Raw genomic sequence first — 57,671 nt, 5'->3', positions numbered from 1 at the left:
CTCGAGTCCGAGACGGGCATCGGGTTCGACGAGTACGCGCGCGAAGCCGTCTTCGACCCCCTCGGGATGACGCAGACCACGATCGCCGGCTCGCCGGCGGCCGGCGGATGGTCGACGAGCGGTGACCTCTCGCGGTTCGCCGCCGAACTGCAGCAGCCCCGGCTCCTCGACCGCGGCACGCTCCAGCGCGCGACCAGCGTGGTCTTCCCGGAGCGGCGGGGCGTCCTTCCCGGCTTCGGCGTGCAGGAGCACAATGACTGGGGCCTGGGATTCGAGATCCGCGGGAGCAAGTCCCCCCACTGGACGGGATCGACCAACTCCGCGCGCACCTTCGGCCACTTCGGCCAGGCCGGCACGTTCCTCTGGGTGGACCCCGAGGCGGGCGCCGCGGTCGTCGCGCTCACGGATCGACCCTTCGGCGAGTGGGCCGCGCGAGCCTGGCCGCCCTTCAGCGACGGGATCGTCGCCGCGCTGCGCGCCGGCTGATCCGACCTGGACAGCAGAGGGGGCGGATGCCGCATGGCACCCGCCCCCTCTGCTGTCCGGGTCAGCTTGCGAGCTCGGCCTCCGGCGCCGCTGTCGTGGTGAGGGAGATCACGCCGTAGTCCCAGCCCTTGCGGCGGTAGACGACACTGGGCTGGTCGCTCCGCGCGTCGATGAACAGGAAGAAGTCGTGTCCGACGAGCTCCATCCGGTCGACGGCGTCCTCGACGGTCATCCACTCCGCGTCGAAGCGCTTGGTGCGGATCACGACGGGGGTGTAGTCCTCTTCGTCCTCGTTCCCGGTGATGATGGGCACTTCGCCGGTGGCGACGGCGCGGATGACGTCGACGGAGGCCGGCTGGACGTCGATGCCGGTGAGCGTGCCGCTCCCCTTCTCGAGTTTCGCGCCGCGCGGGTGGTTGCGCGCATCGACGCGCTTCTCCTTGGCGCGCCGGATCTGTTCGGCGAGTTTGGTCACAGCCAGATCGAGAGCGGCGAACTTATCGCCGTCGACGGCCTCGGCCCGCACCAGCGGGCCTTTGCCGGTGAGTGTCACCTCCACGGTCTCGTCCTCGCGGGATCCGTTGTGATAGGCGCGATGCGTGACCTTGATGTCGAGTCGCTGCGCACGGGGCGCGAGGTGCTCGATTCGGGCGGACTTCTCCTCGGCAACTGAGCGGAATCGGTCGCTGACGCTCACTCCCACGCCGACGATACTGATCTCCATCGTGACCTCCTTGTTCCGGTCCGCCCGGTCAAGGGCGGACCTCGGTTCGCCTTGTGTCCCCCCACGGTAGTGCGCCGTTCACCCGATGTCATCCTCCGAGGACCGTGAATTTCATTCAGTCCTCCGACGACGCGGCGTGTCCATGGCGGTGACCGCTCCGAGCACGATCGCCCCCGCATCGCGCAGGGCCCGTCGCGCGTCGAGGAGGGTGGCACCGGTGGTCACGACATCGTCGATGAGAACGACACGGACACCTTCAGCGGGCCGTGCGACGAACGCGCCCGACATGTTCGCCATCCGCTCCGTGCGGCTCAGACCCCGCTGGTCTGCGGCGCGCCGGGCAGGGACCAGCAGTCGCGCGGTCCGCAGCCCCGCCCGCTTCGTGAGCAGCTCGGTCGCGGCGAACCCGCGCCGACGCATCGAGGCGCGCGAGGAAGGCACCGGTACGGCCACGGCGTCGTCGTAGACCCAGGCCGCTGCCATCGCGTGTCCGAGCGGGCGCGCCAAGCCCGTCCGGCCTTCTTCCTTCAGCGCCCGCAGCACACGGGCGGCGACTCCTTCGAAGCGCAGGGCACTCCGCACCTCCAGCGCGTTGCCGAGGTGACGCCTCACCGGCTGCGCCGCGAGGCCCGCGCGGCACGCATCACACAGCGAGACGTCGACCTCGTCGCATCCCGCGCACCAGGTCGGGAAGACCACGGCGAGCGCCTCGACGAGAGCCTGGGCCACGCGTTCACCGAAGGAGTCCACACTCGATCGAACCGCCGGATGCCGGGGTGGTGAGCCGAAGGATCCGTCGCGGTGTCGATCCGTTACCGAAGACGCGCTGGGGAGGAGACGTCAGCCGGGGACGCCCTGCTGGACGGCGAGGACCGTGACGTCGGGGGCGAGGAACTGCCAGGAGCCGCGTTGGACGAACAGGCCGCCTTCGCCCGTGCGGAGGCGGACGCTGCCGGATTGATTGCCGCCCGCGATCGAGACGACGCCGTCGGGAGCCCGGACCTCGGTCCCCTCCCCGCCGATCGGCTGCTCTCGCATCACCCGCTGCTCGCCGTCCGTCCAGATGAGCGCGACGGTCGACCCGCCCAGCCAGGTGAGCTCCACCCCGTCACCGGCGAGCATCGCGACCGGAAGCGGGTCGCCGAGTCCCACCGGGGCGCCCGCGTCGTCGCGGATCACCCCCGCCACCCAGACCGCCGGCTCACCGCCGTCCCGCACGAGCGCCGCGACGCGGGTGCCGTCACGGGAGACCCGCATCGCTGCGACATCCGTCGCTCCCGGCCATCCGCCGGCGAGCGTCCGCGCCCCACCGTCCGGCGCATAGGCGACGACCTCGGTGGGCGACGATGCGGGCACGGTCCAGATGTGGCCGAACGGGTCGATGCTCGGCGCCGTCATGCCCGCGCGTGTGTCGAGCTCGGTCACCGTCCCGTCGGCCTGCACGCGGACCACCGCGCCCGTCGTGGTGCGCACCGCGGCCGTCGTCCGGTCGGCGTCGACCTCGATCGACTCCGGGTCGGTCTCGGCGAGTGCCGCACTCAGCTCCGGGAGCTCCTCCACCTCCGCCCCGGACAGGAAGCCCAAGCGGCCTTCCGCGAGGACGAGCGGTCGCACATCCACCCGGTGCTCGTCGACGTCGACGGAGGGCACGTCGAGCACCTCGTCCCCCACGAGCATCTGGACGTCGAGGATCCCCGCCGTCGACAGGCTCTGCTCAAGCTGGGTCTGCATCCGTGCCAGCGTGGCGGGTGGGAGATCGCGTGCGCTCGCGTCGAGGGAGACCTGGGCCACCCCGGCATCCACCGGAACCGAGGGCTGAGTCAGCGAGACGTCGTCGGGAAAGGCGGACCGCACCGCTCCCGACAGCCAGGGACTGGGCGAACCGGTCACGACGGCATCCGCGATCCGTGTGGCCGCGTTGGTCACCGGGAACCAGCGTACGTCGGGGACGATCGAGGACCACCCGCTGTCGAAGTAGGCGAGCGGGTAGCTGCGGAACACGGTGCTGAACCGATTCGCGTCGAGCACGATGCCGTCCGGGGCCTGGGCGATCCGCCACTGGCCTTCTTCCTGCACGAGTTCGTAGGAGAGCGCGATGGGTCCCGCCCCGCCCGGACGGTACGCGCCGCTGGCGTCGACGGTCGCGACCGGGTCGACGGTCACCGTGATCTGCTCGTCGGAGACGACATCGATCGTGCGGTCCCCCGCCGCGTAGATGGTGACGCCCGCCTGCGGCTTCCAGGTGTCACGGAAGGACGGGGTGAGGAACTGCTGCGCCACGGACCAGTTCTGTCGCGGGCCCGAGCCCGCGGCGATGAACCCCTCGACGACCTGCTGCGGTGTCGCGTCGGCCACCGGTCCGTCGGGCACGAACGAGAACTCCGGGATCCCCTCGACCTCGTCGATCGCCCGGCCGACATGGACCGGACCGTCGACGGGAAGCCCGGAGCAGGCGGCCATCACACCGGCGAGAACCAGGGCGAGGGCGCCGGTGGCGGCCTTGCGCACCGACATCATGAGTCGACCTCCCGGGACGGTAGTGAGATGGGCTGCGTCAATCCGAGGTCCTCCAGAGTGAGCGCTCCACCGGGAGGTTCGACCTCGACGGGAGAGGCGCCGACGAGGTTATCCCCGAGGCGTCGGGGCAGCGTCAGCACGAAGTTCGTTCCGCCACCGGGCTCGGACCACACCGACAGCGTCCCGCCGTGCAGGCGCGCGTCGCCCAGCGCGATCGAGAGCCCCAAGCCCGTCCCCCCGATGGTGCGGCGGCGGGAGGGATCCGCGCGCCAGAACCGATCGAACACGCGCTCAGCGTCCTCGGCGCTCATCCCCATCCCGAAGTCCCTGACCCCGAGGGCGACGGCACGCTGGTCGCTGTCGACGGTCACCACGATCGGGCGTCCCTCGCCATGCTCGATGGCGTTGCCGAGCAGATTGCGGACGATGCGTCGCACCCGGCGCGGGTCCATCTCCACCGGCGAGTATCCGCCGGGCGCCACCAGCCGGACATCCGTCCCGTGCTGCTCGGCGAGCTGTCGCATCGACTCGATGACGTCCTCGGCGAGGTGGGCGAGACTGGTGGCCTCCGTCTCGAGCTGGACCGAGCCCGCGTCGTACCGGCTGATCTCCAGCAGGTCGGCCAGCAGCAGCTCGAACCGCTGCACCTGGGCGTGCAGCAGCTCCGCCGCTCGCGCCGTCGCCGGTTCGAACTCGTCCCGCTGGTCGTTGATCATGTCGGCTGCCAGGCGGATCGTCGTCAGCGGAGTGCGCAGCTCGTGCGACACGTCCGAGACGAAACGCTGCTGCACGAGGGAAAGCTCCGCGAGCTCCTTGATCTGGCTCTCGATGCTGTCCGCCATCGCGTTGAAGGAGCGGCCCAGTGTGGCGAACTCATCCTCGCCTCGCACCGGCAGCCGCACCGCGAGATCCCCGGAGGCGAGCTTCGCACTGGTCTCGGCGGCCTGGGCGATCGGCACGGTCACCGATCGCAGGACGAACAGCGAGATGCCGCCGATCAGCACGAGCAGGGCGATGCCGACGACCCACAGCGTCACCTGCACGAACTGGAGCGTCTGCTGCTCGGAGGCGAGGTCGTAGGCGAAGTAGAGCTCGTAGGCACCCGCCTCGGGGACCACAAGCTGTTGCCCGACGAGGATGCCGGGGGTCTCGCCCTCGTCGCCGTCGGGAAGGGCGATCGACTGCCACCACTGCCGATCGCCGGTGAGCTGGACACTCTCCTGGAGCGCGGGACTGATCATCGACGCCGTCAGCCCGCCGCCTTCGAAGCCCTGCGGGGCGATCGCGGATGGCTCGTCATCGATGCGGAAGACGGCGACCATCGTGGTTCCGCCCTGGCGCGACAGGATCTCGCGGCGCACCTCGTCCATCAGCACCTGCAGGGCGACCGGGTCGCCCTCCACCACGGCCGCGTCGAGGGTCGTCTGGGCGGCCTGCGTCGCCCGCTTCGCGGCATCCTGCACCTGAGCCGAGCGCGACTCGTACAGGTCGTTCTGGATCGCCAACGACATCCACACGAGGGCGATGAGGATCGTCAATGCCGTCAGCGTGAGGGTGGCCGCCAGCGTTCGGAAGCGCAGCGATCGCCGCCACGCGAGCGCGATGCGCCTCCCCCACGATCGCCAGTCCCGCCACGCGGGCACCACCGTGTGAGTGCCGGTGCGGGTGGTCACCGACACCGGCACGACTCCCGGGCGCTGTTCACACCGCGGCGCCGGCGCGGTAGCCCACGCCGCGCACGGTCGTCACGATCTGGGGGTTGTCGGGATCTTTTTCGACCTTCGCGCGCAGGCGCTGCACGTGCACGTTGACCAGGCGCGTGTCGGCCTTGTAGTGATAGCCCCACACCTGCTCGAGCAGCATCTCGCGGGTGAACACCTGCTGAGGCTTGGATGCCAGGGCGACGAGCAGCTCGAACTCGAGCGGCGTGAGCGCGATGGGACCATCCGCCCGACGGACCTCGTGCGCGGCGACGTCGACGGACAGATCGCCGATGCGCAGCGTCTCACTCGGCGACTCGGTCGCCGCCGGGCGCAGACGCGTGCGGATGCGGGCGACCAGTTCCTTGGGGTTGAAGGGTTTGACGATGTAGTCGTCGGCCCCGGATTCGAGTCCGCGCACGACGTCGGCGGTGTCGGTGCGCGCGGTGAGCATGATGATCGGCACGCCGGACTCGGCACGCACCTGCGTGCACACCTCGATGCCATCGAGCCCGGGCAGCATCAGGTCCAAGAGGATGAGATCCGGTCGCTCGTCGCGCCAGGTGTCGACCGCGGCAGCCCCGTCCGCACAGAAGACGACGTCGAACCCTTCCGTGCGCAGCACGATGCCGATCATCTCGGCCAGGGCGGTGTCGTCGTCGACAACCAGGATGCGCGATGTCATGCGGGCGGTACGTCCTTCAGGTCTGGCGGAATGCAGGTGGCCCGCCGTCGGGTGGTTCCACAGTATCCGACCGCCGCCACCGGCGGGGAGACGCCGCACGGCCCGCTCCGAGAGGAACGGGCCGTGCGGGAGGTGCGATCAACGGTGCAGGTCGAACCGGTCGAGTTCGGTCACCTTCGTCCAGGCCGCGACGAAGTCGCGGACGAACTTCTCGGCCGCGTCGTCGGAGGCGTACACCTCGGCGATCGCGCGCAGCTCCGAGTTCGAGCTGAACAGCAGGTCCGCGCGCGTTCCGACACCGATGGGCGAGCCGTCGGCGGCGGTGCCGCGGTAGGCGTGGGCCCCCGGGTCCAGCGCCGTCCAGGTCGCACCGAGGTCGAGCAGCGACACGAACACGTCGTTCGTGAGAACACCGGGCCGCTGCGTGAAGACGCCGTACGCCGACCCGTCCCAGTTCGCCCCGAGGGCTCGCAGGCCGCCCACGAGGACCGTCATCTCCGGCGCGCTCAGGGTGAGGAGGTTCGCCTTGTCCACGAGGTGGTGCTCGGCCGGCAAAACGGCGCGCGGTCCGTAGTAGTTGCGGAAGCCGTCGGCGGCGGGCTCGAGGTAGCCGAACGACAGCTCGTCGGTCTGCTCCTGCGTGGCATCCGTGCGACCCGGGTGGAACGGCACGGTGACCGCGGTGCCCGCGTCGCGCGCAGCCTTCTCGACCCCGGCGTTGCCGGCGAGCACGATCAGGTCGGCGAGGGACACCTTCTTGCCGTCGGTCCGTCCGTCGTTGAACGCCGACTGCACGCCCTCCAGGGCGCCCAGCACCTTCTGGAGCTGGGCCGGGTTGTTGGCCTCCCAATCCTTCTGCGGCGCGAGACGGATGCGGGCGCCGTTGACGCCACCGCGCTTGTCGCTGCCGCGGAACGTGGACGCGGCCGCCCAGGTCGTCGAGACGAGCTCGGCGACGGTCAGTCCGGTGGCGAGGATCTGCTCCTTGAGCGCCGCGGCATCCGCGTCGTCGATGAGCTCGTGATCGACCGCGGGGACCGGGTCCTGCCAGAGGAGCTCCTCCTGCGGAACCTCGGGGCCGAGGTAGCGGGCGATCGGCCCCATATCGCGGTGGGTCAGCTTGAACCAGGCGCGCGCGAACGCGTCGCCGAACGCGACCGGGTCGTCCTTGAAGCGCCGCGAGACCGCGTCGTACGCGGGGTCGGTGCGCAGGGCGAGGTCGCTCGTGAGCATGCGGGGCTCGCGACGACCGTTCGAGTGCGCGAGCGGCACCATGTCGGCGCCTCCCCCGTTGATGGGGCGCCACTGGTGGCCGCCGCCGGGGCTGCGCATGAGCTCCCACTCGTACGCGTACAGGATGTGGAAGAACTCGTTGTCCCAGCGGGTGGGGTGGTAGGTCCACGTGACCTCGAGGCCGGAGGTGATGGTGTCATCGCCGACGCCGGAGCCGTTGTTGTTCTTCCAGCCGAGACCCTGCTGCTCGAGCCCGGCGGCCTCGGGGTTGCCCTCGAGGTTCGTGTCGGGTGCGGCGCCGTGGGTCTTGCCGAAGGTGTGGCCGCCGGCGATGAGGGCGACGGTCTCCTCGTCGTTCATGCCCATGCGGCCGAAGGTCTCGCGGATGTCGCGCGCCGATTTCATCGGGTCGGGCTCGCCGTTGGGGCCCTCGGGGTTGACGTAGATCAGACCCATCTGGACTGCCGCGAGCGGCTTCTCCAGGTCACGGTCGCCCGAGTAGCGCTCGTCGGCGAGCCAGGTGGTCTCCGGGCCCCAGTACACGTCGTCGTCCGGCTCCCACACATCGGGACGGCCACCGGCGAAGCCGAAGGTCGAGAAGCCCATGGTTTCAAGCGCGACGTTGCCGGCCAGGATCATCAGGTCGCCCCAGGAGAGCGACTGCCCGTAGGTCTTCTTGATCGGCCACAGGAGGCGACGGGCCTTGTCGAGGTTGACGTTGTCGGGCCAGCTGTTCAGCGGCGCGAAGCGCTGCTGGCCGGTGCCGCCGCCACCGCGGCCGTCGGTCGCACGATAGGTGCCGGCGGAGTGCCACGCCATGCGGATCATGAGCGGGCCGTAGTTGCCGAAGTCAGCAGGCCACCAGTCCTGAGAGGTGGTGAGCACCTTTGCGATGTCGGCCTTGACTGCAGCGAGGTCGAGCGACTCGAACGCCGCTTTGTAGTCGAAGTCCTCGCCGACCGGGTTGCCGACGGCGGGGTTCTTCTTGAGGATGCGGAGGTTCAGTTGATTCGGCCACCAGACCTGGTTGGCGTTGCCCACCGTCGGGTGGGGCTGTCCGCCATGGTTCTGGCGGTCGGCACCGGGGGCGCCGTGGAAGACGGGGCACGCGTCGGCGTCGTTCGAGCGAGGACGGTCCTCACCGTCGGCACGCTCGTCTACGGGGGTGTCGATCGGCGTAACGGCCTGGTCGACGTCGGTGGCGTCAGCGCCGATGGGCTGGGCCTCGGGGTCACGGTCGCTCATGGTGATCCTTCCGTTGGGGGTGTGTCGGGTCTGGTCAAGAAGAAGGGGATGCCGCGCAGGCGCCGCACACACCCCAGTAGGTGACCTCGGCCGAGGTCACCTGGAATCCGTGGTCGTCGGAGGGGTGCAGGCAGGGCGCGGCGCCGACGGCGCAGTCGACGTCCTGCACCGCACCGCATCGGCTGCAGATCAGGTGGTGGTGGTTGTCGTCGACGCGCAGCTCGAAGAGCATGGGCTGTCCTGCCGGCTCGATCCGGCGGACGAGGCCGGCGTCGACGAAGTCGCTGAGCGCGTTGTAGACCGACTGGCGACTGGCGCGCGCGAGAGTGGGCGCGACGGCGGAGAACACGGCGTCCGCGCTCGCGTGGGGGTGCGCGAGGAGCGCGCCGATCACGGCGACCCGGGAGTCGGTGACCCGGAGCCCGGCGTCGCGGAGCGCGGCGACGGGATCGAGGGCCGTGAGGGACATGACTTCAGCGTACACCTCTCTTTTGATCAATTCAAAAGAGAGGTGACCTCCTCTGCCGGCTCAGTAGCGGTAGTGGTCGAGCTTGTACGGACCCTCGACGGGGACGCCGATGTACTCCGCCTGCTCCTCGGTCAGCTCGGTGAGCTGCACACCCAGGGCCGACAGGTGCAGGCGAGCGACCTTCTCGTCCAGCGCCTTGGGCAGCACGTAGACACCCGTCGGGTACGCGTCGGTCCGCGTGAACAGCTCGATCTGGGCGAGCACCTGGTTCGTGAAGGACGCGCTCATGACGAAGGACGGGTGACCGGTCGCATTGCCGAGGTTCAGCAGACGCCCCTCCGAGAGAACGAGGATGCTGCGCCCGGTGGGCAGCCGGTACTCGTGGACCTGAGGCTTGATCTCGATCTTCTCGACACCCGCAACCGCTTCGAGTGCCGCCATGTCGATCTCGTCGTCGAAGTGGCCCACGTTGCCGACGATCGCGAGGTGCTTCAACGCGAGAAGGTGCTCGACCGTCACGACCCGGGTGTTCCCGGTTCCGGTGATGACGATGTCGACCTGATCCGCGACATCCTCGAGGCGGGCGACCTGGTAACCGTCCATCGCCGCCTGCAGCGCGCAGATCGGGTCGACCTCGCTCACGATCACGCGGGCGCCCTGCCCGCGCAGCGCTTCGGCCGCGCCCTTGCCGACGTCGCCGTAACCGACGACGAAGGCGACCTTGCCGCCCATGAGGACGTCGGTGGCGCGGTTGATGCCGTCGGGCAGCGAATGGCGGATGCCGTACTTGTTGTCGAACTTGGACTTGGTGACGGAGTCGTTGACGTTGATCCCGGGGAACAGCAGCTTGCCGTCGGCGTGCAGCTCGTAGAGGCGGTGGACGCCGGTCGTGGTCTCCTCGGTGACGCCGAGAAGACACTGCGCCATGCGGGTGAACCGCTGCGGGTCGCGGGCGAGGCTCGCACGAAGGGTGTCGAGCACGATCCGGTACTCGGCCGAATCGGCATCCGTCGCCTCGGGAACGGCCCCTGCGGCCTCGAACTCTGCCCCCTTGTGCACGAGGAGCGTGGCGTCGCCGCCATCGTCGAGGATCAGGTTCGGGCCGTCGAAGCCCTCGGTCGACCAGTCGAAGATGCGGTCGGCGAGATCCCAGTACTCCCGGAGGGTCTCGCCCTTGAAGGCGAACACCGGCACGCCGGCCGGCTCGTCGACCGTGCCGGTCGGCCCGACGACGACCGCCGCGGCAGCCTCGTCCTGCGTGGAGAAGATGTTGCAGCTGGCCCAGCGCACCTGCGCCCCGAGGGCGACGAGGGTCTCGATGAGCACGGCGGTCTGCACGGTCATGTGCAGCGAGCCGGCGATCCGCGCCCCGGCCAGCGGCTGCGACGGCCCGAACTCCTCACGGAGCGCCATCAGCCCCGGCATCTCGTTCTCGGCGAGGCGGATCTGGTGGCGACCGGCGGGCGCGAGGGCGAGGTCGGCGACGACGTGTTCGAGGGTCTTCACAGAAGTGGGCACGAGCCCATCCTCCCACGCACGAGCCGACGCATTCCGTCCCGTGACGGCTCGCGGCGGAGCGGTTCGCGTCGGGTCGGCGCGGCGCGGCGCGCTGACGGATCAGGCGCGCAGGGTCTCGTGACGCACGACCACCCAGCCCTTGGGCACCGAGAGTCGGCCGGTGTGGATCGCGCACAGGTCGTGCGCGTGAGGGTCGTTCCCCGCACCCAACGGTCCGACGACGGCCATCTGGTCGCCGTAGTCGTAGGTCAACGTCGTGACGGCTTCCCGCGCACAGGCCACCTTGGAGCAGAGTCTTCCGAGCATCGTCCGCCACGCTACCGGGCGGTTCCGTCCGGTTCGCGATGCCGCGCCGGTCACGCGCCGCGGCACTCCCCCGCAGACTGATCCGCGTGCGACGCGGCGCATAGGATGGCGTCATGAGCGCGGAGGTCACGGAGTGAGGCGACGCGCACGCGCGGCGTCCCGTCCCGACCGACACGGCCGACACGGACGGGTCGACCGCAGCCCCGTCGTCCGGCCGCCGTTGCCGGCGATCGAGACGCGCGCCGAGAAGTTCGACCTGACGGTGAGCACCGCCGTCGAGTTCCTGCGCAGCGCATGGCCGGAGTTGCGCGAGGTGCGGTTCGACGTCGGGTGGATGCCTCCCGCCGCCGACGCCGACGGCATCCCTCGGTGGGCCGTGCTCTCCGACGAGCGCCGCATCGTGCTGTTCCGACTGCCGATCGAGCGTCTCGCGCGACTGCACCGCAGCGACGACCTGCACCGTCGGATGATGATCGAGAGCTGCGTCTTCCGCGCCGCCGCCGAGTACCTCGACCGCGATCCTTGGGACCTCGGCCCCGACCGCTTCCGATTCTGAGCGCGTCCCGTCAGCGGGGGCGCACGACCACGGGAGCGGCGGCCGCATCGGCCGGCACGACCGGGTACGAGGCAAGCGCTCCGCTGCCCGCGAAGGTGACGTTCGCGTGCACACCGCCCTCGCCGGGATCCAGCCGGTAGGTCGTCCCGCCGTCGAGGGCGACGGAGACCGCGTCGCCCGCGGGGACCGTGATCTCGCGGGACGTGCCGGCACCGGCATCCTCGGTCAGGACGATCGTCCGATCCTCGTCGGGGTCGGCGACGACCGCGAGCCGGGGATCGGGGCCCGCGGCAACCGCGAGCAGGCTCGGCACATCGATGCTCTCCGCGGCGACATACCAGGCGAAGTCGGACCCCTCTCCGACACCCGTCGCCGCCCAGAGCGCGGCGACGACCGGCGCGTCCGCCTCGACGGTGGCGCTGTACCTGCCCGTCGGAAGGGTCGCCACATCGACTTCCAGCGGGATCCCCGCCTCGAGGGCGAGCGGATCGGTGCGGTAGACCTGCTCGCCGGAGTCGATGGACGTCACGGTCACGGTCGCGGTGGCTGCGTTCGACGGTGCGAGGACGCGGACCAGCGTGTCTGCGGTGGAGTCCCCGCCGACTGCGGTGAAGGAGGGGATCTCCTGCCGTGCGGCGGGCAGGGCGGTCGGCACGCTCTGATCGATCCCGCCCGGAACGAGGGTGCGGGTCAGGGAGGACTGCAGGGTGGCCTGCACCGGAGCCTGAGTCGCCGTCACGAGCACCACCGGGCTCTGCTCGCCGAGCGCGAGCGCCGCCAGCGGGACGACACGCTGGGATCGCGGTGGGACGAGGACGCCGGAACCGGCGTCGGGAGCGATCTGGCCCGCAGCCCCGAAGACGGTGAGCTCGACACGGGATGCCACGTCGCCCGGGTTCGCGAGCACCACGAGGTCGGCCGCGCCGGTGAGTCCGCTTCCGGCGGCGAGCCAGGACTCCATCGTCGGCGGCGTGCAGGCGGCTGCCGCGAAGCCGGCCAGGTCGGCGTCGTCGACGGTGGCGGATCCGGCGGCGGCGAGATCGGTTCGCTCCCGGTCGATCGGCTCGGCGGCGAACGAGCCGGCCGCAGGGGCGCCCGGCACATCCGCCGGGGCGATGTCCGCAACCTCGGGGTCGGGCGCACCCGGTGTCACCCCGACGGTGAGACGCTGGGGTGCGGCGGAGGCGAGTGCGGAGACGTCCGCGGCATCCCGGCCGATGGCGAGCACCCCGCCCCCGCAGGCCAGGAGCGAGGTCGACGGCTCGGGATCGGCCGTCACCGACAGCGCCGAGCGGTGCGACGTGGGCCAGGACGCGGGCACGGCGAGGGCGACGGCGGCGATCGCCGCTGCGCTGATGACCGCGCCGACCGCGATCCTGATGCGGGAGCTCGAACGGGTCATGCGTTCCTCCTCGATCCGATCACGCGGGGGTGCCGACGCGCGTCGCGCAGACTCGTCCGGGTGGGCACGGCCAGGAGCAGGGCGATCGCGATGACGCCCAGCTGGAGGAGGGCGATGCGGCTGCCCGTCGGACCGGCCGACTCATCGGCGCTGCGTTCCGCGATGGAGCCCCCCACGCTCCAGAGCTCACCGCGCGCGGTGCTGCCGACACTGATGAGGTCGCTCCGCTGGTCGAGGACGTTCTGCGCGTTCAGACGCGCCGCCCGCGCCACGTCGCTCTCGTCCCGCGCTTCGTCGATCAGAACGTAGGCGACGCCGTGTCGGGCGAGAACGCTCACCACGTCGCCGTCGGCCGAGCTGACGAGATCGGCGGTGACGTGCGCGAGCGCGGTGTCGCCGTCCGACAGGGCGGTACGGGTGGACTGGAGCGTGGTCTGACCGCCGAGCGTTTCGCTCGCCCCCCAGACGACGGATGCCGTGAACCCGGCGTCCTCCCCCGCGGTGAGCACGAGCGTGGCCGTCTGCTCGCCGGCGCGCTCGCCCTCGCTCCCCGCCGTCTTCACGTACGCGGGCAGGGTGCTGGCAGGGCCGTCGGCGATGGATGCCTCGCCGCGGACGGGCGCCGACAGCGTCGGCAGGGAGCCCACGGCGAGGAAGACGATGAGGACCGAGGCCGCGATCGGCGCACCCCGACGCACCGTTACCCCGTCCGCCCGACGGACGCCGTCCAGGCCCGCGGCTGCGGACATCAGCAGGCCCGCCCACGCCAGGCTCAGCGCGGAGCCGGACCACAGCGCCACCGGGCCGGACAGCCCGACCGCCACCGAGATGCCCGACGCGACGATCGCCGTCACGATGCCCGAGAGAGCCGTGATCACTCCCAGCACGGCGGGGACGAGCCGTCCGAGGACGGGCCCCGCTGCGGCCAGCAGCAGAACAGGGGCAGTGAACACGAGAGCGAGCCACGCGACGGAGGACCCCTCGGGGAAGAGCCCCTGGAGGACGGCCGTCCACCCTGCGGCATCCGCCGAGGGATACCCGAACACCAGCAGGAGCCGGTCGAGCGGCTCCACGCCGAACGGAGCCGCCCAGATGGCGCGCCCCGGATCCGCGAGGAGCCCGGCGGGGTTGCCGTCGGAGATCTGCCGCCACGCGAGCGGAGCGAACATCGCCACCGTCGGCACCACGAGCCACGCGATGCGGCCCGCCCCCCGACCCCGTCGGAGGGCGATCGTGAGGACGAGTCCGGCCAGCCAGAGGACGGCGGCCGCGGGAGCAAGCGCCGGCGCACAGGCGACGGCGACGGCGAGGAGAACCGACGCCAGGCCGGCGCTGCTCCAGGAGCGGCGTGCTGCGGCGCCGGTGTAGAAAAGCCACGGCAGCGTCAGATGCAGGATCACGGCTGCCGGTCGCCCGTCGGTCAACGCGACGAGGAAGGTCGGCGCCACCGCCCACGCGAAGGCCACCGCCGCGCGGAGCACGGAACGGTCGGTGACCCGCGTCGCCGCGAACCACGCTCCCAGCGCCGCCAGCGGGAGCGCCAGGACCCAGAGGATCACGAGCGCTCGGGAGGGTTCGGCGGGCGAGAGGGAACCGATGACGGCGATCACCGCCGCGAACGGATCCGCCGGACCCGTCGTATCCCATCCGAGCGCGCGCGGTCCGTATGCGGCATCCGTCCAGAGCGCGATGACCCCGGCACGCAGAGGCGCCAGTGCGCCGCCGCCGAGCACCGGCCACGCGAGGAGGGACGCGAACGCGAGGACGGACGTCGCCAAAGCACCCAGGACCACCCACGCACCACCCCCGCTGAAGAAGCGGAGCTCTTCCCGCGATCCCGCCGAGGGACCGCCGTCGTCCAGGCGCTGCTGCAACTCGCGCCGCCCGATGCGCAGTGGCGCGAGCTGCGTCCACGACACACGGCGCACGCGTGAGATGAGCCGGCGTGCGCGGATGAGCGAGGGGATGCGGAACAGCACCGTCAGTGCGGCCGCCCACTCGGGGCCGATCCTGCCGGGATGCTTGGCCACCAGATGACCGAGAGAACGCCAGAGCGCGAGCGGAAGCAGCGCGAGCCAGTGGAGAACGACCGCGAACGACGGCGCGTAGGCCAACCGGCGGTGCAGCTGCGCGGTGCGCTCCGCGTACGCGCGTCGTCCGCGTGCGCGCGCGGTGCGAGCCGTGGGGGCGCCGGCGACACCGTCCCCGGCGACGGCGACGAGCGCACCCGGGGCGAGCGTCACCCGGCCTCCGGCCAGTCGGGCGCGGACACCGAGATCGAGCCCTTCGTCGCTGCCGGCGAGCGCGGGGTCGAGCCCGGAGAGCGCCGCCCAGACCTGCGAGCGGACGAGGACTCCGCGGACGTCGGCGCCCAAGACGTCTTCGACGGCGTCGTGCTGCCCCTGGTCGAGCTCACCATCGGCCAGTCCGACGCTCCGGCCGGTGCGGGTCATCGTGACGCCGAGCGACACGATCTGCGCGGGGTCGTCCCACCCGACGAGTTTCGGTGCGGCCATGGCCACCGACGGAGCCGTCTCGAGAGCCCCCGTGAGGCGGGCCAGTGCGTCGGGCGCCGGCGCGGTGTCCTGCGCGAGCAGCCACACCGCGTCGCCGGCGACGCGACGGCTGGCCAGGCGCAGGGCTTCCGCGAAGCTCGTCCCCCGCGAGGCGACGATCACCGCTTCGGCACCGGACTCCGCCGCGAGCTCGCGCAGACGGTCATCCGGGCCGCACAGCACCACCGTAAGCAGGTCGGCACGCCGGGTCTGCGAAGCGAGCGCACGCAGGGTGCGGCTCAGATGCAGATCGGTCGGGCCGCGCCCGGATGGGCGCACGACCAGCAGCGCGTGTACTCGGGCGGGCATGACCAGGTCAGCCTAGGCGGGCGGTGCCGTCGAAACGGCAGCGACGCCCGGGATGGCGTGAATCCGTCAGGACGCGCGGCGCTTCAGCTTGCGACGCTCACGCTCGCTCAGCCCGCCCCAGATACCGAAGCGCTCATCGTTCTGCAGCGCGTATTCGAGACACTCGCCCCGCACGTCGCACGAGGTGCAGATGCGCTTCGCGTCGCGGGTGGAGCCGCCCTTCTCGGGGAAGAAGGCCTCGGGATCGGTCTGGGCGCACAGCGCGTCGGCTTGCCACGCGAGAGCGGTCTCTTCGTCGGTCTCGACCGGGCGACGGACGCCCGGGACACCGAGATTGACCGGGTCGACGAACCAATTCTCGGGAACGCCGGAACGGTAACCCGTCATCTTGCTCTCCCACCTGTAGACCCTGCCGCGATGCGGCCGTGGCCTTAATTACACCCGTGTGATTCGCTCCGGTCAAGTCGCAAATCGTAAACCCTCAACCCGACATTGAATCTTCTTGAGGGCGCCACGGCGTGTCGCGGGATCAGCTACCGGGCTCGGCGACGTAGACCGTTCCCTCTCCGCGCAGGATGAGCTCCGTCTCGTCGTCGGCGTAAGCCGCCTCGCCCGGGGCGAGATCGATCTCCCGCCCGGCCGTCGCCACGGAAGGGCCGCCCGACACGGCGAGGACGATCGTCGGTCCCGCGAGCGCCATCGCGACCTCGCCGTCCGAGGACGACGTGACCCGCCGCAGCCGGAAATCCGCCACCCCCACGTCGAAGACCATCGGCTCCGCCGCGTCGCGTCGCCCGAGGATCGCGGGGACGCCCGGCTGGGTGTCGACGATGCGGAGGAGCTCGGCGACATCGATGTGCTTCGGAGTCAACCCGCCCCGAAGCACGTTGTCGCTGGCCGCCATGAGTTCGACACCCAGACCGTCCTGATAGGCGTGGAGGACTCCGGCCGGCGCGAACACGGCCTCGCCCCGGTGGAGCACCACGAGGTTCATGAGGAGCGCGACGACGATGCCGGGGTCGCCGGGGAAATCGCGCACGATCGCTCGGAGGACGTCGAGTTCCTCCTCGAAACCGGGGGCGTCAGCGACGACGATCGCGGCCGACACATCCGAGACGACGTCGGCGGACCCGCCCTCCAGCATCTGCGCGATGACCTCGCGCAGCGCCGACGCGGCATCCGCTCCGGCGAGCGCCTCGCGCAGGGAAGCCACGCCGCCGGCCTCACCCAGGGCTCCGAGCAGCTCCCGCGTGCGCGCCACGGGACGAAGCCCGACCAGGGCGCGGAACCGCTCGCTGAGCGCGACGATGATCTCCGGCTTGTGGTTGCGATCGCGGTACGTGCGCTCAGGAGCGTCGACCGGGATGCCCGCGGCATCCTCCCGCTCGAATCCCGCCACCGCCTGCGCCACCGACGGGTGCGCCTGGATCGACAGGGAGGAGGACGCGGCGAGGATCTTGAGGAGGTACGGGAGGGGCGCCTTGCCCGCCGCCGACCTCACCTCCGCGAGGGTCTGGTGACCCGCCACCCGAGCGGGACTGCCCGGGTGATCCCCGAACCAGATCTCCGCTTCGGGGATGCCGCTGGGCTCGCGTCCCTGCAGCTGAGGGATCAGGTCGACCGATCCCCAGGAATAGTCACGTGGCGCGTTCGAGAGGGTCTCCAGCACGGCTCCAGCCTAGGGTGCGCGCGATACTCTGCTTTCACCATGGCCGTACACACCGCGCACCCGATCGCCGCCCCGCCGGCGGCTCCGGTGAGGGAGAAGACCAGCCACCAGCTGCTGCGCGGCTGGTGCATCTTCGTGCTCGCCATGGCACTGTCCGGGACGACGCCCCTCGTGGCCTTCGGCGAGACGGCGGCATCCGTCCTGGGGATCTCGATCGCGGTCGTGTCCGCGATCATCTGGGTGTCGGTGAGACCGCGCGTGCAGTGGCCTCGTCTGCCGTGGTACGCCCTCGGCTACGTCGTGTGGGCCCTCGCCTCCCTCCTGTGGACTCACTGGATCGGCGCGAGCATCCCGACGCTCACGCTCCTGCTGATCACCACCCTCCACGCCCTGTTCGTCGGGGCCGTCCTCACCTGGCGCGAGCTGGTGCGGTCGATCGCGTCTGCGCTGAAGTGGATCCTCACCCTCTCGATCCTGTTCGAGCTCTGGGTGAGCCTCGTCTGGGCGGGACCGATCCTCCCCCACTTCGAGCGCCCCGACGGACCCGTCGACGACCCGATCGTGCTGTGGTCGCGCGACAACCTCTTCGACGGCGGACGTGTCCAGGGCGTCTTCGGCAACTCCAACGCCCTCGCCTACATCGCCCTCCTGGCGATCGTGGTCTTCGCGATCCGATACGCCTCCCGCGCGCCGCGGCGCCCCGTCCTGCTGCTGTGGATCGCACTGGCGGGATACCTGTTCTTCCGGGCAGGATCGGCCACCGCCACCGTGGCCGGCGTCGCGGTCGTCGTCGTCCTCCTCACCGTGCTCCTCATGCGCACGACCTCCCGCGCCGGCGAGCGCACGCGCTACTACATCGCCTACGCCGCCGTCGCCGTCGCGGCGGTCGCCGCCGTCTGGTTCGGCCGCGACCAGCTGTTCCGCACACTCGGTCGCTCGAGCGACCTGACCGGCCGTGAGGCGATCTGGATCGACGTGTGGGCGCGGGCCCAGGAGCACCCCGTGCTCGGGTGGGGCTTCTCGACACCGTGGATCCCGACCGAGCCGGCCTTCGACGGATGGATCGTCGACCACGGCGTCACCGTCATGCAGGCGCACAACATGTGGCTGGACGCGATGCTCCAGCTCGGCGTCGTGGGTGTCGTGCTGCTGGTCGGCGCCTATCTCGCTTTCATCTGGCGCTCCTGGTTCTTCGCGGTCGATCGGCCACGCTGGGACCTGGTCGCCGACCGGCCCTACTCCCCCGTGACCCTCCTCCCCACCCTCACCGGCGCCATCCTGCTGGTGCAGGGCATCGCCGAATCCACGCCACTCCTCAGCTGGGGGTGGATGTTCCTCGTCATGTTCGCCTTCAAGATCAAGCAGGCACCGCTCGTCGGTCGAGGTCCGTCCGAACAGCGACTGCTCGGCGAGCAGGGCGATCTCGCCGCCGAGCGATGAGGGCGATCGACCGGCGCGGCGGCGCATGGCTCGGCGAGCTGCTGGGATCGGCGGACTTCGCTCGCGTGTTCACGGTCGCCGTGCTCACGAGCATCGCCGGCACCCATGCGATCGAGAGCATCGCCGGCCGGGCGACCCTGGTGACGATCATTGCGGCCGAGTGCTTGATCGCCGTCGCCGTGCTCGTCGTCCGCCGCCGGGAACTGTCCCTGCTGCGCCTCGTGCCGACGACCCTGCTCGTCTTCCTGCTGTGGTCGCTGGCAAGCGTGTTCTGGAGCCCGGATGCCGGCGCGAGTCTCGCCCGATGGGTGTCGACAGCGGCGATCGCCCTCCTCGCCGTCACGATCGGGCACATCAGAGACACACTTCAGACGGTTCGAGCCGTCGGCGACGTGGCACGGCTCCTGCTTCTCGTCTCCCTAGGGCTGGAGGTCCTGGCGGGCGTCATCTTCGACATGCCGTTCCCGTTCCTGGGCATCCGCGGCGACATCGCCCACCTCGGCCCCATTCAGGGCGTCTTCGGCACCCGCAACATGCTCGGATTCTTCTCGGTGATCGCCCTCATCACCTTCGCGATCGAACTGCGGACACGCTCCGTCCGGACCGGCCTCGCCGTGGCATCCATCGCCCTCGCCACCGGGATGGCACTGCTTTCCGCCTCCCCCACCGTGTTCGTGCTGGTGGTCGCCGTCGCCGCGGTGGCCGGCGTCCTGTACCTGGTGCGGAAGCTCCCGCTCGAGCGGCGGACGCCGGTGCAGTGGTCGCTCGCCGGCGTGGCGGCGATCGGCGGCATCGCCGCGTACGTCCAGCGCTCGCAGATCATCGACCTGCTGGGCGCCGCGGACGACCTCTCCATGCGCACCGAGCTGTGGCGGCTGATGGAGTTCTACGTCCGCCGCCAGCCGGTGCAGGGCTGGGGATGGTTCGGCCCGTGGGACCTGCGCGAGTCACCGTTCGCGGTCATCAACTACCTCCTGGGCGAACGCCACACCACGGCGTTGAACGCCTTCATGGACGTGCTCCTGCAGCTGGGCTGGGCGGGCGTCGCCGTGTTCGCCGCCTTCTTCGTGTTCACCTTCGCGCGTTCGTGGCTCGACGCGAGCAGACGACGCGCCGCCGTCCATGCCTGGACACCGCTGATGGTCGCCGCCCTCGCCGTCGTCTCGGTCTTCGAGAGCTTCACCCTCTTCGGCATCGGCTGGCTGCTTCTCGTCGTCTGCGCCGTTCGCGCCGGCCAGTCCCGCTCCTGGCGTGAACGGCTCGAGTCGCGGACGGCCGAGCCGACCCTGCCGTCCTCACCGGGAGGCCACAGCCAGGCCGGGTAGGCTGGCGGGCGGCCCGGCGACCCGGCGCCGACGGACCGATCACGGAGAGACCCCTTGACCCACGTCCTCGCAAACGTCGTTTTCCCCCTCGACCGCGACCCCGACATCCTGCCGCTGTACGCCGACCCCGAGATCTGGTCGACAATCGAGGGCGAAGGCGTTCGCGTCAGCAACCGCGCGCACCTGGGCAACGTTCTCAGCCGCACCAGCACCCGTGTTCCTGCGGGCCGGCGCGTGTCCTTAGGCACCTACTTCAACGCCTTCCCCGCGTCGTACTGGCAGCACTGGACCTCCGTTCGCGCCATCAGGCTGACCGTCGAGCTCCAAGGCAAGGGAACGCTGCTGGTTTACCGCTCGAATGGCGCGGGAATCCATCAGCGCATCGAGACCCGGGAGGTCGAAGGCGCGTCGGTCACAGACGTCGACCTCGATCTGACGCAGTACACCGACGGCGGATGGATCTGGTTCGACGTCGTCGCCGACGATCAGGATGTGATCCTCCTCGGCGGGCGATGGACCACGGAGCAGGACCCGGTACGCGGAGGCAAAGCCTCGATCGGCATCACGACGTACAACAAGCCCGACTACTGCGTCACGACGCTGCGGAGCCTGTTGGACGCCCCCGACGTCCTCGACTACATCGACCGCATCTTCGTCGTCGATCAGGGAACCGAGCGGGTCGACGCGCGCGAGGAGTATCCCGCTCTCGCGTCCGGTCTCGGCGAAACGCTGCAGGTGATCACTCAGCCGAACCTCGGAGGGTCGGGAGGCTTCGCCCGCGCGATGCTGGAGACGCTCGACCGGCCGGACAGCGACTTCGTCCAGCTTCTCGACGATGATGTCCGCATCGATCCCGAAGCGCTGCGTCGCTCGATCGTCTTCGGTCGCTACACGACGGTCCCGACCCTCGTCGGCGGTCACATGTTCGACCTGCTGGACCGACCGAAGCTGCACGCGTGGGCAGAGGTCGTCGACGACCACCCGTTCATGTGGCGGAATCTGTTCCAGGAGCGGATGCCCCACGACTTCGGCACGCAGAACCTGCGCCAGAACCCCATCCTCCATTTGCGGATGGATGCCGACTACAACGGCTGGTGGATGTGTCTGATCCCCAAAGAGACCATCCAGGAAGTGGGCCTCTCGCTTCCCGCGTTCATCAAGTGGGACGATGCCGAGTACTGCCTACGAGCAGGTAAGGCGGGGTTCCCCACTGTCTCGTTGCCGGGCGTGGCGCTCTGGCACGTCTCGTGGCTCGGCAAGGACGACGCGATCGACTGGCAGGCGTACTTCCACGCACGCAACCGCATCGTGGCCGGCCTCCTGCATTCGCGCGCCCCACTCGGCGGGACACTCATCCGGCACAGCAGGCGGGTGGACATCAAGCACCTGATGATGATGCAGTACTACCCGACTGCGCTGCGCTCGCGAGCCCTGCGTGATGTCCTCCGCGGCCCCGAGCACATGCTGGAGAACCTCGCCACCGCGATGCCTGACGCCCGCGCGATGGGTGCTCAATTCGCCGAGACCGTGGTGCACAAAGACGTCGGGCGCGTCCTCCGGTCACGTGGTGGGCGCCAGGTGTACAGCCAGGTGAAGTGGCGCGAGTTCCACAGCCCGACGGGCCTACGTCTGCGTCTCTTCACCGCGATCTCGCTCATCTCGCACTGGCTGCATGCGCCTAAGCAGGAGAACATCGACACCCCCGAGGTCGAATTCGGCAAGGGCGACGCCAACTGGTGGCGCATCCCTCGCTTCGACAGCGTCCTCGTCAGCTCGGCTGACGGGAGTGGAAAGCAGGTGTACACGCGCGACCGAGCCCGTTTCCGCAGCCAGCTGATCGGCACCTTCCTCCTGCACGGAAAGCTGCGTCGACGTTGGAACGTACTGTCGGCCCAGTACCGCGCGGCCCTGCCGGACCTGGTGTCCCCCGAGGCCTGGCGTCGCATCTTCGACGAGGCGAAGTGACCGGCGACCCGATGCCCACCGGGTTCGAGCCCGGTTCGGCGACGATCGCCGTCGTCACGTTCAACCGCTCGCATCTCCTCTCTCGGCTCCTGGAGAGCATCACGCTCATGGACCCGAAGCCCGGACGAGTGGTCGTGGTCGACAACGCCTCGACGGATGACACCGGCGTGGTCGTCGAATCCTTCCGCGAGCGGATCGGCGTAGAACTCATCTACCGTCGCCTCGACTCGAACACCGGCGGATCGGGCGGCTTCAGCGAAGGGATGCGCCTGGCCTACGAGGCCGGATCGACATGGATGTGGCTCATGGACGACGACGTCGAGGTCTTGCCTGACGGTCTCGCGAAGATGGGTCGATGGAGCACGCGGTTCAAGAGCATCCAGGGGCGTCGATACGACTTCGACGGCAGCGAGTTCTATTGGCAGTATCGCCTGTCCATTCCCCTCGGCATCCCGATTCCCTTCGCACCCGCAGGATTCGATTCGTCCGGCTACCGCGAGATGAACAGCGGCTGCTTCGAAGGCATGTTCATCCATCGGGACGTGGTGGCGGAGATCGGACTGCCCGACCCACGATTCTTCATCTACTGGGACGATTCCATCTACGGGTGGCTCGCTTCACGAAAGACCACGTCGGTGATCGTCGACGAGTTCGTGCTGCGACGCACGAGAGAGATCGCGCAATGGGACATGGGCGTGCGTCATCTGAACGCATCGAGCAATATGTACCGGTACTACATCATGCGCAATCGCGGCTACATGAAGCACTACTTCCGGGCCCACGGCGCGTACCGGCCGGTGCGATTCGCGTTGGGCACCGCGCTGACGTTCGCGAAGGAACTCATCCGGTTGGCTTTCGTCGAACGCACATACCGCGGAACCAGCCATCTGATCCGGGGCCTCCGTGATGGGCATGAGCTCGCACGAGACGCCGCGTGGCAGCCGATGCCAGCGCTGAAGATCTCCGCCTGAGCGACCTGCTCAGGCGTTGTAATCGGCGTTGTATCGGTCGAGAACGTCGGCGATGGGACCGTCCATGATCAGGCGGCCCTTATCCAAATAGAGGCCCCTCGTGCAGAATCGGCGAAGATCCCTCTCGTTGTGGCTCACGAAGAAGAGGGTGCGCCCGCCCTTGAGGATCTCGTCTATCCGTCGATAGCACTTCTCACGGAACGCCTTGTCGCCGACCGCGAGCACCTCATCCACCAGCAGCGTCGGCTCGTCGAGCTGAGAAACCACGGCGAAAGCGAGTCGCACCTTCATCCCGCTGGAGAGGTGTTTGTACGGCGTGTCGATGAAGTCCCGCAGCTCCGCGAAATCGATGATCCCGTCGAACCGTCGCGTGATCTCCGCGCTGGTCATACCGTGCAGGCCGGCAGCGAGTCGCACATTCTCGCGCACCGTCAGATCACCCACGAAGCCACCCGTGATCTCGATCAGCGGCGCGACACCACCTCGGACGTGCACGCTCCCCTCATCGGGGATGAGCACACCGGCGACCAGTTTGAGCAGCGTGCTCTTGCCCTGCCCGTTACGACCGACCACCCCGATCGCTTCCCCGGGCTGCACGGCGAACGCGACATCACGGAGCGGCCAGAACTCGCCTGCACGGACACGGCGCGAGGCGGGAGCGAAGAGGTCTTTGAAGGTGCGGCGCCCGCGCCGGTTCTTCCGGAAGCGGATGCCGAGATCACGCACCTCGATGGCGGTCGACATCACAGTTCCTTCAGCATCGGTCGTTCAAGGGAGCGGAACGTGATGATCCCCAGCGCGAGGATGCCGAAACTCATCGACGCGCCGACGACGATCGACATCGTGTCCCACTGGTCGGGGAAGAAGCCGACCCTGTAGAGCGAGAAGATCCCTGCGAGAGGGTTGAAGGCGATGAGCTGCCCGAAGACGCCGGGGAGGTCGTGCACCCCGTAGATCACCGGCGAGGCGTAGAACAGGGCGCGGAGGATGAGCGTCGTCGTGCGTTCCAGGTCCGTGTACAGGACGCACAGAGGCGCGATGAGGAGCCCGAGTCCCGTCAGAAGAACGGCTTGGAGAAGCATCGCGACGGGGAACCAGGCGAGGTTCCATCCCACCGTCGCGCCACCGAGCACGGCGAACGCGACGAGCACGGGGAGTGAGAAGGCGAACTCGATGCCTTTGCTCAGGACGATCCGATTGACCCAGATGGAGCGCGGGATCGCCGTGGACCGAACCAAGCGCGCGTCACGGTTGAACGCTCGGGTGAAGTCCGAGACCGCCGAGTTGAACCACACCCACGGCAGGAGCGCCGCGATCAAGAACACGATGTACGGCTGTTCGCCGACCGTGCGCGAGAACACCTGGGTGAAGACGAACCAGTAGATGCCGCTCATGACGAGGGGATCGAGGATCGACCACAGATAGCCGAGCGCGCTCGTGGAGTAGCGCACTTTGAGATCTCGCCCCGACAGCAACCAGAGCGAATGCACGTAGCGCTTGGCCGATCCCGGCGCGCCGACGACAGCAGTGGTCACTGTGAGAGTCTAGGCCGCGACATCGTGCGCCGATGCGAAGCGCCGGTTCCGCGCCGCACGGTGTTCACGCCGAGAGGTCGTTGTTCCACATCGACAGCGCCGAACCGATCGCCATGTGCATGTCGAGGTACTGGTAGGTGCCGAGGCGGCCGCCGAAGTGGACGCCCTGCTCGCCCTTGGCGAGCTCGCGGTACGCCAGGAGGCCCGTGCGGTCCTGCGGCGTGTTGACCGGGTAGTACGGCTCGTCCTCACGCGTCGCGAAGCGCGAGAACTCGCGCATGATGACCGTTTTGTCGGTCGGATACCGCTCGGCACGCTCCGGGTGGAAGTGGCGGAACTCGTGCACGCGAGTGTAGGGCACGTCGGCATCCGCGTAATTCATGACGCTCGTGCCCTGGTAATCGCCCACCGGGACGACCTCTTCCTCGAAGTCGAGCGTGCGCCAGCTGAGCTCGCCCTCCGCGTAGTCGAAGTAGCGGTCAACGGGTCCGGTGTAGACGATGGGCAGCTGCCCGACGGTCGCCTGCTTGTTGAAGGGCTGCGACTCGTCGAAGAAGTCCGTGGAGAGCCGCACATCGATGTTCGCGTGGTCGGCCATGCGCTCCAGCCACGCGGTGTAGCCGTCGACCGGGAGCCCTTCCCATGTGTCGTTGAAGTACCGGTTGTCGTAGTTGTAGCGGACGGGAAGGCGGCTGATGACCTCTGCCGGCAGGTCCTTCGGGTCGGTCTGCCACTGCTTCGCGGTGTAGTCGCGGATGAACGCTTCGTAGAGGGGGCGGCCGATGAGGGCGATGCCCTTCTCCTCGAGGTTCGCCGCGTTCTTGGCGTCGAACTCGCCAGCCAGCTCTTGGACCAGTGCTTTGGCCTCGGCGGGCGAGTGGGCGGCCTGGAAGAACTGATTGATCGTGCCGAGGTTGATCGGCAGCGGGTATACGACGCCCTTGTGGTTCGTGTAAACGCGGTGGACGTAGTCGGTGAACGCGGTGAAGCGGTTCACGTACTCCCAGACCGTCGCGTTGGAGGTGTGGAACAGGTGCGCGCCGTAGCGGTGGACCTCGATGCCCGTTTCGGGCTCGTCCTCGCTGTACGCGTTTCCGCCGATGTGGTGTCGACGGTCGATGACGGTGACCTTGCGCCCGGCTGCCGCGGCGCGCTCGGCGATGGTGAGCCCGAAGAAGCCGGAGCCGACGATGAGGAGATCCATGCGTTTCGCGCTTTCGTGAGATGGATGCCGCAGACGCGGCGACGCGGCGGGAGATGCACCGCCGCGGCGCACCGATCTTACCCGACACGGATTCATCTGCCCTGAGCGAAGGGCCTCTTCCCGCCAGCGTGCGGACGCCTCCGCGTCGCGTCACAGCGTAGAGTCGAGGACGGTCGCCGGCGGGCCCACCGCGACCCGACGCGGTGCACGATCCGCGAATCGAGCGCGACGGAAAGCAGAGCAACTCGTGACAGACGGCGAACCTCCCGCGACTCCAGAAGGTCCATCGCTACGAGCACGCGCGGCCCGCGGCAGCGCGGTCACGCTGGTGACCCAACTGAGTCGATCGCTTGTCCTGCTGGGTGGCACGATCATCCTCGCCCGAATGGTCGCGCCCTCCGACTTCGGTTTGGTCGCGATGGTGGTGGCTGTGAGTGGCATCGCTGAGATCCTCCGCGACTCCGGGCTTTCCTGGGCCGCGCTGCGCCGGACCGACCTCACCCAACAGCAGCGATCGAACCTGTTCTGGATCAACACCGGCATCGGCCTCGCCCTGGGGGCGATCATCTTCGGCCTCTCCTGGCCGCTCGCCGCGTTCTACGGCATCGATGAGCTGGTCCCGGTCGTGCAATGGATCGCGCCGATCTACGTCTTCAACGGACTCGCGACCCAGTTCAGGGTGGCGATCAATCTCGACCTCCGCTTCGCCAGACTCGCGGTCATCGACATCGCCGCGCCTGTCATCGCCCTGGCGCTCGCGATCTGGCTCGCCGTCGGGGGTCAGGGGCTCGCCGCACTCGTCGTGCAGCAGCTCGCGACAGCCGTCGTCGCCGTCCTGCTCACCGTGCCGCTGGCGCGCTGGTGGCCGAGCCTGCCTCGACGCGCCCCCGGGATGAAAGCGCTCATCGGCTTCGGATTCCGCTTCGCCGGCGTTCAGCTGCTGTCGTATGGGACGCGAAACGTGGACAGCATCGCAATCGGCCGCGCGTACGGTCCCCGAGACGTCGGCCTGTACGACCAGGCGTACCAGTTGGCTGTCGCCCCCCTGGTGCTGCTGAACTCGCCGATGAGCCGTGTGGCGGTACCGGTGCTCGCCCGCGTCCAGGACGACAAAGAACGTTACGTGGCGGGACTTCGCGACGCACAGCTCATCGCCTGCTACGTGACTGCCACGGTGCTGCTCGTCGCCGCCGGCGTCGGGACGCCGCTGATCACGCTCCTTCTGGGCGAGACCTGGGCCGCCGCAGGGCCTATCTTCTCGGTGCTCGCGATCGGCTCGGTGTTCCGCTCGATCCAGCAGGTGGCGAACTGGATCTTCGTGGTGGAAGACCGCACCAAATCGATGCTCCGGCTCAGCCTGGTGGGTCAGCCGATCATCGTTGTGCTCATCCTCATCGGCCTGATCTGGGGTCCCGTCGGGGTGGCGGCCGGCGGCGCGCTCGGCTGGTGCGTCTTCTGGCTCTTGTCGCTCTGGTGGGTGCGTCGAGCTACCGGCCTCTCGGTCCGGCCTCTCCTGCTCGACGCGGTCCGCATCATCGCGTTGGTGGGAGCCCCCGCCGGAGTCGCCTCGTTCGTCGTCGCCCTCTTCGTGCCGTTGGCCCCGTTGTGGGTCGTCCTCTTGGGCGTCGCTGCGGCCGGTCTGTGGTGCGGCATCATCATCCTGGCATCCCCGCGAGTGCGTTCGGACGCGGGGACGTTGGCACGCTTCGTCCGCCTGGCCGTCAAGGGCCGCTAGCGCGAGTGCTACGACGCGGGCACAACCGGGCCTTCCGGATCCGCGACGCGAACGACACGAGCAGGGACACCTGCGACGGTTGCGTGATCGGGCACGTCCTTCGTCACGACAGCGTTCGCCGCGACGACCGCATGCCGCCCGATCTTCACCGCGCCCACGATGACGGCGCCTGCGAAGATGGTCGAGTCGTCGCCGACCTCCGGGTAATTGCCGGCCTGCCAGTCACCGACCCGCGCTCCGCCGAGTGTGACGTTCTGATAGATGCTGACCCGCTCCCCGATGCGGACGCCCTCGCCGATGACGATGCCGACCGGGTGCGGCATCCGTACCGTCGAAGCCAAAATCGACTTGGGGTTGATGTAGACCCCGAAGCGTCTTGCCATTCGCTCCGAAATGAACCTCGCGACCATCGGGTTGCGGTCGCGGACCTTGGCCATGCGGCGCAGGCTCCGGCGCACACTCGGGCCGGGTGCGCCGATGAGCACACCCGCGAACTCCTGCAGTCCACGCTTCATCTTCATCGCGTCCGACGGTACTCCGCGTACCAGTCGACGAACGCTCGCACGCCGGTCGAGAGCGGCGTCTCGGGAACGGCGCCGACCAGCTCGCGGAGCAGGGTCGGATCGGCCATCGTGGCGGCGACGTCACCGGGCTGCATCGGCAGCAGATTCTTCTGCGCGACCTTCCCGGTCACGTGTTCGACCGCATCGATGAAGTCCATCAGTCCGATCGGGCTCCCGCCCGCGATGTTCACGACGCGCCACGGCGCCACCGGCGACAGCGAATCGATCCCGTCAGGGCCGACGGGTTTGCCGAGTTCCGGCCGGCGGGACGCGAGCGCGACGATGCCCTCGATGAGGTCGTCGACGTAGGTGAAGTCGCGCGACATCCGCCCCTCACCGTAGACGTCGATCGGCTCGTCGCGCTCGATGCGCTCGACGAACTTGTACAGCGCCATGTCCGGCCGCCCCCAAGGTCCATACACCGTGAAGAACCGGAAGCAGGTGGTCGGCACGTCGAACAGGTGGGCATACGAGTGGCTGAGCGCTTCGCCGGCCTTCTTCGTGGCCGCGTACAGCGAGACGGGGAAGTGCGACGAATCGGTCTCGCTGAAAGGAATCTTCGTGTTCCCGCCGTACACCGAGGACGTCGACGCGATCATGAGGTGCTTCGGCGAACGCTGCCGGGCCGCTTCCAAGATCGCCTGCGTACCGACGAGGTTGGCGCTGATGTAGCTTTCCGGATTCTCCAGGCTGTAGCGCACGCCGGCTTGAGCTGCGAGATGGACCCAGATGTCGGATTCGTGGCCGTCGAGGGCTTCAGCCAGGGCGGCCGGGTCCTCAAGCCTGCCGTGCACCCAGCTGAAGTTCGGGTGCTGCTCGAGCACGTCAAGCCGCGCGCGCTTCAGCGCGGGGTCGTAATACGCCGTGACGGCATCCAAGCCACGCACCTCGTGTCCGTCGGCGAGGAGACGCTGCGCAAGATGGAAACCGATGAACCCAGCGACGCCGGTGACGAAGTACCTCACGACCACGCCGCATCCGCGCCCAGCGAGCGGAGCTTCTCGGCGAAGTCCACGTACCCGCGAGAGATCTGCCACGCATCGGTGACGGTCGTTTCGCCGTCAGCCATCAGCCCGCAGATCGCCAACGCCGCGCCTGCACGCAGGTCGAGCGCGCGCACCGAGGCGCCCGTGAGCTTCCCGTCGGCGCCCTGGATGTGGAGCCAATCGCCCTCCACCCGCGACGTCAGGCCCATTTTCGCCATTTCGTCCGCGTATCCGTAGCGCCCCGGAAACCGCAGGTCGATGATCTTCGACTCACCGCGAGCTCGCGCCGCCCAGGCGCCCATGATCGGCTGGACGTCGGAGTTGATGCCCGGGTGCGGTCCGGTACTGATCTCGAACGGGTAGCAGTGCTCACCCCGGACGAAGAGCGAGCCGTCGCGCTGCTCATAGGTCGCGCCCGCGGACCGAAGGTGAGCCAGGATCACCTCGAGGTCGTGCACTGGGAACCCCGCGATCTCCACCTCGCCACCCGTGGCGCCGGTGGCGACCAACCAGGTGAGCGCCTCCATGTTGTCCGGCATGACCGAGTAGTCGGCGGCACCGAGAGCTTCGACTCCCTCGATCTCGATGTGCTCCTGTCCGTGGACCGTGATCTTCGCGCCCATCGAGTTGAGCATCGCGATCAGGTCGAGCACCTCGGGTCGGATGTGCGGATTCCACACCCGTGTCGTGCCCTTCGCGAGGGTCGCCGCGAGCACAGCGTTCTCAGTCGCACCCGTCGACCGCAGCCGCAGGTGCAGGTCGGTGCCCACAAGCCCGTTCGGTGCTTCTGCGTAGAGGTACGCCTCGTCGTCCCAGACTCGTGCCCCGAGCTGCTCGAGGAGGTTCACATGGATGTCGTACTGACGCTCACCGAGCCGGCACCCGCCGGGCAGCGGTACGGCGGCCGCGCCATACCGCGCAGTGAGCGTGCCGAGGATGAGCAGGGTGTTGCGGATCGAACGGCCCGGCCAGACGAGTTGTGTGGAGAGCGGAGCCGTCTGCGTGATCCGGATCTCGTCGGTTCCCACAGTCGTCGCGGACTTCCCGAGGGCCTCGAGCATGCCCACGTGGATCTGAGCGTCCAGGAGCCCCGCAGGGTAGTTGGTGAGTCGCACGGGCTCGTCCGTGAGGATGGACGCGGCGAGCAGCCGCAAGGCCGAATTCTTGGCTCCGGCGACCGCGACGCGGCCCTCCAGCCTCGATTTCGACACAAGCAAACTCTGGTAATCTGGCATGTCGTCCAGCCTATCGGCCCAAACGTGGTCCATCACTCATCCCCGCCCGCCCCTGACCGATGCGCCACCGCTTCGCCCTCACCTGGACGTCGAGGACGGTTCGGGCGTCGTGTACGACGGAGAAGTAGTGCCATTGATCATCCCTGACCTCGTCGAAGCGCTCGAGCAGATCGCGCCCGGCTGTGTGCGGACCGGTGTCGACATGGCCACGGTGTCGGCGTGGCGCATCGGCGGTCCGGCGGACATCTTCGTCGAGCCCGAGGGCGTCGAACAGGTCGCGGACGTGCTCCGACTCATGTCGCAGCGACCCGAGCCGCTGCTGATCATCGGTGAGACCACGAACCTCTTCTTCGATTCCCGCGGATTCAACGGCGTGCTGCTGCGGATCGGATCGAAGTTGTCGCACGTGAGCATCGACGGCAACCGGGTCCGCGCTCAGGCCGGCGCCAGGGTGCCTGAGCTCGTCAGAAGTCTCGCCGATGCCGGACTCGGTGGTATCGCCCACGCCGGCGGTGTACCCGGAACCATCGGCGGACTCGTCCTCATGAACGGCGGCAGCCAGCGCAAGGGTATCGGCACCCACGTCATCAGCGTCCTCGTCGCCGATTCCACGGGCCAGCTGCAGCGCCTCGACGCGGCCGCGCTCGGATTCTCCTACCGCCATTCCCTCCTGCAGGGCAGTGACGTCGTGATCCTCGACGCCGAGTTGGAACTGGAGCCAGGTGAACCCGACACGCTCGTCGCGGAGATCGAGGAGATCATCGCCTCTCGCGCTGCCAAGTTCCCGCTCGACCTGCCCAATGGCGGATCCGTGTTCCTCTCCGACCCCGCCATGTACGAGATCGTCGGCCCTCCGGGTCACGCGATCGAGTCCGTCGGCCTGAAGGGGCTGACCGAGGGCGGCGCCCAGATCTCGCCCAAGCACGCCAACTTCATCGTCAACAATGGGCGCGCGACCGACGACGACGTGCTCCGGTTGGTGGCGACCGCACGCAACAAGGTGCGCGCGGCGACGGGCTTCACGATGGACTGCGAAGTACGGCATGTGGGCACGGACGGTGTGCTCCGCCCGGCCCACGTCGTCGCCGACGAGCGGTGGCCGGCGCTCGATCTCACAAAAGGATGACCATGCCGAAAGTCTCGGTGATCACCGCCTTCTACAACCGTGCGCCGGTGCTTCGACGGACGATCGAGTCGATCCTCACGCAGGGATACACCGACCTCGAACTGATCGTCGTCGACGACTGCTCGAGTGACAACACCAGTCAGCGTTTGGCCGAGCTCGCCGCCGAATGGCAGGATCCTCGCCTCCGGATCATCCGCAACGACCCCAATAAGGGCTTCGTCCGCACGATGCGCGACGCGATCGAAGTCAGCACGGGCGAATACATCGCCGTTCAGGGCTCGGGCGATTCCTCACTCCCGAACCGCATCGGAAAGCAAGTCGAGCTGCTCGACACGCGTCCCGATGTCGTCGCGGTCGGCTGCTGGTACCGGAACATCGATGATGAGAGCGGCGCGGTGGAGACGGTTCGACCGGATGCCGCCGCCGCGAAGGGCGGCGTCACCACGTTCTCCCACGGCGAGATGATGATGCGACGGTCCGCCTACGACGCGGCCGGCGGCTACCGGCCCGAGTTCAAGGTCGCCCAGCTCACGGACCTGGGCTTCCGTCTTCACCGGGTCGGCGGCTTCGCGACAGTGCCGGAGATCTTGTACGACCGCCACGTGCAGAGCGACGGTGTGACATATAACGCGAAGAAAGTGCTCGAGCAGGCGCAGTTCCTGCGCCTCGCGCGGCACCTTCAGAAGCTGCCGGACGAGGGTGCCGTGCAGGCGGCCCTCGCAGCCGTCCGCGCCGGTGGCGTCGGCGCGGTCATCCCCGTCCAAGACGGCGGCGTCCAGTTGATCCTCGCAGAACGTTGCATACGGTTGTGCGCCTATGACCGCGGGGCCGACGCGGCAACCATCGCGTCCCACCTGACGAGCCCGATCCAGCGTCGAGCCGTCCATGCGCTCGCCCGCGCGACCCAGTCACAGCTCGCGGCGCCCCTGCGGTGGGGGTTGCGTCTCGCCCTGAAGACGACGCCCGCCATGCGCGCCCTGTGGATGCGGCGCACGGGCTCATGAGCGCCGGAACGAAATACCTGCCCCACGTCGACGGCATCCGGGCTTTCGCTGTCCTCCCCGTCGTCCTGTTCCACCTCGGTGCGCAGTGGATCCCCGGCGGCTTCGTCGGGGTCGACACGTTCTTCGTGATCAGCGGCTATCTCATCACCGGCATCCTGTGGCGCGAGATGGATCCGGAGCCGGGCGACGACCGTCGATTCTCCATCTGGGTCTTCTACCAGCGGCGCGCGTTGCGCATCCTCCCCGCGTTGGTCGTCGTCCTCGCGGTCGTCCTCGTCATGTCGGCTGTGCTGCAAACCCCGGCGGCACAAGCCGCGCTCGGGGCACAGGTGCTGGCCGCGACGCTGTTCGTCTCGAACTTCTACTTCTGGCAGACCGAGGACTACTTCGCCGCCGATCCCAGCAGTCTGCCTCTGCTCCACACCTGGTCGCTGGCAGTCGAAGAGCAGTTCTACCTGATCTTCCCGCTCCTGCTGCTCGTTGTAGCCCGCTGGATGAAGCGGCGAGTGCTTGTGGTCCTCGCGGCCATCATCGCCCTGTCGCTCATCGCGAGCGTCTTCGTGACCTCCGTCGCGCCGGGCGCGGCGTTCTATCTCCTCCCGACCCGCGCGTGGGAACTCGGCGCCGGCGCGTTGCTCGCCATCTGGCAGATGCGCAGAGGGGGGACCTCCTCCAACCCCTGGATAGCGTTGACGGGTCTGGCGCTCGTGGTCGGATCGGTCTTCCTCATCGATAAATCAATGCCATTCCCCGGCGCAGTGGCGATCGCGCCGGTCCTCGGCGCAGTCCTGCTCATCGGCTGGGCGCGCGCCACATGGGTCGGTCGCGTCCTCGAATTCAGACCGCTCCTCTATGTAGGCACCATCAGCTATAGCCTCTACCTGTGGCATTGGCCGGTCATCGTGTTCTGGCGGACGATGACGGGGAACACGATCGATCCCGTCGAGATGATCGGACTTTTCGCCGTCGCCTTCTTGCTCGCAGCGGCTTCGACAGCCTTCGTCGAACGCCCGTTCCGCACGAGGCGCGTCCGCGCGTTCCCGCCTCGACGCGTTCTCATCCCGGCCACGGCCGTCATCCTGGTGTGCGCGACCGCCGGCGGCCTCTGGACGCGCTATCACTTCAACGCGATTCCCGTCACCCAGGCTGCGCAAAAGGTCGCCGAAACGGCCGAGTACTCCGAAGCTGAGAGCTATCGCGAGCAGTTCCGCCGTGGCATCTGCTTCTTCAGCGGCAGCGAGGCGAACGCCTTCGCCACGTATGACAAGGACATCTGCGCGACGCCAGAGCCCAATGCCCTCAACGTCCTCGTCTTGGGCGACTCGCACGGCGCCATGTGGTGGCGTTCGCTCGACCTCGCGTACCCCGACGCCAATGTCATGCAGGCAACGGCATCAGGTTGCTTCGGTCTGCAGACCGGCGGCGGCGAGAACGAATGCATCGAACTGCGGGATTGGGTCTGGGGAGAGCTCATCCCGAGCGGTGAGGTCGACGTCGTGGTGCTCGCCGGCCGCTGGCAGCCGAACTCGCTCCCGGCCGTGGAGCGTTCTATCGAGACGCTCACCGCTGACGGTATCCGCACCGTGGTCATGGGGCCGACCGTCGAATACGACGGCGATCTTCCCGTTCTGCTCTCGCGCAGCGTGCAGTTCGGCACTGAATTCGACTTCGAGTCGCTCCGCATCCACCAACGCGACGCGGTCAACGCCCAAGCCCGAGTCGTCGCAGACGCCGCGGGGGCGGATGCATACATCGATGTCATCGATGTCCTGTGCGGGGATTCGCCCGAGTGCGTCCTCCAGACGCCGGAAGGCGTACCGATGCAATTCGACTACGGGCACCTCACGCTACCGGGCACCGAGTGGGTGATCGACCAGGTCGATGATCAGCTCGACCCTTATCTCGCCGCGTCGCCCACGGCCCGCGGCGACGCCTTCTGACCCGCGATCAAAGAACAGCGGCGGATGCTCATGGCATCCGCCGCTCTTCTTGTTCTGTCGAACGTTCGCGCGCCGACAGGTCGTCTCAGTTCTCGGCGGGCGCCGTCAGGACCCCGCGTTCGAGCAGGTCGTCCTGCAAGTCACTGGGAAGCACCCAGATCCGGAAGCTGCCATACTCCGTCGGCCCTTCCACGGCGAGAGCACCCGGAGCGTCCTCCGTCCCGAAGTCGCCACAGGCGACGACGACGTCCGCATCGAACTCAGCGGGATCCGAGACCACGGTGACCTCGCGCGGTGCAAACCAGTAACCGACCCAGTTGCGCGCTTGGTGGATCCCGACAGAGCGATCACAGCGTGACTGATAGAAGTCGACGGCCTGCTGCTGTCCACCCTCCTCCACACGCTCCAACGCGGCCGTGAGGTCATCGGGATAGTCACGAGTCTGGCTGGGATCTGCTGCGAGTGCGATCAGCACCGAGACGCCGAGCGCGATGAAGGTGAACGCCCGAGGCCGACGACGCAGGAGCGCGATAACGACGAACACAGCGATCACGTACAGCGATGCGAGTAGCCAGAACTGATTCTCGTTGGTGAACGACGGGATGAGCGGCCGCTCGAACGGTTCGTTGGGCCAGAAACGCTCCCATTGCAGCACCGCAGCGGCGTTCGCGGGCCCGTCCGTCGCGCCCCACGTCGGAACCCACGGCGCCACCCAGAAGACGACGGGCAGAATGACCGCGATGCTGGCGCTGGCGGCCGCAGCGATGACGGGGAAGCTCACGCCTCGCACGATTGCGACGAGCGCGAGCAAGACGACCACCACAACGAACGGGTCGATGTAGCGGCTGTATACCCATACGTCGAAGCGATGCCCTTCCGCCAGGAACTTGGACCCACCCCAAGCCACCATCGAGACCGCGACGGCCGCGAACGCCACGGCAGCAACGAATCCCGCCGGCCCGACCTGCCAGGATCGCAGGTCGCGCAGCACCCACACGATGAGGACAACGGCACCGATCGCGATCAGCCCCGACGTTCCGACGAGTTGCACCCACGTCTCGTTGAGGAGGATGCGGATGAGATTCCCGGGCGGGGCAGAGGTGAGCTTCCCCAGGAACCCGGTGTCCTGACGGAACCCCCACGGAATGAGCTGCGAGTTGATCGCCTGCGCGACGGCCCTCACTCCGATGGCCCCGAGAATGATGAGCGGCACGGCGACGACCGAAACCTGCCAACGACGACGGACGAAGAGGAGCATCCAGATCCCCGCCACGACGAGGAACGGAAGCGCCCGCGCGTGCGACAGATACGCGCCGACCGCGAAAACGGAGAAGAGCGCGCCATTGAGAATCGTCGGCCGTTGCCACACCGCGAACGCGGCGTATGCCGTCCAGACCACGAAGGTGGTGAGGAGCTGCTCGGAGGGGACGTAGTCCGCGAGCACCACTCGGCTGGGCAACATCATCGTGATAGCGGCGACCGTCACTGCCTTCGCGGTCGTGAGTCCGACCTTCCGGGCGATGAGCGCAAGCGGGACGATCGTGGACAGAGCCACGATGTTGACCAGGATGTTCGCGAGGCGATACACCAGCGCCGGATCATGCGTCAGCGCCCAGATCGGCGCGACGAGGAACGAGGTTCCCGGGAAGTACCCGCTGAGGGACATCGTCGCGACCTGCTCGCCGAGGATGATGCGGCCCATCTGCAGGATGCCGTTCTCGTCCCAGGGCGTACGCGGTGCGATCGCGCTGAGCGAGACGATCGCGTGGAGCGCGACGCAGACGATGACCGTGATCCACGCGGCCCAGCGCCACCAGCGTTCGGGGCCGGTGTCGTTGAGCGGCGGCTCGGTGCGGCGACGCAAGCTCCGCGGCATCTCGAGAAGGGCGAGCGTGGACACAGAAAAGGTCCCTTTCGGTGGGTGAGGCGAACGGATCCGGAGGCGGGTCAGGTGCCGGCCGACACCTGCGACGGACCCGCATCGGCGTCCGCAACCGGGTGATGCGCGATCACGGCCTCGACACTGACCGCGAGCGAGGGATGCCGCGCCGAGTCGGCCAGGACCGGGGCATTCGGATCGAACACGCGCTCGGGCGCGTACTGCAGGAGCTTTATCCGCTCGAGCGAGTCTTCGAGCAATGTCCGGTTCGTGCGCAGCATGTCGGAGATCACCGTCAGAGCGAGACTAAGCAACGCTCCGACGAGCATGGCACTACCGAAGAGCAGCGACTGGATGTGGTCACCCGCGATGCCCAGCCACGACAAGATCAGGAACCGTCCGAATGGGATGGCCGCGCCGACGAAGAAGAGGAGTGCGAGCGTCAAGAACACAACGTGCGGCTTGAACATGATGTAGCTGCGCACGATCGCCTGCCCCGACCGGCCCATGTGCTGGAAGATGTTCTTGAACAGTCGCGACTCGCGGGTCTTGGGGTTGGTGCTGATCTGCACGCTCTCGATGCGCAGTCGCTTGTTCCCCGCCTGGATGATCGTCTCCATGCAGTAGCTGAACTGCGTGACGACGTTCAGACGAATGAGTGACTCACGCGAGTACGCCCGGAATCCGCTGGCTGCATCCGGAAGGTCCGTCTCAGCGGCGAAGTTGACGACGGAGCTCCCGAAGCCCTGCATGACCTTCTTGAACGGGGAGAAATGCTCGATGGTCTTCGTCTGGCGGTCGCCGATGACGATGTCGGCTTCGCCTCGGAGGATCGGCTGCACGAGATCCGCGATGCGCTCCTGCGGGTACTGATTGTCGCCATCCGTGTTCACGACGATGTCGGCGCCGTGCTGCATCGCATAGTCCACGCCGTCGCGGAACGAGCGGGCGAGCCCCATGTTGCGCGTGTGGAACACGAAGTGCTCGACACCGAGCTCGCGAGCGACTTCGACCGTGCGGTCACTCGACCCGTCGTCCACGACGAGGATGTGGATCTCGTCGACTCCGGGGATCGCCTTCGGGATCGTGGCGAGCACGAGAGGGAGTGTCTGCTCCTCGTTGAGGCACGGAATCTGCACGAACAGGCGCATGGATGAAGATCCTTCACTTCGTCTGAGGCGGGGACGGCCGGCTGAGACCGCGCGGCCACCGACAGCTCCGCCGCCCGATATTGTAGCCGCGCCCCCTGAGCGTACGGCGACAGCTCCCGCGCCCACGGAGGACGCGCCCCCAACGGCGCGGGTTCCTCTGATCGGCCCGACGCCCGCCGTGTGGTTGGATTGTGTGGGCTCTGGGCGGCCGGACGTCCGCCTCGGAAGGAACGAAACCATGAAGCTCAGCGTGATCGGCTGTGGATATCTCGGGGCAGTGCACGCCGCGGCGATGGCGTCCATCGGTCATGACGTCGTCGGTATCGACGTAGACGCGGAGAAAGTCGCGCAGCTGTCGAAAGGCCACCCGCCGTTCTTCGAGCCCGGTCTCGAGCCGTTGCTCACTGAGGCTGTGGCTTCCGGTCGTCTGCGTTTCAGCACGGATATGGCGGATGCCGAGGGCAGCCGCGTGCACTTCATCGGAGTCGGCACCCCTCAGCGGAAGGACGGGTCCGACGCCGCGGACCTGACGTACGTGGACGCCGCGGTGGCGGCGCTGATCCCGCACCTCTCCCCCGGCGACCTCGTCGCCGGCAAGTCGACGGTGCCGGTCGGCACCGCGGCAAGGCTTGCTGAGCTCGTGCGTGAGCGCGGTGCGCATCTCGCGTGGAACCCGGAGTTCCTGCGGGAGGGATTCGCGGTGAAAGACACCCTCGAGCCCGACCGGCTCGTGTACGGCGTCGCCGCAGACACCTCGGACGACGACGTGGCTGTTCTGGACGAGGTCTACGCCCCGGCGATCGCGACCGGCACCCCGAGACTGGTGACCGATTACGCGACCGCGGAGCTCGTGAAGGTCGCAGCCAACGCCTTCCTCGCCACGAAGATCTCGTTCATCAACGCGATGGCCGAGATCGCGGAGGTCACGGGGGCCGACGTCACCCAGCTCGCCGACGCCATCGGTCACGATGCGCGCATCGGACGCCGGTTCCTCAACGCAGGCGTCGGGTTCGGTGGCGGATGCCTCCCGAAGGACATCCGGGCGTTCAGCGCACGCGCAGAAGAACTGGGCCGCGGGGATTCCGTGGCCTTCCTCCGTCACGTCGACGAGATCAATCTTCGGCGTCGTCAGCGACTCGTCGACCTCGTCGTCGACTCCTTCGACGGCAAGCCGGTCGGCCGACGTGTCGCCGTGCTCGGACTCGCCTTCAAGCCCGACTCCGATGACGTCCGAGACTCTCCGGCGCTCGACATCGCCGTTCGGTTGCACGGCTTGGGCGCCGAGGTGATCTCCCATGACCCGGAGGCGATCGCGAACGCGCGCCGGCTTCACCCGCAGCTCCGGTACGCGGACACCCTCGAGGCGGCGGTCGCCGACGCCGAGGTCGTGCTCGTCGTGACGGAGTGGAAGGCCTATCGCGATCTCGACCCGGCCATGCTTGCGACCATGGTGGCACGGGCGACGGTGTTCGACGGCCGCAACTGCCTCGATGCCGACGCCTGGCGCGCGGCGGGCTGGTCGTACACCGGCATGGGTCGCTGACTTCGATGAAGAACGCCCCACCGCATTGCGGTGGGGCGTTCTTCTTTGCTGTTCGAGTTCACGCGGCCTCGTTCATCGCGGCGATGGCCTCCTCGATCCCGCCGTCGTAGCGCAGTTCGCCCTTGCGGATGACGACGCCGCGGGTACACAGCTCGCGCACCATCTCCATGTCGTGGCTGACGATCACGAGGGTCTTCCCTGCGGCGATCAGCTCGTCGAACTTCGCTCGGCATTTCGCGCGGAACGGCGCATCACCGACGGAGAGGATCTCGTCGACGAGCAGGATGTCGACGTCCACATGGATCGCCACCGAGAACGCCAGCCGCATGAACATACCCGATGAGTAGTGTTTGACCTCTTGATCGATGAACTCCTCGATCTCGCTGAATGCGACGATGTCGTCGTATCTGGCCTCGATCTCCTCGCGCTGCATCCCCAGGATCGCAGCGTTGAGGAAGACGTTCTCCCGTCCGGAGAGCTCGGGGTGGAAGCCCGCACCCACTTCGATGAGGCCCGCCACGCGTCCACGAGTGAGCACCTCGCCCGCGTCAGGACGCATCACGCCGGAGAGCAGCTTGAGGAGTGTCGATTTCCCGGACCCGTTGTAGCCGAGCAGCGCGACCGAATCGCCTTCATTGATCACGATGTCGAGCCCGCGCAAGGCGTGGAATTCGGTCGTCGTCTTGCGGCGCCGGATCCAGCTGACGACGGTGTCCTTGAAGGAGTGCGCATGATTGAGGAGGAAGGTCTTGCGCACGCCGTCCACGATGATGCTCGGCAGCACGGATGCCGCGGTCTGTTCGGTCATAGGTCTTGCGCGAACTTTCCTTCGAGTCGACGGAACACGGACTGTCCGATGACGATCATGGCGAGGGAGATCAGAAGCGCCCAGCACGTGCCCAGCAGCAGATCCGGCGGAGGATTGAGCCCCAGTTCCGCGATCTGCACGCTCGTCACGGGCCGCCAGAACGCGTAGTGGAAGAGCTCCACCGCCTGGGTGATCGGGTTGAGGAGGTACACCTTCGTCACCCAGGGCGCACCCGCGAATGCCGTCTGCACCATCGTCCATGAGTACAGAACGGGGGATGCCCAGGTCACGAGCATGAGGAGCAGTTCAACGATGTTCTCGGCGTCTCGGAAACGGACATTGATCGCGCCGAAGAAGAGCCCGGCACCGAAGGCGACCAACATGAGGATCACGACGCCTGCGAGGACGGCGAGCACGGTCCAGATCGTGATGTTCACGATCCACCCGAGGAACACGCACACTACGAGCAGAAGTGCGAGTTGCGGAAGGAAGTGCACGAATGCGACGACCACCGACGATACGGCGAACAGCTGTCGCGGAAGGTAGACCTTTCGCACCAGCGCGGCGTTGCCGACGATCGAGGTCGTCGCGTTCTTGAAGGCCTCGTTGAACAAGTTGATGCACACGATCCCGGAGAAGAGATAGATCGCGTAGTTGGGGATGCCCCGTTCCAGTTGAAGGAAGACGCCCATGACGAGCCAGAACACCAGGAACTGTGCGCCGGGGCGCACGTAGGACCATGTCCAGCCGAGAACCGAGTTGCGGTACCGCGTCGTGACGCCAGTACGAACGAGGAGAGTGAGCAGATAGCGCCACCGGACGACGTCGAGAAGACCGCGACTGGTGCCGGGAACGTCGAACTGTGCGCGGTCGATAGGTGTGGTCACGTCGTGCAGGAGCCTTCGGGTATGCGGTGGCCGTGGCAGCCACACCAGATCCTACAGCGCGTCCGCTGAAGGTCTGAGGAGTGCCGCCACGCGGCTCCTCGCTGTGTCACCCGACCGAGGCCCTCGCGACCCACATCCACCCGGATGCACTGGTGACCCGGAGCCATCGACCGTCGGCCGTGACACCCGTCGCGGTGAGGCGCGTGCCCTTCGCGAGCGTCTCGACGGCGATCGAGCAGGAGGCGGACGGCGCGAGGCGCCCGTATGCCCTGGTCGATGTCACGCGATAGCTCTTCGCCACTGCTGTCACGGTTCTCGGCTGGGCACACGCAGAGCTCGAAGCGAGGGTGGCCACAGATGCGGCGGCGACCCACCGTGCGTCCGTGCCGTCGTCCACGCGAAGCCACTCGCCATCGGACGTCATCGCTGACGCGACCAGCACCGTCCCCTTCGCGAGTGTCTTCAGATCCGTAGAGCATTCGGACGACGGTGCGGTGCGTCCATACGCGCGCGTCGAGGTGACCTGGTAGGTCTTGCCCAACTTCGTCGTCGCCGACGGCTGTGCGCATACATCCACGGGAGTCGCGGTGACGAGCGATGCTTTCGCGACCCACCGGGTCGTGGACCCGTCGAGGACGCGGACCCACACGCCGTCGGATGTCTGCGCGGAGGCGACCAACGTCGTGCCGCGCGCGAATGTCTCAACCCCTGACGAGCAGTCCGAAGAAGGCGCCATTCGGCCGTACGCGCGGGAGGAAGACACCTCGTAGGTCGCCGACAGGGCAGTCACGGTCGTCGGCTGCGCACAGACGTCCGTCGGCACTGATGTCATCGACGCGGCCGCGACCCACATCGTGGCAGAGCCATCGGTCACCCGCAGCCACACGCCGTCGTTCGTCTTAGCGGTGGCCTTCAGCGTGTCGCCGTTTGCCAAGACTCTTGCACCCACTGAGCACAGGGACGTCGGCGCCGCCCGACCGTATGCGCGCGAAGACACGACGCGGTACGTCCCGCTCGCGGCGGAGACCGTGGTCGGCTGAACGCACGCCGCGTCTGATGCTGCCGTTGCCAGCGACGCCCTCGCCACCCACATGGTGGACGCGCCGTCGGTGACGCGAAGCCAGGCTCCGTCACTTGTCGCCGCAGATGCCACCACGATCGTGCCCGACGACAGGGTTTTCGCCTCAGTTCCGCACAGCGATGACGGGCCCGTTCGCCCGTAGGCACGCGCCGATGAGACGCGGTATGTGCCGCTTGCCGCGACGATACTCGAAGGCTGTTCGCACACCGCGCCCGACGGCGCGGTCGTCAGCGATGCCTTCGCGACCCACATCGAGGTCGTCCCGTCGGTCACCCGGATCCATATGCCGTCAGTCGATGCTGCCGACGCGACCAGGACAGTGCCGGCTGTCAGCGTCTTGGCGTCTTTCGCGCAGAGGGTCGAGGGACCTGTGCGTCCGTACGCCCGCGCCGACGCGACACGATATGTGCCGCTTGCGGCGACGCTGCTGGGCGCGGAGGAACACAGCGCGGTGCCGTTGGTGACTGTGGCGTAGTCGCTGTGGATCCAGTACGTGCCCCCGTCGTGGGAGATCCGCCACCACGCGCCGTATATCCCGGTGCGCGTCGGCTTGTCGTCGCGGTCGAGGGTGATCCGACCGGTGGCGCAGGCGGTGGTGGGCGCCTTCCGCGCATTGAGGGAATCGCTCTTCACGGTCACCGTCCCGGATGCGGCGGTGATCTGGCTCGCCGAAGGCACGACACAGCTGGGATCGGGGATGTCGAGCGAGGACGTCAGGATCCACCGCGTCGCGCCCGAGACCGTCGCCCGCGCCCATGCACCGTAGATGCCTGTCACGGACACCTTCGTCCCCTGCGAAAGGGAGGTGGTCGCGGTGCACACGAGAGTCGGTGCCGTCCGCGCATTCGCCGAGTTCGTCTTGACCGAATACGTCGCGCTTCGCGCGACCACATCGGCCGACGCCGGCGCGGTGCAGGGGGCGACCTTCGCGGGCGCACCATCCGTGTTCTCGCTCGCGCCTGGTTTGAACCATTGGACGTAGTAGTTGTAGAAGTTGCGGTTGCCGTACGTCGAGCACGCGTCACCCGCCGCGTAACCCGCCGCCAGTGCTGCGACGTTGGGACGGTAGGGCGTATAGATGTAGAGGTTCGCGGTGGCCTGGTTCTCGATGAAAACCTTTGACGTCCCGCATGACGCGTCGGGGTGCCACTGGATGGTGTTGACCTGACCGGCCCTGTAGTTGTACCAGGTCGGATTCTTCGCATACACCTGCTGCTGTCGGACGCCCTGCTTGACCTGATTGACGAAGCCAGCCGTCGCGGCATCGCAGGGTGCGGTGTCCGGGCAGTTCATGCCCATCGCGGCGCGGTAGCTCCAATCACTCGGTTTGGTCGCGGTGATGAGCCCCTGTTCTTTCTGCAGCATGACGATGACGACCTTCGGGTTGATCCCGCATGCGCGGCTCACCTCCACGATGATGGTCGCCGCTGCCACGTTCTTCCGCTCCGGGATCGCGTTGCAATACTGGTCTTTCGCCTTGGGGGTCAGCGTCGCCTTGAAGTTCCGGAGGCATGTGGGGCCTGTCGTGGCCTTGCAGGTCGGCACGCGCTTCTCGAGGAAGGTCTGCACCTGGGCAGCCGTCATCGAGTCACCGTCGAAGAATTCTTCGTCGCTGATGATGAAGCCGCCGCTCTTGATGTTGGACGGCAGTTCAGCAGCGCGCGCTGACGCGGTCGGCATGATGGCGCCCATCAGGGCGATGGCCAGAATGACGACGAGCGCCATCGCTGTAGTCCGCATGGACAGTCCGGTGCCGACCGGGGGAGCGTGACGCATGTGAACAGTGTTACGGAAGTCGAGTCCGGATACCAGTCAGCAGTCAGGTTTTCCGGTGCGACACGCGACTCGCCGCGTGCTCACAACTCCGCGTGAAGCTGCCAGGTCCGTTCCGCCGCACCCAGCCAGGAGAACGCCCGCCCCCTGTCGGCGGCGAGGATGGAGAGACGCTCGACCGAGTCCGTCGATGCGAGCGTCTCGGACAATGCGTGCCCCAGCGCCTCCGATTCACCCGGTTCGACGAGGGTCGCGCCGTCGAGGAGCAGCTCCCGATTCGTCTCGCTCGCCGAGGCGACCACGGGGAGACCCAATCGGAGCGCGTCCAGCACGCGCCAGGGGAACCTGCTGCTCGATTCCGGAGCGACGAACGCGACAGCGCCTGCGTACACGGCGGCGCGGTCCGGGACGTCGACCCGGCGACGGAAGTGCAAACGGTGCTCGGCGATGCCGGCGGCGGATGCCGCATCGGCGAGGATCGGCTCTTCCCCTTCAGCCACGTCGAGGACGACGACGGCCGTGTCGCGGCCGGCCGTCGCAACCGCGTGGAATGCGACGACGAGATCCGCGGTCGACGCCGACGCGGCCGACATCAGGACGTATCCCTCCGGGAGCGAGAGCTCCCGGCGACGTCCGACCTCGTCGGACGGCACGCGAAGGGCGGCGGCGGGAGCACCCGCGATGACACGGATGCGATCACCGAGGTGAGCGAGATCCGCGAGCCTGCGCGCGAGGTGGTGGGTGGGGACGACGACGGCATCCGCGTGGCGCACCGCGCGCCGCAGCATGCCCCGCGCCCAGGCCGCCGCTCCCCGAGGAAGCGTTTCGGGGGCGTCCCATGCCTGGAGATCCCAGAGAGTGACAACGGTCTGATCGTGGTCGTGAACCCGGTCGTGCCGTACGAGCGGCGCGGCGAGCGACGCGGAGTGGACGAGACCGTCCCCCACCCCCGCCCGCATGCCCCGGCGCCAGAGGCCGGCCACCGTCGCGCCGCGGAGCGCGAGCCTGTCGACACCTGCGACCCCCGGCAGGGCAGCGAGAGCCTCCCGGTCGGCGTCGGCGGGAGCGACACCACGGACCTCGCACCCGCTGGGGGCGGTCTGGGCGAGGGCGACCGCGAGTTCCCGAGCGGCGTGCGTCGCGTCGGGATCGGCGAGCGGGGTCGGCTGATCGATCACCAGCCGGAGGGTCGTGGTCATCGCTGAACCCTTCAGGACTCGGGAGCCGGCGTCGGTGACGGCGGGTGCAGCAGGCCATCCACGAGCGTGCGAACGCGTACCCAGTCATCGGCACTGACGTCCTCCGGGTCGATGCCCGCACCCTTCGGTGTGAGCTCGAGGTCCTGCACGTCCTGATCCTTCGCCTTGACCGCGAGGTCGACGAGGAAGGGAAGAAGCGAGTCGGGAACGTCGGTCTGAACCAGGTTCTTCCCCGCCGCGACGACCTCACTGAATCTCGTCAGGACGGTGGACGGTGTGGCCTGCGCCAGGATGGCCGTCTGCAATTCCCGCTGCCGTCGCATGCGATCCCAGTCGCTGGTCGTGTACCGCGAGCGGGCGTACCACTGGGCGGTGTCGCCGTCCATTCGCTGCGTGCCCTCCTCGATCCAGCCGATCGCCCAGTCCTCGGCGGGCTGGCCGCTGTATGAGGGACCACCGCCCTTGGGCAGGCGCTCCTTGACGGTGATCTCCACCCCGCCGAGGGCGTCCACGAGGTCCGCGAAACCGTGCATGTCGATGAAGACGTGATACGGGACGTCGATGCCGAGGATGCCCTCCGCGGCATCCTTCGTCGCCTCCACTGCCGGGCTGGAGTTCTGAGACACGGCATCGGGGTACAGGCTCGCCCCGCGATCCTCGCGGCACGTCTCCACGGCGTTCATCAGCTGGTTGATGCCCGACGTCCAGCCGCAGGATGAGTCGGGATGCCCGTCGAAGCCGTCTGGGTACAGCTCCTGCATCGGCCCCTCCGAGAACGGGGCGTGACGGAGGTCGCGGGGGATGCCGAAAATGGTCACGGCCCCGCTGGTCGCGTTCACGGAGACGACGGAGATGCTGTCGAACCGCATCGAGTCGCGCCCCTCCCCGCTATCAGCGCCGAGCAGCAGGATGTTGTAGTAGCCGTCGGACGGCGGCACGCTCGGACCGGAGGCGAAGATCGAGAGCCCGCTGCGCAGCGGGCCGACCACCGACTGAGCCGCGTAGACAGCGCCGGCGCCGGGAACGAGTGCCAGGACGAGAGCGACGACCACCACGGCCGCTCGCTTCCTGCCGGGAACGCCGCGCAGGTGCGCGAGCCTCAGCGTGTCGACGGTCAGGACCAGCCACAGCGCCGCGTACACCCACAGCAGGACTTGCACGATCGTCAGCGTCCACCACGAGGCCACGACGGATGCGAGCAGCGTGCGGGCCAGGAGAGCGCCCACGACCGTGAGGACGATCACGGCCCACATGAGGAGCGTGGCGATGATGCCGACGCGTCCCAGCCGCCGATTTCCGGCGAGGATCTGCGCGGACCCTGGGAGAAGGAAGTTCGCGACCACGAGCCACCACGCCCGGCGCGTCATCACCGTGGGCGACGACGCGTCCGGGTTGCGGATCGGACGATCCTCGAGAACGCGACGGGACGCGCCCGGCCGCGGGGGGCTCAGGACGCTCACGCGGCGCCGCTCACAGCGATTCCTTGAGGCGGAGATTCTTCGCCTCGACTTGACGCTCGAGGTCGCTCGCGTACTCGTCGAGCTGCGCCCCGACGGCGTGGTCCGTGGCGCCGAGCAGGCGCACGGCCAGGAGGCCGGCGTTCTTCGCACCGTTGATGGAGACTGTCGCCACGGGGATGCCCGCCGGCATCTGCACGATGCTCAGCAGCGAGTCGAGGCCGTCGAGGGTCGCGAGCTGCACTGGCACTCCGATGACCGGCAGTGTCGTCACCGATGCCAGCATCCCCGGCAGGTGCGCCGCACCGCCGGCACCCGCGATGATCGCGCGGAGACCGCGGGCCCGGGCCTCACGCCCGTAACGCAGCAGCTTGTCGGGCGTGCGGTGGGCCGAGACGACCTCCACCTCGTGGGCGACCGAGAAGTCCGTGAGCACCTGCGACGCGTCGCTCATGACGCGCCAGTCGGAGTCGGACCCCATCACGACGCCGACCAGGGGCGCCGTGGAGGAATGCAGCGGGTTCACTCGACCAGGCTAGGCCGCGCCACCTGGAGATCCCCGGAACGGCACGGATCAATCGAGGAAGAACGCCGCGGCGGCTCGGGCTTCGTAGCAGACGGCATCCAACTCGTCTCCGGCGACGTTGACGTGCCCCACTTTGCGCCCCGGGCGCGGATCCTTGCCGTAGGTGTGCACCTTGGCCGACGGGTGCGCGTGCAGTGCGGCGGGCAGCCGGTCCGAGAGCGAGTCGGTCTCAGGGCCGCCGAGGATGTTCACCATGACGGCCCACGGCGCGCGCAGGGCCGTGTCGCCGAGCGGGAGGTCGAGCACTGCCCGCAGGTGCTGCTCGAACTGGCTGGTGATGGCGCCGTCCTGCGTCCAGTGACCGCTGTTGTGCGGGCGCATCGCGAGTTCGTTCACGAGCAGGCGCTCGTCGGAGGTCTCGAACAGCTCGACGGCGAGCATGCCGGTGACACCCAGACCGACCGCGATCGCCTCCCCGATGTCGCCGGCGACGTCCGCGAGACGCCCGGCGGCGTGGGGTGCCGGGGCGATCGCCTCGGCGCACACCCCGTCGCGCTGGACGGTCTCGACGACCGGGTACACGACGAGGTCACCGGAAGGGCGCCGGGCCACCTGCTGCGCCAGTTCGCGCGTGAAGTCCACCAGCTCCTCGGCGAGCAGCTGACCACCCGGTTCCAGCGCATCGAGCCAATCTGCGGCATCGGATGCCGAGTCGACGACGCGTACGCCCTTGCCGTCGTACCCGCCGCGCGGCGTCTTGACGACCGCTCGCCCGCCGTGGGCCGCGATGAAGTCATCGAGCGCCGCGGCGTCGGCGACGCCGGCCCAGTCGGGCTGCGGCATCCCGAGGTCGGCGAGCGCCGCCCTCATCCGGAGCTTGTCCTGCGCGACAGCCAGCGCGTCAGGCCCGGGGTGGACCTGCACACCGGCATCGACCAGCCCTCGGAGGACGTCCTGCGGGACGTGCTCGTGGTCAAAGGTGACGACGTCGACGTCACGGGCGAACCGGAGCACGGTGTCGAGGTCTCGGTAGTCGCCGACGGCGCTCGCGGCGAGCCCTGCCGACATCCCGTCCTGCTCGGCCAGGACGCGCACGTCGACTCCCAGTTCGACCGCCGGGGCGATCATCATCCGGGCGAGCTGACCTCCGCCGATGATTCCGACTCGCAAAGCCATCGTGATCCTTTCGTCGCCCCCATCTTCTCGCACAGGGAGCCCGGCCTCGCACGGGCGCGGACCTCGCGTGAGCGCTGCACCGGTCCGCTCACTCGCCGGAGCGCACCACCGGGATGCCGTGAGAATCGCGATGCGCGAGGATCTGGCTGACCTCCACCTGGTCGGCGAGCGTCTCGTGCACGAGTCGTACCGAGGGGATGTCGGTCAGTCGCACCGGCGCGTCGACGCCGTTCGACAGGGAGAGGGACCCGCTCCCCCACAGTCGCTGGATCGGCCCCCTCCGCTCCGAGATCGTGTAGCCCCGCGCGTGGGAGATGTCCATGCGGTGTCGCTCGACGAGCCCGCGGCGCTCGATGACGCGCCGTGTCGTGATCGTGTAGGTGTGCGAGAGCCACCGGAGGTAGGGCACGACGACCAGAAGCAGGACGATCGCTGCGGCAGCAGCCCAGAGCATCCAGTCCTGCAGCCATCCGGCGACCGGCTCCGGGGGATTCCCGGTGAAGTAGCCCACGGCCGCGGCGGTTCCGATCAGGATGAGGGCGGGCCACACCAGGCGGCGCGCGTGACGGCGGAATCGCGCGATCTTCAACTCCGGAGACGCGCTGCCCGGTGCCGGGGTCCGCGGACGACCGGTGTACGGGGTGGGCTGAGTCACAATCTCATCATGGCGCGCCGCAGCGGTTCGAACGCGTCAGGCGCGCCCGGATGCCTCAGGCGCGCCCGGATGCTCGGACGTGGACGACGTCGCCGGCAGCCACGACGTGCTCCGCACTCCCTGCGTCCACGACCAGTCGACCCTCTTCGTCGAGCCGCACCGCGCGTCCTGTGATCTCCGTGCCGTCGGGAAGGCTCACCCGGACCTCGTTCTGCAGCGTCGCGCACGCAGCGGTGACGCGTTCGCGGAGCTCGGCCGCGGGGCCGCCCCCGACGGCGAGCGCGGCGATGCCGTCGCGAAGCCCGCGAAGGAAGTCGGCGAGAAGACGATCCTCGTCGACGGGGCGACCGTGCGCCGCGAAGGAGGTGGCCGTGGGCACCGGCAGCTGCGCAGCGGTCATGGCCGTGTTCACGCCGACGCCCAGGACGACCGATTGCGGGTCGCCCGGCATCACTTCGGCGAGGATGCCGCTGATCTTGAGCCCGTCCACGAGGACGTCGTTCGGCCATTTGAGCCCGACGTCGAGTCCGCCGAGCTGCGACGCGACGGCAGCGGCCATCGCCTCACCCGCGAGGAGCGGGATCCAGCCTCGGTCCGACACCGCCACGGCATCCGTCCGCAGCAGGACCGATACCGCGAGCGCCGCTCCGGCCGGGGCCACCCATGTGCGATCGAGGCGACCTCGTCCAGCCGTCTGGTCACGGGTGAGCAGAACCGACAGATGCGGGTGACCCTCGGGGTCATCGAACGCATCACGCAGGAGCTTCGCGTTGGTGGACGGCGTCGAGTCGATGACGTGCAGGCGCGGACTGATCGCAGCGGCGAGCGGGTAACCGGTGGCGGGGTTCGACATGCCGCCACCCTATGCGCCGGGGCGGCGATCCCGGGCGGCCTTGACACACCACGGGGTGCGGGTGGACACAGCGAATCCGGGCTGTGGTTGTGGCATGTCGCCAATGACCCTCGCCGCCCGCTCGCTAGGGTGGAATGCGTGCCAGACCAGCCAGAGCGCCCGGACCAGCAAGCTTCTCCGAATCAGCCCGACCCCTTCACCACCGCCGGCAAGATCGCCGATCTGCGCGCACGGTACGAGGAGGCGGTGGTGTCCGCCGAGGAGGCCGCTCGCGCCAAGCAGAGCGCGAAGGGCAAGCTGACCGCCCGCCAGCGCATCGAGCTGCTGGTCGACCCGGGCTCGTTCGTCGAGCTCGACGAGTACGTGCGCCACCGGACCACGGCCTTCGGCATGGATCGATCCCGGCCCTACGGCGACTCGGTCGTCACCGGCGTCGGCACCATTCACGGACGCACCGTCGCCGTCTACTCGCAGGACTTCACGACGTTCGGCGGATCGCTCGGCGAAGTCGCCGGCGAGAAGATCATCAAGGTCATGGAGCACGCCTTGCGCGGCGGCATCCCGATCATCGGCATTCTGGACTCGGGCGGCGCCCGCATCCAGGAGGGCGTCGTCGCCCTCGGCAAGTACGGTGAGATCTTCCGCCTGAACACCGCGGCCTCCGGGGTCATCCCGCAGATCTCGCTCATCATGGGGCCGGCCGCCGGCGGCGCGGTCTACTCCCCCGCCCTCACGGACTTCGTGATCATGGTCGACAAGACCAGCCAGATGTTCGTCACCGGCCCCGACGTGATCAAGACGGTCACCGGCGAGGACGTCGGTATGGAGGAGCTCGGCGGCGCGTACACGCACAACACCCGCTCCGGCGTCGCGCATTACCTCGCCGAAGACGAGGACGACGCGATCGACTATGCGCGCACCCTCATCGGGTTCCTGCCCGACAACAACATGTCGGAGGCGCCCGGCTACGAGAACGTGTTCGAGTTCGAGACGACCGACAGCGATCGAACGCTCAACACACTCATCCCCGATTCGCCGAATCAGCCCTACGACATCCACGAGGTGATCTCCCACCTGGTCGACGGCGGCGAGTTCCTCGAGGTGCAGCCGCTGTTCGCGCCCAACATCGTCATCGGCTTCGGGCGCATCGAAGGCCGCACCGTCGGCATCATCGCCAACCAGCCCTCGCAGATGGCCGGCACGCTCAACATCGATGCCGGTGAGAAGGCGAGCCGCTTCGTCCGGTTCTGCGACGCGTTTTCGATCCCGATCCTCACCCTCGTCGACGTCCCCGGGTACCTGCCGGGGACCGATCAGGAGTGGACGGGCGTCATCCGACGCGGCGCGAAGCTCCTCTACGCGTACGCCGAGGCGACCGTCCCGCTCGTCACGGTCATCCTGCGCAAGGCGTACGGCGGTGCCTACATCGTCATGGGCTCCAAGCAGCTCGGGGCCGACATCAACCTGGCCTGGCCCACGGCGGAGATCGCCGTCATGGGGGGTCAGGGAGCGGTGAACATTCTCTACCGCGGAGAGATCAAGCGGGCGGAGGAAGCCGGCGAGGACGTCGCCGCCGTGCGGACCCGCCTCGCGAACGAGTACACCTACAACGTGGCATCCCCCTTCCTGGCGGCAGAGCGCGGCGAACTCGACGGCATCATCGAACCCGCGCAGACTCGCGTGGCCGTCGCGAAGGCACTGCGGGCGCTGCGCGGGAAGCGCGCCGCTCTGCCCGCGAAGAAGCACGGTAACATCCCGCTATGAGCCGCGAGGATGCCGACGGAGCGACCCCGCTGCGCGTCGACGTGCTGCGCGGCAACGCCACTCCCGAGGAGCTGGCCGCGGTCATCGCCGTTGTCACGGAGTCGTACGTGAGCGAGGCGTCCACCGCGGTCGCCGAAGATCGCCCCGCCTCCGGATGGATGGTGTCGGCGCGCGGGCTGCGCGAACCCCTGCGCCGCGACGTCGGGTGGGGACGCTTCCGGGGCTGAAATCGGCCCGTTTGTCCCCCAAAGTACCTACAGACATCCTTTGGGCGATCGATGAGACTTATACCGCTGGAACGCTTCTGCGTTCGGTTGGTCCGTATCCCTCAGAACGCGGACCGACCTTGCGAGTCGGTTTTCGGGTAACCGCTCGCTTGGCGAGGGGCGGGCGGCTTCGCCGCCCCTCGCCTTCCTCTCCCCTCCGCCCGTCAGGCGTGACCGGGCAATCGAACGGTGCGGTTCCGCGCGCGAATGCTGCCGCGTTGCCGGTCAGCGAGCGTCGTCGCCTGGGTGGGAGATCTCGTGCCAGAGGTCGACGACCTCGTCGGCGTCCGGGTCGCCGCCTTCGAGGGAGCGTCCCACGACCGTCACCGCGATGCTCTCGTGGGGCGATGTGCGGATGTAGATGCGGTCGGATGCCGCGCCCTCCAGAGCTCGCGCGAGGTCGGCGCGGATGGCGTTCAGGGCATCGCCGCTGGCGTCATCGAGTCCTCCCTCGTCGAGGACCGTGACGATGCTCCCCCGGCGGCGTGCCTCGTGGAGACGCGCGCGCACCGACTCATCCAAGAGGCGCGGTCCGCGCAGCTCGTCCCGGAGCGTGCCCTCCGCCAGCCGCGCCTGCTCCCGCTCGGTCTCGGAGAGAAGACCGTCGGTCTCGATCGTGCGGATCAGGACGGGCCCCGCGACCTCGAGCGCCTGCTGCACACGCACCCGACGCTCGCGTCGACGGCCGTCCTGACTTGCGAGCCACTCCGATGACCGACGCTGGATCCCCGTCAATTCGGCCGTGTCCACCGCAGCACGATCGACGAGTGCCATCAGCAGCTGCGCGGTGACGACCCAGACGACCGCACCGACGAGCCCGAGCGTCAACGCACCGACGACACCGATCCAGGCTGCCGAGGAGATGGCGAGGATCACGAGGCCCGCCCATGCGACGATCACACGTCGCCGCACCATGACGATGGTCAGCAGCGCGCCGATCCCGCCCAGGCTCCACGTCGCGAACGGCTCCAGGCGCGCGGTCTCCGCCACCGCGTACCACGTCGCCGCGGGCACGACCGCGGCAGCCGCGAGGGCGAGGACGCACGCCCACATCGGGAGCTCTCCGCCGCGACGGAGGAGATCCTCGTCGTCGCCGCTGCCGGTTCCCGACGCGACCGGACGGGTGCGTGGGGCGGCATCCCAGAAGATGCACAGCCAGGTCGTCGCCAGGTAGGTCGCCAGTGCGGCGATGAAGACGATCGGCTGCTCGACCGGTCCGGTCCACACCAGGGCCCCGGCGACCAGGTACGTGGTGAAGACGACCGCGACGATCGTCAGGCCGGCGTGGATGCGTCCGCTCATCGGGTCCGCTCCCATCGCAGTTCGACGATCGTTCCCCGCTCTGAGCTGCGGATGCGCGCGTGTCCTCCGACGGCGGCCACGCGGGCGACGATGGAGCCGCTGATCCCGAGACGGTCCTCGGCGACCGTGCCGGCGTCGAATCCGGCGCCGTCGTCCGTGATCCGCACCATCACCCTGCGGTCGTCGACGGCGACGTCGGCGCGCAGGCCTGCCGCGCCGGCGTGTTCGACAGAGTTGACCACCGCCTGCGCACCGGCGAGCACGAGCGCTCGGGCGACGCGGCCCGGCAGAGGCTTGGTGCCGGGTGCGACCGCCGTGCGAACCGGCAGGTCTACAGCGTGCTCCGTTGCCGCGGCCCGCAGGCCGTCGACGAGGAAGGCGGCATCGACGGGGTCGTCGGGGCCTTCCTCTGCGTCGCGGTCGGCGTTCGCGAGGCGAGTCAGCGCCTCGCGGGCCATGGCGACGGCGAGGTCGCGCTCCCGCGGGCTCGTCGCCCGCTCAGACGCGATGAGGGCGGCGAGCACGCTGTCGTGCATGAGTGCCGCGACCGACACTCGCTCCTGCTCGGCGGCATCGGCGCTGGCCGCGGCGGCGTACGAGGCGACCGCCGACTCGCGGGCATGGTCGAGGTCGGCCGCCAGCCGTCGCAGCAGATATCCGATCAGGATCATGACGACCGCGAGGATGACCGCGAAGACCACCTGTCGCGCCGTGTTGACGATGGTCTCGACTCCCCCGCCGATCTGGATGACGCGCACGACGCCGTACAGCAGGGGGATCATTCCGGCCCAGACGTATTGCAGCACGAGCGGGAAGACGAGCGCGGTGGCGACTGTGGCGACGTTGAGGAGGTACCAGATCCAGGGCTCGGAGTCCGACAGCTCCGTCCGACCCGCCGTGGCGAAGGGCCAGGCGATGAGGACGAGCGGGAAGATGCACGCGAACGCCGCGGCAAAGACCCGGAACAGGATGCCGGCGATGCCTGCGACGATCATGAGCGCGAGCGGCGAGAAGGTCACCAGCATGAGGATGATGCGCCAGACCGGAGCCTCCTGCTCCGAGGTCAGAGCGTTGACGAACGCCTGCACGCCGAGCACGGCGCACCCGATGCCGACGACGAGCCCGAGGATCCGCTCGATTCGCGCTCGGGTGAAGAATGTGGCATCCGACGGTCCCGCCAGTGGCGGTGCGGAGTCAGCGGTGACCACCGTCGGCCACCCCCTCCGAGACGAGCCCGTCCTCCATTGCCCGTCGAAGAAGATCGATCTTGGTCGGCGCAGGCCGGCCGACCTCGACGTACTTCACCCGCACACGTGTGATGTTCTCCTTCGCCGTCGAGTAGGCAATACCGAGCCGATCCGCGACGGCCTTCAACGGCAGACCAGCCGCGTACAGCCGGAGAACGTCGCGCTCGCGTGACGACAGCTGTGCGTCGGCGAACGCCCGATCACCGTCGATGGCCGAGGCCCATTCCACGGTGTCGAGGCTGTCACCGCGTGCGACCGTGCCGATGGCGGAGATCACATCGTCGATGCGCGCCGCTTTGCTCACGACACCTGCCGCGCCCGCCACGAGGGCCTCACGGACAGCAGTGGGGCGATCGGCCACGCTGTGGATGATGACCGGAGAACCGTCGGCGACCAGGCGGGTCACGTTCTCCGTGACGGTCGCCCCGTCGCCGAGGGTCAGATCGAGGACGATGACGTCGGCCGGCTGCTCCCGCGAGAAGAGGCGCCAGTCGAGGTAGGCGGCGACGCTGGCCCCCGAGAACACGACCGAGATGGCATCGCTCCGGTTGCTCGCGGCCTCCAGACCCAGTCGCACCGACTCGTGGTCGTCGATGAGTGCCACCCGGATCATGTGCACAGACTATCGAGTGAGGTCACCGCGACAGGACGGCGATGGCCTCGACGTGGTGGGAGTGCGGGAAGAGATCGAACGCCCGCACCGACGGCGCGGTGTAGCCGAGCTCCGCGAAGGTGCCGAGGTCGCGGGCGAGGGCGACGGGGTCGCACGCCACGTACACGATACGAGCCGGCGAGAGCGCCGCCAGGCGCGTCACGACATCCTTGCCGGCACCGGCGCGCGGCGGATCGAGAACGATCACGCCCTCGCGCAGCCGGGCGCGCTGGGCCGGTGATGCGGAGGCGTCGAACGCAGCGAGCCACGACTCCACGCGTCCGGTCTCCGCGCGGGCGCCGATCCACCCGGCGAGGTTCTCGCCGGCGTGCTCGGTCGCGCGGGCATCGGACTCCACCGACGTCACGCGGGTGGAATCGCCGCCGACACCCGCGATGGCGGTGGCAAGCAGACCCACGCCGCCATAGAGATCGAGGTGCTCCGCCTCGGGATCGACGAGACCCGTGAGCGCGTGACTCACCGCACCATGCAGCGTTCCGGCTGCCAGGCGGTGCACCTGCCAGAACCCTCCCGCGTCGACGCGGAAGTCGCGGCCACCGGCGGTCTCGACCACGACCTCCCGAGCGGAAGGATCCGCGGGCGCGCGTCCTGTGCCACGGGAATCGGGCCGCGGGATGACACGAACGCGACCGTCGGCCGGCTGCACGAAGTCGAGCCGTCCGGGAGTGGCCCGCCGCGGTGCGAGTGCCGCGGCGGCGATCGCCTCCGTCGCCAGGGGGTGCTCCGTCACGGGGATCACGCGGTGACTGCGCGCGGCATACGGTCCCACGCGTCCCTCGTCGTCGACGTGGAGGCTGATCCGCGTACGCCACCCCGTGCCGTCGGCGCTTTCGCCGTCCGCGTCGGCGCCGCCCGCGGGCTCTATCGTCACGGGTACCGCTGTGCGAGCGAATCGCTCGAGCGCGTCGCGCAGCACGTCCGCCTTCAGTTCGCGCTGGTGCGCCAGCTCGATGTGACCGAAGTCGGCTCCTCCAGGGCGATCCTCCGGCGCGGCGCCGACGTCGGCGGCTGCCCAGATGTGGGGGCGCCGATGCGGCGAGGGGGTGAGCACGTCCACGACGTCGCCTCGCCAGAACGACGCTTTCCGGGTGTCGGTGAGACGCACCCGGACCCGTTCGCCGGGTATCGCGTCCGGAAGGAAGACGACGCGACCCTCGTGGCGGGCGACGAAGACGCCTCCGTGGGCGACGGCCGTGACGTCGAGGTCGAGGAGGTCTCCGGGCTGCATCCTTCGATGCTGTCACACCCGTACGTGCGCCTCGCGGGTTAGCGTAGGCACATGCAGGTCTGCCTCGCCTCGACGTCGCCCGCTCGCCTGATGCTGATGCGGCAGGTCGGGATCGAACCCGTCACCCGTGCACCCCAGGTCGACGAGGAAGCCGTGATCGCAGAGGTCGAGCAGCGCGAAGGGCGCACCCTGCCACCCGCAGAGCATGTGCTCCTGCTCGCACGGCGCAAAGCCGCCGACGTGGCGGCGACTCTGGTCGGCGAGCAGTTCGACGGCATCGTCATCGGCGGCGACTCGATGTTCGAGCTGGACGGCGAGATCCTCGGCAAGCCGTACACGGCGGATGCCGCGCGGGCACGATGGCACGCCATGCGCGGACGCACCGGGGTGCTGCACTCCGGGCACAGTGTCTTCCGGGTGCGTCCCGGGGCCGAGCCCTTCGAGGCGACCGCTGTCGCCGCGGCATCCGTCACCTTCGCCGACGACGTCAGCGATGCGGAGATCGACGCCTACGTGGCGACGGGCGAGCCGCTCCTCGTTGCGGGCGCCTTCACGGTGGACAGCCTCGGCGGCGCATTCATCGAGCGGGTCGAGGGCGACCCGTCCACCGTCGTGGGGATGTCGCTCTCGACGGTGCGACGCCTGGTGCGAAGCCTCGACGTCGAATGGACGTCGCTGTGGCGCACGCCCCCGGGTTCGTAGACTCCCCCAGACGATTCCGGCCTGATCTTGTGCGAGTGATCCAAAGAAGAGGCCCCGCACCTGGGTAGGCTCGAACCCATGCCTGAGAGCGTGACGACTCGAATCTCGAAAGTGCTGATCGCCAACCGCGGGGAGATCGCGGTGCGCATCATCCGCGCCGCACGCGACTCCGGCAAGCAGTCGGTCGCCGTGTACGCCGACCAGGATCGCGACGCCATGCACGCGCGCCTTGCCGACGAGGCCTACGCCTTGGGCGGGGCGACCAGCGCGGAGACCTACCTGTCGATCGAGAAGATCCTCTCGGTGGCGCGCCGCTCGGGCGCGGACGCCGTGCACCCCGGATACGGATTCCTCGCCGAGAACGCCGACTTCGCCCGCGCCGTCATCGGCGCAGGGCTCATCTGGATCGGGCCCTCCCCCGAGGCGATCGAGGCCCTCGGGGACAAGGTCACCGCGCGCCACGTCGCCGAGAAGGTCGGCGCACCCCTCGCGCCCGGAACGCCGGGGCCGGTCTCGGGCGCCGACGAGGTCATCGCCTTCGCGGAGGAGTTCGGCCTTCCGATCGCGATCAAGGCGGCATACGGCGGCGGCGGTCGTGGTCTGAAGGTCGCCCGCGAGCTCGACGAGGTCGCGGAGCTCTTCGAATCGGCGACCCGTGAGGCGATCACGGCCTTCGGTCGCGGCGAGTGCTTCGTCGAGAAGTACCTCGACAAGCCGCGCCACGTCGAGACGCAGTGCCTCGCAGACGCCGCGGGCAACGTCGTGGTCGTCTCGACCCGCGACTGCTCGCTGCAGCGTCGCCACCAGAAGCTCGTCGAGGAGGCGCCCGCGCCGTTCCTGACGGCTGCGCAGAACGAGATCCTCTACACCGCGTCGAAGGCCATCCTCAAGGAGGTCGGATACGTCGGGGCGGGGACGTGCGAGTTCCTGATCGGCGCGGACGGAACGATCTCGTTCCTCGAGGTGAACACGCGACTGCAGGTGGAGCACCCGGTGTCGGAGGAGGTCACCGGGATCGACCTCGTGCGCGAGCAGTTCCGCCTCGCCGAGGGCGGCACCCTCGACTACGACGACCCGGAGGCCGTCGGGCACTCGTTC

Annotated in this window: 49 protein-coding genes (2 of these 49 only partly in view); 15 read left to right on the top strand and 34 right to left on the bottom strand. The window is 68.7% G+C overall.

The genetic code is table 11. The features are described from left to right. Positions 1-486: the 3' portion of a serine hydrolase domain-containing protein gene (locus BKA24_RS05405; RefSeq protein ID WP_184215913.1), read on the top strand. The gene continues 345 nt to the left of window position 1, outside the view; 486 of the gene's 831 nt are visible here — the last part of the coding sequence; its start codon lies off the left edge, out of view; it ends in the stop codon at positions 484-486. A 61-nt stretch (positions 487-547) separates the two neighbouring features. Here the strand turns inward: BKA24_RS05405 and hpf are convergent, their stop codons facing one another. The 9 genes from hpf to BKA24_RS05360 form a co-directional block, all read right to left on the bottom strand. Beyond that, complete coding sequence (hpf, locus tag BKA24_RS05400; RefSeq protein ID WP_184215911.1) at positions 548-1,210, bottom strand: ribosome hibernation-promoting factor, HPF/YfiA family; 663 nt, start codon at positions 1,208-1,210, stop codon at positions 548-550. Between the two features lie 111 nt (positions 1,211-1,321). Then, complete coding sequence (locus BKA24_RS15905; protein WP_343065946.1) at positions 1,322-1,939, bottom strand: ComF family protein; 618 nt, start codon at positions 1,937-1,939, stop codon at positions 1,322-1,324. A gap of 111 nt (positions 1,940-2,050) precedes the next feature. Next, positions 2,051-3,724: an LpqB family beta-propeller domain-containing protein gene (locus BKA24_RS05390; RefSeq protein ID WP_184215907.1), complete on the bottom strand. Its 1,674-nt coding sequence runs from the start codon at positions 3,722-3,724 to the stop codon at positions 2,051-2,053. Beyond that, a complete protein-coding gene (gene mtrB / locus BKA24_RS05385; RefSeq protein WP_184215905.1) occupies positions 3,724-5,406 on the bottom strand; it encodes an MtrAB system histidine kinase MtrB in 1,683 nt (560 codons plus the stop codon). The genes BKA24_RS05390 and mtrB overlap by 1 nt, the downstream gene beginning before the upstream one ends. A gap of 22 nt (positions 5,407-5,428) precedes the next feature. Beyond that, positions 5,429-6,112 carry an MtrAB system response regulator MtrA gene (gene mtrA / locus BKA24_RS05380; protein WP_184215903.1) on the bottom strand — a complete coding sequence of 228 codons (684 nt, stop codon included), beginning with the start codon at positions 6,110-6,112 and terminating at the stop codon, positions 5,429-5,431. A 138-nt stretch (positions 6,113-6,250) separates the two neighbouring features. Beyond that, on the bottom strand, positions 6,251-8,590 hold the full coding sequence (katG, locus tag BKA24_RS05375; RefSeq protein ID WP_184215901.1) for a catalase/peroxidase HPI: 2,340 nt from the start codon (positions 8,588-8,590) through the stop codon (positions 6,251-6,253). Between the two features lie 34 nt (positions 8,591-8,624). After that, positions 8,625-9,059, bottom strand: a complete 435-nt coding sequence (locus BKA24_RS05370) for a Fur family transcriptional regulator (RefSeq protein WP_184215899.1) — start codon at positions 9,057-9,059, stop codon at positions 8,625-8,627. A 60-nt stretch (positions 9,060-9,119) separates the two neighbouring features. Beyond that, a complete protein-coding gene (gene ahcY, locus BKA24_RS05365) occupies positions 9,120-10,577 on the bottom strand; it encodes an adenosylhomocysteinase (RefSeq protein ID WP_184215897.1) in 1,458 nt (485 codons plus the stop codon). 99 nt (positions 10,578-10,676) lie between these two features. Then, on the bottom strand, positions 10,677-10,883 hold the full coding sequence (locus tag BKA24_RS05360) for a DUF3499 family protein (protein ID WP_184215895.1): 207 nt from the start codon (positions 10,881-10,883) through the stop codon (positions 10,677-10,679). Between the two features lie 133 nt (positions 10,884-11,016). Between BKA24_RS05360 and BKA24_RS05355 the strand changes: the two genes are divergently transcribed. Next, the gene (locus BKA24_RS05355) at positions 11,017-11,439 is read left to right on the top strand and encodes a metallopeptidase family protein (protein ID WP_184215893.1); all 423 of its coding nucleotides are present in this window, start codon (positions 11,017-11,019) and stop codon (positions 11,437-11,439) included. A 10-nt stretch (positions 11,440-11,449) separates the two neighbouring features. Here the strand turns inward: BKA24_RS05355 and BKA24_RS05350 are convergent, their stop codons facing one another. The 4 genes from BKA24_RS05350 to manA form a co-directional block, all read right to left on the bottom strand. Further along, positions 11,450-12,841, bottom strand: coding sequence for a DUF5719 family protein (locus BKA24_RS05350; protein WP_184215891.1), 1,392 nt, complete (start codon positions 12,839-12,841; stop codon positions 11,450-11,452). Beyond that, entirely contained in the window at positions 12,838-15,705 is a 2,868-nt protein-coding gene (locus BKA24_RS05345; RefSeq protein ID WP_184215889.1) for a glycosyltransferase, read from the bottom strand. The genes BKA24_RS05350 and BKA24_RS05345 overlap by 4 nt, the downstream gene beginning before the upstream one ends. A gap of 66 nt (positions 15,706-15,771) precedes the next feature. Then, on the bottom strand, positions 15,772-16,092 hold the full coding sequence (locus tag BKA24_RS05340) for a WhiB family transcriptional regulator (protein WP_184215887.1): 321 nt from the start codon (positions 16,090-16,092) through the stop codon (positions 15,772-15,774). A gap of 142 nt (positions 16,093-16,234) precedes the next feature. Beyond that, the gene (gene manA / locus BKA24_RS05335; protein ID WP_184215885.1) at positions 16,235-17,374 is read right to left on the bottom strand and encodes a mannose-6-phosphate isomerase, class I; all 1,140 of its coding nucleotides are present in this window, start codon (positions 17,372-17,374) and stop codon (positions 16,235-16,237) included. 39 nt (positions 17,375-17,413) lie between these two features. On the opposite strand from manA, the gene BKA24_RS05330 reads away from it, so the two are divergent. Genes BKA24_RS05330 through BKA24_RS05315 form a run of 4 tightly spaced genes read left to right on the top strand, consistent with a single transcriptional unit; the run spans position 17,414 to position 23,075 of the window. Next, on the top strand, positions 17,414-18,814 hold the full coding sequence (locus tag BKA24_RS05330; protein WP_184215883.1) for an O-antigen ligase family protein: 1,401 nt from the start codon (positions 17,414-17,416) through the stop codon (positions 18,812-18,814). Then, complete coding sequence (locus tag BKA24_RS05325; protein ID WP_184215881.1) at positions 18,811-20,139, top strand: O-antigen ligase family protein; 1,329 nt, start codon at positions 18,811-18,813, stop codon at positions 20,137-20,139. The genes BKA24_RS05330 and BKA24_RS05325 overlap by 4 nt, the downstream gene beginning before the upstream one ends. Positions 20,140-20,193: 54 nt before the next feature. After that, entirely contained in the window at positions 20,194-22,104 is a 1,911-nt protein-coding gene (locus tag BKA24_RS05320) for a glycosyltransferase (protein ID WP_184215879.1), read from the top strand. Positions 22,105-22,115: 11 nt separating this feature from the next. After that, entirely contained in the window at positions 22,116-23,075 is a 960-nt protein-coding gene (locus BKA24_RS05315; protein ID WP_184220457.1) for a glycosyltransferase, read from the top strand. 9 nt (positions 23,076-23,084) lie between these two features. Here BKA24_RS05315 and BKA24_RS05310 read toward each other — a convergent pair whose 3' ends face one another. The 3 genes from BKA24_RS05310 to glf all read right to left on the bottom strand — a co-directional run bounded on the left by BKA24_RS05310 (position 23,085) and on the right by glf (position 25,814). Further along, positions 23,085-23,819: an ABC transporter ATP-binding protein gene (locus BKA24_RS05310; RefSeq protein WP_184215877.1), complete on the bottom strand. Its 735-nt coding sequence runs from the start codon at positions 23,817-23,819 to the stop codon at positions 23,085-23,087. After that, on the bottom strand, positions 23,819-24,610 hold the full coding sequence (locus tag BKA24_RS05305; RefSeq protein ID WP_184215875.1) for an ABC transporter permease: 792 nt from the start codon (positions 24,608-24,610) through the stop codon (positions 23,819-23,821). The genes BKA24_RS05310 and BKA24_RS05305 overlap by 1 nt, the downstream gene beginning before the upstream one ends. A gap of 64 nt (positions 24,611-24,674) precedes the next feature. Beyond that, complete coding sequence (gene glf / locus BKA24_RS05300) at positions 24,675-25,814, bottom strand: UDP-galactopyranose mutase (RefSeq protein WP_184215873.1); 1,140 nt, start codon at positions 25,812-25,814, stop codon at positions 24,675-24,677. A 247-nt stretch (positions 25,815-26,061) separates the two neighbouring features. On the opposite strand from glf, the gene BKA24_RS15900 reads away from it, so the two are divergent. Next, positions 26,062-27,549: a lipopolysaccharide biosynthesis protein gene (locus BKA24_RS15900; RefSeq protein ID WP_343065944.1), complete on the top strand. Its 1,488-nt coding sequence runs from the start codon at positions 26,062-26,064 to the stop codon at positions 27,547-27,549. Between the two features lie 8 nt (positions 27,550-27,557). Here the strand turns inward: BKA24_RS15900 and BKA24_RS05290 are convergent, their stop codons facing one another. The 3 genes from BKA24_RS05290 to BKA24_RS05280 are packed head-to-tail and all read right to left on the bottom strand — an operon-like array spanning position 27,558 to position 30,333. Beyond that, on the bottom strand, positions 27,558-28,070 hold the full coding sequence (locus tag BKA24_RS05290) for a serine O-acetyltransferase (RefSeq protein ID WP_184215869.1): 513 nt from the start codon (positions 28,068-28,070) through the stop codon (positions 27,558-27,560). Beyond that, on the bottom strand, positions 28,067-29,083 hold the full coding sequence (locus BKA24_RS05285) for an NAD-dependent epimerase/dehydratase family protein (RefSeq protein ID WP_343065943.1): 1,017 nt from the start codon (positions 29,081-29,083) through the stop codon (positions 28,067-28,069). The genes BKA24_RS05290 and BKA24_RS05285 overlap by 4 nt, the downstream gene beginning before the upstream one ends. Further along, the gene (locus tag BKA24_RS05280) at positions 29,074-30,333 is read right to left on the bottom strand and encodes a UDP-N-acetylglucosamine 1-carboxyvinyltransferase (RefSeq protein ID WP_184215867.1); all 1,260 of its coding nucleotides are present in this window, start codon (positions 30,331-30,333) and stop codon (positions 29,074-29,076) included. The genes BKA24_RS05285 and BKA24_RS05280 overlap by 10 nt, the downstream gene beginning before the upstream one ends. Positions 30,334-30,460: 127 nt before the next feature. On the opposite strand from BKA24_RS05280, the gene murB reads away from it, so the two are divergent. From murB to BKA24_RS05265, 3 genes are read left to right on the top strand one after another with little or no spacing between them, the layout of a single operon-like run. Next, the gene (gene murB / locus BKA24_RS05275; protein ID WP_184215865.1) at positions 30,461-31,459 is read left to right on the top strand and encodes a UDP-N-acetylmuramate dehydrogenase; all 999 of its coding nucleotides are present in this window, start codon (positions 30,461-30,463) and stop codon (positions 31,457-31,459) included. Positions 31,460-31,461: 2 nt separating this feature from the next. Then, on the top strand, positions 31,462-32,463 hold the full coding sequence (locus tag BKA24_RS05270; protein WP_184215863.1) for a glycosyltransferase family 2 protein: 1,002 nt from the start codon (positions 31,462-31,464) through the stop codon (positions 32,461-32,463). After that, positions 32,460-34,403, top strand: coding sequence for an acyltransferase family protein (locus tag BKA24_RS05265; protein WP_184215861.1), 1,944 nt, complete (start codon positions 32,460-32,462; stop codon positions 34,401-34,403). The genes BKA24_RS05270 and BKA24_RS05265 overlap by 4 nt, the downstream gene beginning before the upstream one ends. A gap of 85 nt (positions 34,404-34,488) precedes the next feature. Here BKA24_RS05265 and BKA24_RS05260 read toward each other — a convergent pair whose 3' ends face one another. Both BKA24_RS05260 and BKA24_RS05255 read right to left on the bottom strand, forming a co-directional pair. Then, complete coding sequence (locus BKA24_RS05260) at positions 34,489-36,303, bottom strand: glycosyltransferase family protein (protein WP_184215859.1); 1,815 nt, start codon at positions 36,301-36,303, stop codon at positions 34,489-34,491. Between the two features lie 47 nt (positions 36,304-36,350). After that, positions 36,351-37,433 carry a glycosyltransferase family 2 protein gene (locus BKA24_RS05255; RefSeq protein ID WP_184215857.1) on the bottom strand — a complete coding sequence of 361 codons (1,083 nt, stop codon included), beginning with the start codon at positions 37,431-37,433 and terminating at the stop codon, positions 36,351-36,353. A gap of 238 nt (positions 37,434-37,671) precedes the next feature. Here BKA24_RS05255 and BKA24_RS05250 point away from each other — a divergent pair, with 238 nt between their 5' ends. Next, a complete protein-coding gene (locus tag BKA24_RS05250) occupies positions 37,672-38,976 on the top strand; it encodes a UDP-glucose dehydrogenase family protein (protein ID WP_184215855.1) in 1,305 nt (434 codons plus the stop codon). 58 nt (positions 38,977-39,034) lie between these two features. On the opposite strand, the gene BKA24_RS05245 is transcribed toward BKA24_RS05250, so the two are convergent. The 9 genes from BKA24_RS05245 to BKA24_RS05205 form a co-directional block, all read right to left on the bottom strand. After that, entirely contained in the window at positions 39,035-39,784 is a 750-nt protein-coding gene (locus BKA24_RS05245; RefSeq protein WP_184215853.1) for an ABC transporter ATP-binding protein, read from the bottom strand. Continuing rightward, on the bottom strand, positions 39,781-40,680 hold the full coding sequence (locus tag BKA24_RS05240; protein WP_184220451.1) for an ABC transporter permease: 900 nt from the start codon (positions 40,678-40,680) through the stop codon (positions 39,781-39,783). The genes BKA24_RS05245 and BKA24_RS05240 overlap by 4 nt, the downstream gene beginning before the upstream one ends. Before the next feature lie 97 nt (positions 40,681-40,777). Then, positions 40,778-43,528 carry a GW dipeptide domain-containing protein gene (locus tag BKA24_RS05235; protein WP_184215851.1) on the bottom strand — a complete coding sequence of 917 codons (2,751 nt, stop codon included), beginning with the start codon at positions 43,526-43,528 and terminating at the stop codon, positions 40,778-40,780. Positions 43,529-43,608: 80 nt separating this feature from the next. Then, a complete protein-coding gene (locus BKA24_RS05230) occupies positions 43,609-44,724 on the bottom strand; it encodes a glycosyltransferase (protein ID WP_184215849.1) in 1,116 nt (371 codons plus the stop codon). Positions 44,725-44,735: 11 nt separating this feature from the next. Continuing rightward, a complete protein-coding gene (locus BKA24_RS05225; RefSeq protein ID WP_184215847.1) occupies positions 44,736-46,184 on the bottom strand; it encodes an LCP family glycopolymer transferase in 1,449 nt (482 codons plus the stop codon). 10 nt (positions 46,185-46,194) lie between these two features. Continuing rightward, positions 46,195-46,662, bottom strand: a complete 468-nt coding sequence (gene purE, locus BKA24_RS05220; protein ID WP_184220448.1) for a 5-(carboxyamino)imidazole ribonucleotide mutase — start codon at positions 46,660-46,662, stop codon at positions 46,195-46,197. 93 nt (positions 46,663-46,755) lie between these two features. Beyond that, on the bottom strand, positions 46,756-47,883 hold the full coding sequence (locus BKA24_RS05215) for a 5-(carboxyamino)imidazole ribonucleotide synthase (RefSeq protein WP_184215845.1): 1,128 nt from the start codon (positions 47,881-47,883) through the stop codon (positions 46,756-46,758). 88 nt (positions 47,884-47,971) lie between these two features. After that, complete coding sequence (locus BKA24_RS05210; RefSeq protein ID WP_184215843.1) at positions 47,972-48,538, bottom strand: PH domain-containing protein; 567 nt, start codon at positions 48,536-48,538, stop codon at positions 47,972-47,974. Between the two features lie 55 nt (positions 48,539-48,593). After that, the gene (locus BKA24_RS05205) at positions 48,594-49,391 is read right to left on the bottom strand and encodes a biotin--[acetyl-CoA-carboxylase] ligase (RefSeq protein ID WP_184215841.1); all 798 of its coding nucleotides are present in this window, start codon (positions 49,389-49,391) and stop codon (positions 48,594-48,596) included. A 138-nt stretch (positions 49,392-49,529) separates the two neighbouring features. On the opposite strand from BKA24_RS05205, the gene BKA24_RS05200 reads away from it, so the two are divergent. Together BKA24_RS05200 and BKA24_RS05195 are read left to right on the top strand one after the other, a co-directional pair. Further along, positions 49,530-51,155 carry a carboxyl transferase domain-containing protein gene (locus tag BKA24_RS05200; RefSeq protein WP_184215839.1) on the top strand — a complete coding sequence of 542 codons (1,626 nt, stop codon included), beginning with the start codon at positions 49,530-49,532 and terminating at the stop codon, positions 51,153-51,155. Then, entirely contained in the window at positions 51,152-51,382 is a 231-nt protein-coding gene (locus BKA24_RS05195) for an acyl-CoA carboxylase subunit epsilon (RefSeq protein ID WP_184215837.1), read from the top strand. The genes BKA24_RS05200 and BKA24_RS05195 overlap by 4 nt, the downstream gene beginning before the upstream one ends. Before the next feature lie 264 nt (positions 51,383-51,646). Here the strand turns inward: BKA24_RS05195 and BKA24_RS05190 are convergent, their stop codons facing one another. The 4 genes from BKA24_RS05190 to BKA24_RS05175 are packed head-to-tail and all read right to left on the bottom strand — an operon-like array spanning position 51,647 to position 55,871. Next, positions 51,647-52,723, bottom strand: a complete 1,077-nt coding sequence (locus tag BKA24_RS05190) for a hypothetical protein (RefSeq protein ID WP_184215835.1) — start codon at positions 52,721-52,723, stop codon at positions 51,647-51,649. Next, a complete protein-coding gene (locus BKA24_RS05185; RefSeq protein WP_184215833.1) occupies positions 52,720-53,931 on the bottom strand; it encodes a sensor histidine kinase in 1,212 nt (403 codons plus the stop codon). The genes BKA24_RS05190 and BKA24_RS05185 overlap by 4 nt, the downstream gene beginning before the upstream one ends. Beyond that, complete coding sequence (locus tag BKA24_RS05180) at positions 53,918-54,583, bottom strand: response regulator transcription factor (RefSeq protein WP_184215831.1); 666 nt, start codon at positions 54,581-54,583, stop codon at positions 53,918-53,920. Before BKA24_RS05180 ends, BKA24_RS05185 begins: the two co-directional genes overlap by 14 nt. 22 nt (positions 54,584-54,605) lie before the next feature. After that, positions 54,606-55,871 carry a class I SAM-dependent RNA methyltransferase gene (locus BKA24_RS05175; protein WP_184215829.1) on the bottom strand — a complete coding sequence of 422 codons (1,266 nt, stop codon included), beginning with the start codon at positions 55,869-55,871 and terminating at the stop codon, positions 54,606-54,608. 51 nt (positions 55,872-55,922) lie between these two features. On the opposite strand from BKA24_RS05175, the gene BKA24_RS05170 reads away from it, so the two are divergent. Both BKA24_RS05170 and BKA24_RS05165 read left to right on the top strand, forming a co-directional pair. After that, positions 55,923-56,573 (top strand): Maf family protein, encoded by a 651-nt coding sequence (locus tag BKA24_RS05170; RefSeq protein WP_184215827.1) that lies wholly within the window; start codon positions 55,923-55,925, stop codon positions 56,571-56,573. A gap of 78 nt (positions 56,574-56,651) precedes the next feature. Then, positions 56,652-57,671 carry the 5' portion of an acetyl/propionyl/methylcrotonyl-CoA carboxylase subunit alpha gene (locus BKA24_RS05165; protein WP_184215825.1) on the top strand. It continues 759 nt past the right edge of the window, so the window shows 1,020 of its 1,779 coding nt (coding positions 1-1,020); it begins with the start codon at positions 56,652-56,654; the stop codon falls past the right edge of the window.

This window comes from Microbacterium marinum, from assembly GCF_014204835.1.
Taxonomy (GTDB): domain Bacteria; phylum Actinomycetota; class Actinomycetes; order Actinomycetales; family Microbacteriaceae; genus Microbacterium; species Microbacterium marinum.
The sequence above is the reverse complement of the archived record's forward strand: the minus strand, read 5'-3'. Positions and strand labels throughout refer to the sequence as shown.

Coding starts and splice junctions, on each gene's coding strand:
- BKA24_RS05325 (WP_184215881.1), top strand. CDS start 18,811: ATGAGGGCGATCGACCGGCGCGGCGGCGCATGGCTCGGCGAGCTGCTG.
- BKA24_RS05330 (WP_184215883.1), top strand. CDS start 17,414: ATGGCCGTACACACCGCGCACCCGATCGCCGCCCCGCCGGCGGCTCCG.
- BKA24_RS05270 (WP_184215863.1), top strand. CDS start 31,462: ATGCCGAAAGTCTCGGTGATCACCGCCTTCTACAACCGTGCGCCGGTG.
- hpf (WP_184215911.1), bottom strand. CDS start 1,210: ATGGAGATCAGTATCGTCGGCGTGGGAGTGAGCGTCAGCGACCGATTC.
- BKA24_RS05215 (WP_184215845.1), bottom strand. CDS start 47,883: ATGGCTTTGCGAGTCGGAATCATCGGCGGAGGTCAGCTCGCCCGGATG.
- BKA24_RS05280 (WP_184215867.1), bottom strand. CDS start 30,333: ATGCCAGATTACCAGAGTTTGCTTGTGTCGAAATCGAGGCTGGAGGGC.
- BKA24_RS05180 (WP_184215831.1), bottom strand. CDS start 54,583: ATGATCCGGGTGGCACTCATCGACGACCACGAGTCGGTGCGACTGGGT.
- BKA24_RS05370 (WP_184215899.1), bottom strand. CDS start 9,059: ATGTCCCTCACGGCCCTCGATCCCGTCGCCGCGCTCCGCGACGCCGGG.
- BKA24_RS05205 (WP_184215841.1), bottom strand. CDS start 49,391: ATGTCGAACCCCGCCACCGGTTACCCGCTCGCCGCTGCGATCAGTCCG.
- purE (WP_184220448.1), bottom strand. CDS start 46,662: ATGGGGTCCGACTCCGACTGGCGCGTCATGAGCGACGCGTCGCAGGTG.
- BKA24_RS05250 (WP_184215855.1), top strand. CDS start 37,672: ATGAAGCTCAGCGTGATCGGCTGTGGATATCTCGGGGCAGTGCACGCC.
- BKA24_RS05315 (WP_184220457.1), top strand. CDS start 22,116: ATGCCCACCGGGTTCGAGCCCGGTTCGGCGACGATCGCCGTCGTCACG.
- BKA24_RS05255 (WP_184215857.1), bottom strand. CDS start 37,433: ATGCGCCTGTTCGTGCAGATTCCGTGCCTCAACGAGGAGCAGACACTC.
- BKA24_RS05175 (WP_184215829.1), bottom strand. CDS start 55,871: ATGCAGCCCGGAGACCTCCTCGACCTCGACGTCACGGCCGTCGCCCAC.
- BKA24_RS05345 (WP_184215889.1), bottom strand. CDS start 15,705: ATGCCCGCCCGAGTACACGCGCTGCTGGTCGTGCGCCCATCCGGGCGC.
- BKA24_RS05340 (WP_184215887.1), bottom strand. CDS start 16,092: ATGACGGGTTACCGTTCCGGCGTTCCCGAGAATTGGTTCGTCGACCCG.
- BKA24_RS05230 (WP_184215849.1), bottom strand. CDS start 44,724: ATGACCACGACCCTCCGGCTGGTGATCGATCAGCCGACCCCGCTCGCC.
- BKA24_RS05245 (WP_184215853.1), bottom strand. CDS start 39,784: ATGACCGAACAGACCGCGGCATCCGTGCTGCCGAGCATCATCGTGGAC.
- BKA24_RS05265 (WP_184215861.1), top strand. CDS start 32,460: ATGAGCGCCGGAACGAAATACCTGCCCCACGTCGACGGCATCCGGGCT.
- mtrA (WP_184215903.1), bottom strand. CDS start 6,112: ATGACATCGCGCATCCTGGTTGTCGACGACGACACCGCCCTGGCCGAG.
- BKA24_RS05235 (WP_184215851.1), bottom strand. CDS start 43,528: ATGCGTCACGCTCCCCCGGTCGGCACCGGACTGTCCATGCGGACTACA.
- glf (WP_184215873.1), bottom strand. CDS start 25,814: ATGGATCTCCTCATCGTCGGCTCCGGCTTCTTCGGGCTCACCATCGCC.
- BKA24_RS05310 (WP_184215877.1), bottom strand. CDS start 23,819: ATGTCGACCGCCATCGAGGTGCGTGATCTCGGCATCCGCTTCCGGAAG.
- BKA24_RS05290 (WP_184215869.1), bottom strand. CDS start 28,070: ATGAAGATGAAGCGTGGACTGCAGGAGTTCGCGGGTGTGCTCATCGGC.
- BKA24_RS05390 (WP_184215907.1), bottom strand. CDS start 3,724: ATGTCGGTGCGCAAGGCCGCCACCGGCGCCCTCGCCCTGGTTCTCGCC.
- BKA24_RS05350 (WP_184215891.1), bottom strand. CDS start 12,841: ATGACCCGTTCGAGCTCCCGCATCAGGATCGCGGTCGGCGCGGTCATC.
- katG (WP_184215901.1), bottom strand. CDS start 8,590: ATGAGCGACCGTGACCCCGAGGCCCAGCCCATCGGCGCTGACGCCACC.
- BKA24_RS05170 (WP_184215827.1), top strand. CDS start 55,923: ATGCAGGTCTGCCTCGCCTCGACGTCGCCCGCTCGCCTGATGCTGATG.
- BKA24_RS05360 (WP_184215895.1), bottom strand. CDS start 10,883: ATGCTCGGAAGACTCTGCTCCAAGGTGGCCTGTGCGCGGGAAGCCGTC.
- BKA24_RS05195 (WP_184215837.1), top strand. CDS start 51,152: ATGAGCCGCGAGGATGCCGACGGAGCGACCCCGCTGCGCGTCGACGTG.
- BKA24_RS05190 (WP_184215835.1), bottom strand. CDS start 52,723: ATGAGCGGACGCATCCACGCCGGCCTGACGATCGTCGCGGTCGTCTTC.